Origin of the sequence: Spirosoma luteum DSM 19990 (assembly GCF_000374065.1) — a bacterium.
Taxonomy (GTDB): domain Bacteria; phylum Bacteroidota; class Bacteroidia; order Cytophagales; family Spirosomataceae; genus Spirosoma; species Spirosoma luteum.
This window is the reverse complement of the sequence record NZ_KB893247.1, coordinates 115343-173013: the sequence shown is the minus strand read 5'-3', so window position 1 is coordinate 173013 and position 57671 is coordinate 115343. Positions and strand designations below refer to the sequence as shown.

General features: G+C 51.0%; 46 protein-coding genes and 1 pseudogene (1 of these 47 cut by a window edge). 29 read left to right on the top strand and 18 right to left on the bottom strand.

The annotated features are described in order from the left end of the window. Positions 1–5: 5 nt before the first annotated feature. Together B156_RS0107480 and B156_RS0107475 are read right to left on the bottom strand one after the other, a co-directional pair. Complete coding sequence (locus B156_RS0107480) at positions 6–968, bottom strand: sugar phosphate isomerase/epimerase family protein (RefSeq protein ID WP_018619047.1); 963 nt, start codon at positions 966–968, stop codon at positions 6–8. A gap of 25 nt (positions 969–993) precedes the next feature. Continuing rightward, on the bottom strand, positions 994–3909 hold the full coding sequence (locus B156_RS0107475; protein WP_018619046.1) for a PQQ-dependent sugar dehydrogenase: 2916 nt from the start codon (positions 3907–3909) through the stop codon (positions 994–996). A 207-nt stretch (positions 3910–4116) separates the two neighbouring features. On the opposite strand from B156_RS0107475, the gene B156_RS0107470 reads away from it, so the two are divergent. Further along, a complete protein-coding gene (locus tag B156_RS0107470) occupies positions 4117–5037 on the top strand; it encodes a cation diffusion facilitator family transporter (protein WP_018619045.1) in 921 nt (306 codons plus the stop codon). A 39-nt stretch (positions 5038–5076) separates the two neighbouring features. On the opposite strand, the gene B156_RS0107465 is transcribed toward B156_RS0107470, so the two are convergent. The 3 genes from B156_RS0107465 to B156_RS0107455 are packed head-to-tail and all read right to left on the bottom strand — an operon-like array spanning position 5077 to position 10738. Continuing rightward, positions 5077–7719 (bottom strand): ABC transporter permease, encoded by a 2643-nt coding sequence (locus B156_RS0107465; RefSeq protein ID WP_018619044.1) that lies wholly within the window; start codon positions 7717–7719, stop codon positions 5077–5079. Between the two features lie 47 nt (positions 7720–7766). Beyond that, the gene (locus B156_RS0107460) at positions 7767–10403 is read right to left on the bottom strand and encodes an ABC transporter permease (RefSeq protein ID WP_018619043.1); all 2637 of its coding nucleotides are present in this window, start codon (positions 10401–10403) and stop codon (positions 7767–7769) included. Further along, positions 10400–10738: a PadR family transcriptional regulator gene (locus B156_RS0107455; protein ID WP_018619042.1), complete on the bottom strand. Its 339-nt coding sequence runs from the start codon at positions 10736–10738 to the stop codon at positions 10400–10402. The genes B156_RS0107460 and B156_RS0107455 overlap by 4 nt, the downstream gene beginning before the upstream one ends. Positions 10739–10979: 241 nt before the next feature. Here B156_RS0107455 and B156_RS0107450 point away from each other — a divergent pair, with 241 nt between their 5' ends. The 7 genes and pseudogenes from B156_RS0107450 to B156_RS0107420 all read left to right on the top strand — a co-directional run bounded on the left by B156_RS0107450 (position 10980) and on the right by B156_RS0107420 (position 16701). After that, positions 10980–11615: an N-(5'-phosphoribosyl)anthranilate isomerase gene (locus tag B156_RS0107450; protein WP_018619041.1), complete on the top strand. Its 636-nt coding sequence runs from the start codon at positions 10980–10982 to the stop codon at positions 11613–11615. Positions 11616–11817: 202 nt separating this feature from the next. Beyond that, positions 11818–12417: a PspC domain-containing protein gene (locus B156_RS0107445; protein WP_018619040.1), complete on the top strand. Its 600-nt coding sequence runs from the start codon at positions 11818–11820 to the stop codon at positions 12415–12417. A gap of 2 nt (positions 12418–12419) precedes the next feature. Beyond that, positions 12420–12614 (top strand): annotated as a pseudogene (locus tag B156_RS32555) (LiaI-LiaF-like domain-containing protein); the annotation flags it as partial. A 1114-nt stretch (positions 12615–13728) separates the two neighbouring features. After that, positions 13729–14253 carry a DinB family protein gene (locus tag B156_RS0107435; protein WP_018619038.1) on the top strand — a complete coding sequence of 175 codons (525 nt, stop codon included), beginning with the start codon at positions 13729–13731 and terminating at the stop codon, positions 14251–14253. Between the two features lie 58 nt (positions 14254–14311). Further along, positions 14312–15049: an FkbM family methyltransferase gene (locus B156_RS0107430; RefSeq protein WP_018619037.1), complete on the top strand. Its 738-nt coding sequence runs from the start codon at positions 14312–14314 to the stop codon at positions 15047–15049. Positions 15050–15118: 69 nt separating this feature from the next. Further along, complete coding sequence (mazG, locus tag B156_RS0107425; RefSeq protein WP_018619036.1) at positions 15119–15961, top strand: nucleoside triphosphate pyrophosphohydrolase; 843 nt, start codon at positions 15119–15121, stop codon at positions 15959–15961. Next, complete coding sequence (locus B156_RS0107420; protein ID WP_018619035.1) at positions 15958–16701, top strand: metallophosphoesterase family protein; 744 nt, start codon at positions 15958–15960, stop codon at positions 16699–16701. The genes mazG and B156_RS0107420 overlap by 4 nt, the downstream gene beginning before the upstream one ends. Before the next feature lie 278 nt (positions 16702–16979). On the opposite strand, the gene B156_RS0107415 is transcribed toward B156_RS0107420, so the two are convergent. Together B156_RS0107415 and rsmH are read right to left on the bottom strand one after the other, a co-directional pair. After that, positions 16980–18521 carry a YifB family Mg chelatase-like AAA ATPase gene (locus B156_RS0107415; RefSeq protein ID WP_018619034.1) on the bottom strand — a complete coding sequence of 514 codons (1542 nt, stop codon included), beginning with the start codon at positions 18519–18521 and terminating at the stop codon, positions 16980–16982. A 75-nt stretch (positions 18522–18596) separates the two neighbouring features. Next, the gene (gene rsmH / locus B156_RS0107410) at positions 18597–19511 is read right to left on the bottom strand and encodes a 16S rRNA (cytosine(1402)-N(4))-methyltransferase RsmH (protein WP_018619033.1); all 915 of its coding nucleotides are present in this window, start codon (positions 19509–19511) and stop codon (positions 18597–18599) included. 77 nt (positions 19512–19588) lie between these two features. Here rsmH and B156_RS0107405 point away from each other — a divergent pair, with 77 nt between their 5' ends. From B156_RS0107405 to B156_RS0107380, 5 genes are all read left to right on the top strand, one after another. Then, positions 19589–20860: a peroxiredoxin family protein gene (locus B156_RS0107405; protein ID WP_018619032.1), complete on the top strand. Its 1272-nt coding sequence runs from the start codon at positions 19589–19591 to the stop codon at positions 20858–20860. A gap of 171 nt (positions 20861–21031) precedes the next feature. Beyond that, positions 21032–21502 (top strand): MarR family winged helix-turn-helix transcriptional regulator, encoded by a 471-nt coding sequence (locus B156_RS0107395; RefSeq protein WP_018619030.1) that lies wholly within the window; start codon positions 21032–21034, stop codon positions 21500–21502. An 18-nt stretch (positions 21503–21520) separates the two neighbouring features. Next, positions 21521–21733 carry a hypothetical protein gene (locus B156_RS0107390; protein ID WP_018619029.1) on the top strand — a complete coding sequence of 71 codons (213 nt, stop codon included), beginning with the start codon at positions 21521–21523 and terminating at the stop codon, positions 21731–21733. A 36-nt stretch (positions 21734–21769) separates the two neighbouring features. Continuing rightward, positions 21770–24205, top strand: coding sequence for a 3-hydroxyacyl-CoA dehydrogenase/enoyl-CoA hydratase family protein (locus tag B156_RS0107385; protein WP_018619028.1), 2436 nt, complete (start codon positions 21770–21772; stop codon positions 24203–24205). Positions 24206–24590: 385 nt separating this feature from the next. Further along, positions 24591–25163 (top strand): RNA polymerase sigma factor, encoded by a 573-nt coding sequence (locus B156_RS0107380; protein ID WP_084757677.1) that lies wholly within the window; start codon positions 24591–24593, stop codon positions 25161–25163. A 35-nt stretch (positions 25164–25198) separates the two neighbouring features. Here the strand turns inward: B156_RS0107380 and B156_RS0107375 are convergent, their stop codons facing one another. Together B156_RS0107375 and B156_RS0107370 are read right to left on the bottom strand one after the other, a co-directional pair. Further along, positions 25199–27199, bottom strand: coding sequence for an acetoacetate--CoA ligase (locus tag B156_RS0107375; RefSeq protein ID WP_026260668.1), 2001 nt, complete (start codon positions 27197–27199; stop codon positions 25199–25201). Positions 27200–27406: 207 nt separating this feature from the next. Then, complete coding sequence (locus tag B156_RS0107370; protein WP_018619025.1) at positions 27407–28795, bottom strand: sulfatase family protein; 1389 nt, start codon at positions 28793–28795, stop codon at positions 27407–27409. Positions 28796–29555: 760 nt separating this feature from the next. Between B156_RS0107370 and B156_RS0107365 the strand changes: the two genes are divergently transcribed. The 5 genes from B156_RS0107365 (at position 29556) to B156_RS0107345 (ending at position 35601) form a co-directional block, all read left to right on the top strand. Next, complete coding sequence (locus B156_RS0107365) at positions 29556–31406, top strand: pseudouridine synthase (RefSeq protein ID WP_018619024.1); 1851 nt, start codon at positions 29556–29558, stop codon at positions 31404–31406. 81 nt (positions 31407–31487) lie between these two features. Further along, the gene (locus B156_RS0107360) at positions 31488–32129 is read left to right on the top strand and encodes a hypothetical protein (RefSeq protein WP_018619023.1); all 642 of its coding nucleotides are present in this window, start codon (positions 31488–31490) and stop codon (positions 32127–32129) included. Positions 32130–32192: 63 nt separating this feature from the next. Further along, positions 32193–33650 carry a TonB family protein gene (locus B156_RS0107355; RefSeq protein ID WP_018619022.1) on the top strand — a complete coding sequence of 486 codons (1458 nt, stop codon included), beginning with the start codon at positions 32193–32195 and terminating at the stop codon, positions 33648–33650. Positions 33651–33720: 70 nt separating this feature from the next. After that, positions 33721–34812 (top strand): glycine cleavage system aminomethyltransferase GcvT, encoded by a 1092-nt coding sequence (gcvT, locus tag B156_RS0107350; RefSeq protein ID WP_018619021.1) that lies wholly within the window; start codon positions 33721–33723, stop codon positions 34810–34812. 78 nt (positions 34813–34890) lie between these two features. Continuing rightward, entirely contained in the window at positions 34891–35601 is a 711-nt protein-coding gene (locus B156_RS0107345; RefSeq protein WP_018619020.1) for a 2-phosphosulfolactate phosphatase, read from the top strand. Between the two features lie 68 nt (positions 35602–35669). On the opposite strand, the gene B156_RS0107340 is transcribed toward B156_RS0107345, so the two are convergent. From B156_RS0107340 to B156_RS0107330, 3 genes are all read right to left on the bottom strand, one after another. Further along, on the bottom strand, positions 35670–37028 hold the full coding sequence (locus B156_RS0107340) for a neutral/alkaline non-lysosomal ceramidase N-terminal domain-containing protein (RefSeq protein ID WP_018619019.1): 1359 nt from the start codon (positions 37026–37028) through the stop codon (positions 35670–35672). Positions 37029–37175: 147 nt separating this feature from the next. Beyond that, positions 37176–37919: a ferritin-like domain-containing protein gene (locus tag B156_RS0107335; protein WP_018619018.1), complete on the bottom strand. Its 744-nt coding sequence runs from the start codon at positions 37917–37919 to the stop codon at positions 37176–37178. A gap of 9 nt (positions 37920–37928) precedes the next feature. Next, positions 37929–38645 (bottom strand): ferritin-like domain-containing protein, encoded by a 717-nt coding sequence (locus B156_RS0107330; protein WP_018619017.1) that lies wholly within the window; start codon positions 38643–38645, stop codon positions 37929–37931. Positions 38646–39024: 379 nt separating this feature from the next. On the opposite strand from B156_RS0107330, the gene B156_RS31745 reads away from it, so the two are divergent. After that, entirely contained in the window at positions 39025–39198 is a 174-nt protein-coding gene (locus B156_RS31745; RefSeq protein ID WP_169518247.1) for a hypothetical protein, read from the top strand. Positions 39199–39200: 2 nt separating this feature from the next. On the opposite strand, the gene B156_RS0107320 is transcribed toward B156_RS31745, so the two are convergent. Then, on the bottom strand, positions 39201–39854 hold the full coding sequence (locus B156_RS0107320) for a DUF1345 domain-containing protein (protein WP_018619015.1): 654 nt from the start codon (positions 39852–39854) through the stop codon (positions 39201–39203). 114 nt (positions 39855–39968) lie between these two features. Between B156_RS0107320 and B156_RS0107315 the strand changes: the two genes are divergently transcribed. From B156_RS0107315 to B156_RS0107285, 6 genes are all read left to right on the top strand, one after another. Beyond that, a complete protein-coding gene (locus B156_RS0107315; RefSeq protein ID WP_018619014.1) occupies positions 39969–41099 on the top strand; it encodes an SPFH domain-containing protein in 1131 nt (376 codons plus the stop codon). 220 nt (positions 41100–41319) lie between these two features. Continuing rightward, positions 41320–44769, top strand: a complete 3450-nt coding sequence (locus B156_RS0107305) for a pyruvate carboxylase (protein ID WP_018619012.1) — start codon at positions 41320–41322, stop codon at positions 44767–44769. Between the two features lie 81 nt (positions 44770–44850). After that, positions 44851–45174, top strand: coding sequence for a DUF3467 domain-containing protein (locus tag B156_RS0107300; protein WP_026260666.1), 324 nt, complete (start codon positions 44851–44853; stop codon positions 45172–45174). Positions 45175–45378: 204 nt separating this feature from the next. Beyond that, a complete protein-coding gene (gene rpsL, locus B156_RS0107295) occupies positions 45379–45807 on the top strand; it encodes a 30S ribosomal protein S12 (RefSeq protein WP_026260665.1) in 429 nt (142 codons plus the stop codon). A 58-nt stretch (positions 45808–45865) separates the two neighbouring features. Next, positions 45866–46333, top strand: coding sequence for a 30S ribosomal protein S7 (gene rpsG, locus B156_RS0107290; protein WP_012928933.1), 468 nt, complete (start codon positions 45866–45868; stop codon positions 46331–46333). A gap of 84 nt (positions 46334–46417) precedes the next feature. Beyond that, entirely contained in the window at positions 46418–47287 is an 870-nt protein-coding gene (locus B156_RS0107285; RefSeq protein WP_018619009.1) for an aldose 1-epimerase family protein, read from the top strand. A 3-nt stretch (positions 47288–47290) separates the two neighbouring features. Here the strand turns inward: B156_RS0107285 and B156_RS0107280 are convergent, their stop codons facing one another. The 5 genes from B156_RS0107280 to B156_RS0107260 form a co-directional block, all read right to left on the bottom strand. Beyond that, entirely contained in the window at positions 47291–48880 is a 1590-nt protein-coding gene (locus tag B156_RS0107280) for a hypothetical protein (RefSeq protein WP_018619008.1), read from the bottom strand. 317 nt (positions 48881–49197) lie between these two features. Continuing rightward, positions 49198–49860 (bottom strand): OmpH/Skp family outer membrane protein, encoded by a 663-nt coding sequence (locus B156_RS0107275; RefSeq protein ID WP_018619007.1) that lies wholly within the window; start codon positions 49858–49860, stop codon positions 49198–49200. A 19-nt stretch (positions 49861–49879) separates the two neighbouring features. Continuing rightward, the gene (locus tag B156_RS0107270) at positions 49880–50452 is read right to left on the bottom strand and encodes an OmpH/Skp family outer membrane protein (RefSeq protein ID WP_018619006.1); all 573 of its coding nucleotides are present in this window, start codon (positions 50450–50452) and stop codon (positions 49880–49882) included. Between the two features lie 115 nt (positions 50453–50567). After that, on the bottom strand, positions 50568–53159 hold the full coding sequence (gene bamA, locus B156_RS0107265) for an outer membrane protein assembly factor BamA (protein WP_018619005.1): 2592 nt from the start codon (positions 53157–53159) through the stop codon (positions 50568–50570). 189 nt (positions 53160–53348) lie between these two features. Continuing rightward, complete coding sequence (locus tag B156_RS0107260; RefSeq protein WP_018619004.1) at positions 53349–54086, bottom strand: undecaprenyl pyrophosphate synthase; 738 nt, start codon at positions 54084–54086, stop codon at positions 53349–53351. 264 nt (positions 54087–54350) lie between these two features. Here B156_RS0107260 and B156_RS0107255 point away from each other — a divergent pair, with 264 nt between their 5' ends. The 4 genes from B156_RS0107255 to B156_RS0107240 all read left to right on the top strand — a co-directional run. After that, entirely contained in the window at positions 54351–55307 is a 957-nt protein-coding gene (locus B156_RS0107255) for a fasciclin domain-containing protein (protein WP_018619003.1), read from the top strand. A gap of 108 nt (positions 55308–55415) precedes the next feature. Continuing rightward, positions 55416–56348: an FKBP-type peptidyl-prolyl cis-trans isomerase gene (locus B156_RS0107250; protein WP_018619002.1), complete on the top strand. Its 933-nt coding sequence runs from the start codon at positions 55416–55418 to the stop codon at positions 56346–56348. Between the two features lie 37 nt (positions 56349–56385). Beyond that, positions 56386–57288: an FKBP-type peptidyl-prolyl cis-trans isomerase gene (locus B156_RS0107245; protein WP_018619001.1), complete on the top strand. Its 903-nt coding sequence runs from the start codon at positions 56386–56388 to the stop codon at positions 57286–57288. A 226-nt stretch (positions 57289–57514) separates the two neighbouring features. Next, on the top strand, positions 57515–57671 hold the 5' end (the start) of the coding sequence (locus B156_RS0107240; RefSeq protein ID WP_018619000.1) for a TonB-dependent receptor. Its footprint extends 2894 nt past the window's final position; only the first 157 of its 3051 coding nucleotides appear in the window; it begins with the start codon at positions 57515–57517; the stop codon falls past the right edge of the window.

The following is a 57671-nucleotide window of genomic DNA, read 5'->3' as shown; positions in this document are numbered from 1 at the left end:
ATCGACTACGACAGCATTTTACTCAGGTTTTTGTAGCTGGTCTGGATACTTTCGATACCCGGTGCCATATCCTGCTCTACAAAGATGTATTGCAGCCCGGCGATCTTGGCAGCCGCGAAAATCTTTTTGAACTCGACAACGCCGTTCCCAACCTCGGTAACCGTTTTCAAATCCGATTTGATGTCTTTAACGTGCCATAGGGGGAAACGGCCCGGCTGGCCCTTGAACAACTCAACCGGGTCTTTGCCCGCTTTGGTAGCCCAGGCCAGGTCCAGTTCCATCTTAACCAGGTCTTTATCCGTCTGCGACAGGATTAATTCATACGGCGTTTTACCACCCTCAACGGGGTCAAACTCAGTGGCGTGGTTGTGATAGGCAAAGCCGATGCCCGCTTTTTTTGCTGCCTCACCGGTTTTCTGAAACACGGCAATCGACTTGTTGATATCCTCTACCGTACCCACCGGCGTGCTGGAACACACCAGGTACGACAGCCCACCCTCTACGGCTTCATCTACCAGTTGCTGGTAGTTGTCGCGCAGGTTGAGCATAGGCGGCATATTCGCTGGCATGGCGGGTGCCCGCTGGGGCGTGGGAGCAGCACCCGCCGTTCCTGTTGTACTGGCCGGGGGCGTTGGCCGGGGCCGGAAAGGTGCGCCACCTGCGTGGTGTGCACGCCATTTCAGGCCCAAATCGCTGGTAAGTGCTTTAAACTCTTTAGCGTTATAACCGTAATAGCCACCCCGCAGGTTGAAGGCGGATTCTATTTCTTTGTAGCCAGCATCAGCAATCTGTTTCAGCGTTGCTTTGGGGTCTTCGTTCATCTGTTTAAACAGCGTGAACAACTGAATACCCACGGGGCGCATGGCAGTAGGACCAAACAGGTTTTCAGCCTGACTGATATGAGGCAATGCCAAGCCTCCCAAGGCCAGTGCACCGGCATTCTTCAAAAAATCTCTGCGATTGTTCATTGAACTAAAAGAATGGAAAAAGTTATTATTTATCCCCTTTAGCGGAGGTACTACCCCCGGTAGGCTGAAACTGAATACTTACCACCTGCATCAGCACCTGTTCGGCAGCCGCCTGCGGATTGGTAAAGACAAAATATACGGTGTGCATACCAGTCGTAGGCGTAATATCGGCCGTTAATTTCTGCGACATCCGGCGCATCATGGCCGCCCGGTCCACGGTGGCGGCTGCGGGTGGAGCGGTTGCTCCGGCTGCAGCCGTAGTGGTGCCCGGTGCCGTAGTGGCGGCAGGGGCCGCGCGCGGGAAGGTTGGATTAGACACCTGAATACGCTGCGTTTTTCCCACCAGTGGCCCGGTTGGGGAATCCAGGTGAACCTCAACCACACCCCCAATGGCCCCAACCCGGCTGGTCGCCTGCGCCAGTATGTCAATCTGACCAATATCGGTCAGGTCAATTTTTTTATAACCCACGTATGATTCGTTCCCCAGCACCAGAAAGGATTTGGCCGGCGTAATAGTGTACTGCGTTCCTTTTTTGAGGTCGGCGTTTTCGGGCAGCACTTCCGGGTTACGCAGGATAATAACGCTCTCCGACGAAACAGGTTTCATCAGCTTCGTGCCCCGGTCGGTGTAAGCGGCCCGCAACGCAAAGCCACCTTTGCCGTTCTCGCCTTCCGGAATAGCGGGCGAAAAACTACCCTGTACCGGGTACGTTTTAGCCGCTACGGGTTTCTCGTCCAGACTCATAATGTAATGCACCATAGCCGTGGCATCCGACGTGGTGAGTTGCGGGTGGGCACTCATGGAATGGTCGCCCCAAACGCCCCCGCCCCCGCTGATTACTTTTTTGGCCAGCCGGTCTACTGCTGCGGCATCGCCCTTGTACTTTTTGGCAACGTCCGTATAACTGGGACCAACCGATTTTTTGTCGATCATGTGGCAGGACTTGCAATCGTTCTGACCGATAAGCTGCTGGCCGGTGGCGTACCGGGCTACCGTTTCAGTGCCCCGATGATTCTGCGCTACGGCGATAGGGTCGAACCCTTCGGGCAGGTAGTCGATGCTGACCGCTACCTGAGATGGAGCAATTTTCCCCGGCGTCGCACCCGATGCGGCCAGGCTCCCGTCCTCCTTATCGCTCACCCGAACGGCATAGTCGATGGGTTTGTTGGGGAAGAAAAATGACTTGTTTCCTTTTTTGATATCGAAAGCAACCACGGGCGGCTCATTGCCCGCTTTGATTTCCAGCGACTTACTACTCGATGCCCCTTTGGCATCCGTTACGGTCAGCGTGGCCTGATACACCCCCGGCTTGTCGAAGGTTACGGTTGGACTTTCCTGTGTAAACGTCCGCACCGGGCCTCCTTTAGCCGAAACTTTCCAGCTGTATTTCAGTGCATCACCGTCGTAATCCTTAGTTCCGGCGGATGATAAACTAGCCGTGAATGGAATAGCACCGCCCGTTTTGCTGGCTACTGCCTGCACCAGTGGGGGCCGGTTACCGCCGTTGTATTCTATTTTAACGATGCGGGCATTATCATTCCCCCGGAACCACGCGCTCCCGTATTCGAGCACGTACAAATCGCCGTTAGGCGCAAACTTCATGTCGATAGCACTACTGAAATTTTCCTCGGGCAGGAACCGCTCCATCGATTTATAATTACCCTGTTCATCCAGGGTAACGGTCATAATCCAGCCCCGCATGAATTCTACAATAAACCATTTTCCTTCGTAATAAGCCGGAAAAACGTGGGGGGCGTTTTTAAAATCAGACTGGTGGAAAATCGGCCCACCCGTAGCACTGCGCCCCGACCGGCCTACCAGCGGAAACTCAGAAGAGTTAGCGTAAGGATACCAGATAAGGGCTTTTTCGGTAGAAGGTAGCTCGGTCAGGCCGGTGTTGTTCGGCGATTTGTTAACCGGGTGAGCCGGGTCGTAAACAGCACCGGATTTAGCCGCGCCAAAATCGTAATAGGTATAGGGAATGTTATTCCCGATGATATACGGCCAGCCGTAGTTACCCGCTTTTTTAGCCTGGTTAAATTCGTCGTACCCACGGGGGCCGCGCCCGGTGGAATCGGCGCTGGCATCGGGACCCACTTCGCCCCAGTAGATGTAGCCGGTCTTGTTATCCACCGAAATCCGCCAGGGGTTGCGGTGTCCCATCGTGTATATTTCGGGTCGGGTTTTTTCGGTGCCCTTAGCGAACAGATTGCCTTCGGGAATAGTATAAGTACCATTAGCTTCGGGGTGAATCCGGATTATTTTGCCCCGCAGGTCGTTGGTGTTTCCCGACGATTTCTGCGCATCCCAGGGGCCGCGACCTTCCCGCTCGTCAATCGGGCTGAAGGGTGTATCGCGGGGGGATGTGTTATCGCCGGTGGTCAGGAACAGATTTCCCTTGTCATCGAATACCATGCCTCCGCCGGTATGGCAGCACTGCTCGCGCTGGGTTCCTACTTCCAGCAGCACTTTTTTCGACGACATAACCAGTTCATTACCCCGTAGTTCGTAGCGGGTCAGTACGTTTTTGGCCACGTCGCCCGGCTCCGAGTAGTACAAATAAATCCAGTGGTTAGTCGCAAAGTTCGGGTCGGTCACGATGCCCAGCAGACCGTCTTCAGCTTCCGTTACCTTGCCATCTTTCGCGGTGTATTTGGTACTGACCGGGATGGTAGCAAGTACGGTTGTCTCTTTTGTAGTCGGATTATAAGCTTTCAACGCTCCTTTACGCTCCACAAACAGCACGCGGCCATCATTCAGAAACGTCATTTCCATGGGTTCATCCAGGTTTTCGGCCAGGACAACTTTTGTGAATCGGTTGTCGTCCGGTTTATCGCCGGGGGCAGGTTGTGAGGAGCGGGACGACAATAAACTAACCGCTAACAAACTCAGCAAAGTCGTTCGTAGCAGTGGGTGTTTTTTCAGTAAAGCAGGATTCATAGGTAATGGCTATAAAAACGGGAAATCATCCCAACAATGAGTAGATAAAGTTCTCCCGTAATGGCGTGCTAACCAAACCAATCTGTCGGAACAGTCATTTTCACACTCCGAATACCGCAATTTTTACTCCGTATGGCATTGCATAACATGGATGACCCATTTTAGTATACTGGTTGAACTTCTGCCACCCGTAACGGTTCTTTTCCTATGGCATCATCCAAAACAGCCCTCTACACCGCACTGGCGGCTAACGTAGGCATTGCAGCCACCAAATTTATAGCGGCCAGCATAACAGGCAGTTCTGCTATGCTTTCGGAGGGTATTCACTCGCTGGTGGATACCCTGAATGAACTGCTGTTATTGCTGGGCCTGAACCGGAGCAAACGACCGCCCGACCAGAAGCGGCCTTTCGGCTACGGTCGGGAGCAGTATTTCTGGTCGTACGTGGTGGCGTTGCTGATTTTTGCCGTGGGGGGTGGCATTTCGCTATACGAGGGGATTACGCACATCCAGCACCCGGAACCGGTAGAGGACCCGTTTTGGAACTACATCGTGCTGGGCATCGCGTTTGTGCTGGATGGGTATTCACTGATTACGGCATGGAAAGCTTTTAACGCCAAACGGGGGAGTCAGTCGTTGTGGTCGGCCATAAGAAACAGTAAAGATGCCGCTACGTTTACGGTGTTGTTCGAAGATGCCTCCGATGTGCTGGGCCTGATTATCGCGTTTCTGGGTGTATTTCTGGGGCAGGTTTTCGATAACCCCCTGTTCGATGGTTCAGCATCGATTCTGATTGGCATCCTGCTGGTGGGCGTGGCCGGGGTGCTGGCCCGCGAAAGCAAAAGCCTGCTGCTGGGCGAGGGTGTAGACGCCGAAACCGCCCAGCAACTAAAAGCCCTTACCGAAGCGGATGCATCCGTCCAGAAAGCACTTCGCATTGCCACTATCTATTTGGGTCCCGAAGAAATTACCCTCGCGCAGGACGTTGTCTTTCAAAACGACCTGACAACGGATGATATCAACAAAGCCATTGTGCGGATTCATGCGGCCATCATGAAGTCCTTCCCCTCCATAAAACACGCCTTCACGCAACCCGTAGCCATGGGCGACACTACTGAAATAAGGTAGCTTATTCGCTATCCAGTATGCCAATTTATACCAGCCGGTTTACTCAGTTTTCAAACTCTTTACCGGGTTAATCATGGCAGCTCGTAACGACTGCCAGCTAACTGTCAGAAACGCGATTGACAGGGCAATAAAGGCCGTCGCCAGAAACATCCAGGCGCTGATACCGATACGGTAGGGGTAGTTTTTGAGCCACTCGCTCATGGCGTACCAGGCGGCAGGAAACGCAACGATGAACGACAGGGAAACCAGCTTCAGGAAGTCGGTAGAAAGCAACTGGACAATGCCCCTCACTGAGGCTCCCAATACTTTTCGAATACCGATTTCTTTGGTTCGCCGTTCGGCGGAGAGGGTCGCCAGACCAAAGAGGCCAATGCAGGAGATAAAAATGGTCAGGATAGCGCCGAAGAGCATCATCTGTTTCCATTTTTCCTCCGACTCATACCGTTTCAGGTTTTCCTTGTCCAGGAATTGGTAGGTATACGGACTGATTGGGAACAGTTTTCTGAATGTTTTCTCAATGTGCCGGAGACTGGCCGTTTCGGTAGTGGGTCTGATTTTGATGAACGCTTTCCCATACTGATTGGCGTCCTTCATAGTAAACAGTTGCGGCTTTATTTCCTGGTTTAACGACTCAAAATGATAATCTTTAACAAGGCCGATTACCGTGTACTTCCTGTCGTTGTCGAACCAGAAATTGACGACCTGCCCAACCGGGTTTTTCCAGCCCGCTTTTTTGGCAAATGACTCATTGACCAGCACCGACTGGGAGGAATCCGACGGAAAAGCAGCCGAGAAGTTCCGGCCTTTCAGAAGGGGTATGTTAAACGTTGGCAGGTAGGTTTCATCGATGGTTTCATAGGCAAAATTCAATTGAGTATCGCCATTAACTTTTGCCATCGTTCCCCATCCTCCGCCATTTTTCGGCGCTACCTCAACAATAGCCGGGTTCTTCATTAGTTCTTCTTTCAGCACCTTTACTTCGCTGCGTTTTAGCGATGACTTATTGACGATGACAATGTTTTTATCATCGTATCCTAAATCCGTACTGGTCAGGTAGTCGAATTGAGCATAGATCGTTAACGACGCAATAATCAGGAAAGATGCCAGCGAAAACTGCATCACAACCAGTGACTTTTGCAGGTAGTTTTTACCCGTAAGATTGAAGCGACTGTATAATGTCTGCACCGGACTGTAACCCGATAAGACGAGGGCAGGATAGAAACCGGCCAGTAGACTCGTAACGACGAAAAGAGTGAAGTAGCCAACTATCAACCGGGTATCGAACAGATAAGACAGCGCCAACGCCTTGTTGGCCAGTTGATTGAACATTGGCAGTGCCAGTTCGAGCAGGACGAAGGCAAACATGAAGGCCGCAAAACATAGAATGAATGACTCCCCCAGAAACTGAATAATGAGTTGCGTTCTTGCCCCGCCTACCACTTTTCTGACCCCAATCTCTTTAGCCCGTTTCAGGGAACGGGCCACGGTCAGATTAACAAAATTGATACAGGCAATCAACAGGATAAACAACGCTATGCCCGACAGGATGTACGAAAAAGTAGGGTTGCTTTCGTCAACCAGTCCGTTGCTGGCTGGCAATTCTTTGCTCAGGTGCATATCAGTTATTGGCTGTAACGCGTAATCCGTCTTGCCCGTAATGCCAAACTTCTTAGCCATTAACTTAATACTTTCCTGAGCATCGGCCACGTACACCCGGTTCATTTTCCCTTCTACTACTCCGATTCTGGCATTGGGAGTCAACACAACAAACGTGTTCATAAAAACACTGAACCAGTTCTCATTATTGGCCATCTCTTCCGCCTTCACGATAAGTGGCATGAGCACCTCAAACTTGATGGACGAGTTCTGCGGGCATTTTTCGGCTACGCCCGTTACGGTGTACGGCTCAAATGTCTGATCATCTCTGAAGAACAGGGTCTTACCCAGCGCGTGGGTTGTACCGAAGCTTTTTTCGGCCATCTCCCCCGAAATCACAACTGACCGGGGATTTTGCAGGGCCGTTTTAGGATTACCCTCCAGCAGCGGAAATGTGAAGACCGAAAAGAAACTGGAATCGGCCATAAAAACCTCCTGGCTTTTCACCTCCGTCCCCCGCTTCATATCTTTCTGGTCTCCCCGATACCGAACAAACGCCTTTATTTCCGGAACCCCCGCCTTAAATTTCGGACCCGGTAAAAAGCCTGTGTACGGCTGGCGGTATTCTACGGCCCCGGCCGGTGTTGTTTGCCTGCTGGTAATCCGGTAGATAACTGGATTATTGGCATGGAAACGGTCGTAGCTGACCTCATCTTTAGTATATAGCAGAATCAGCATGGCAGCGGCCAGGCCAATGCTCAATCCAACGATGTTAATGGTGGAATAAGATTTATTGCGGACCAGATTCCGAAAGGCGATTTTAACGTAGTTGCTAAGCATAATAGAGCGGAATAAATAGCTTGATGAATGATCGCTTTTCTGTCGTTTCAGCGCAAACGGGCGCACAAATCGGAACACGTTGAGCCAGTACCGGCTGTTGGCAGCAGGAGAGCCTAGTTGCTTCACATCCCGCCCGTAGCGTTCGTGCAGATCGCCCTGCACTTCTTCCAGCAAATGCGGGGCTACTACCCATTCCAGCAGCCGGTCGGCCCGGCGGGGTGGAGAAACGTTTTGGGGGCTTTTCATCGTGATTCATCAGGAATGAGACCGGTCATTAACTCACTTCGGGCCATTCACTCAGACCGCAACGAGGTGGCCGGGTTCATTAAAGCCGCCTTCATCGACTGATAGGATACCGTGAGGATGGTTATGAGCACGGTCGCTCCCAACGCCACGGCAAAAATCCACCAGCCAAACGAAACATGGTACGCAAACCCGTTCAGCCAGCCACGCATCAGTAACCAGCCAATAGGCGCAGCCAGAACAAACCCGAGTAGCAACAGCCGGACAAACTCGCGCCCAAATAGCCACAGCACCTGGTTTTGGGTGGCGCCCATCACTTTCCGAATGCCTATTTCTTTCGTTTTCGACTCAGCAATGAACGACACTAATCCGTATAATCCCAGGCATCCGATTAGTATCGCGATCAGAGAAAAAACCTGTATCAAACCCAGCAGAATATGCTCTTTCAGGTAAAACTGATCCAGCATTTCATCCAGAAAGTAGGCTTTATATACATATTCAGGAAACAACGTATTCCAAAGGGTTTCTACGGCCTTTGTCGTAGCCGGCAAATCGGCCGGATTTAGTTTTATGGCCGCTATATTATTCTCCGAATGGTAATTAATGAAGGTTGTTGGCGAAATGGCGGAATACAGCTCGTCGGTATGAAAATCCTTGAGTACCCCAACGATGACTTTACGTTGTCCCCAAATGGTAAGCTGTTTACCCAGTATGGCATCGGGTGATCGAAACCCCAGTTGCTTTACCATCTTTTCGTTGACAAGTGCCTCATTACTAGTCGTATCGTTGCTTCGGAAGTTATGACCCGCCAGTAGCTTCAGACCAAAAAGCGGCACGTAGTTCATGTCACCGATTTTGACACGGGTTGGAAAATTTTCGGGTTCGGCGTGGGTATCAAACGTAAAAGGGACCGGGTCTCTCTGGCGCGATGCCGGGGCCTCAGCGCCTAAAGCAACCTGGTCTATACCCGGCAGGGCCTGCAACTGATTGCGCAGGGTTTGCTGGCGGAGGGGATCATTAGTGGGTACCGGAACCATTAAGACAGCTCCTTTGTAGAACCCTAGGTCCTTCTGGTGCATATACTGTACCTGCGACATCATCACGATGAGACCGATGATAAATAACTGCGTGATGAAGAACTGGACAACAACCAGCCCCCGCCGAACCGATATACTGCCTAGCTCTTTCGTTGTTAGTTGTCCACGCAGGGCAGTTATCGGGTTAAAGCGGGACAGGACGAGGGACGGATAAAAACCCGCAAGCAGAATTACCCCCACGGTAAGACCCGCAAACCAGGTTAGGGAACGGGCATTGGCCAGGTCAGTGATGGCTATATCGGCGCCGAGAACCGCCAGCGCTGTGTTCAGTATAGGTAAGCAGAAATGGGCAAAAACGAGACCCATACACACAGCGGCCACTATAATAAGCGTTGTTTCGGTCAAAAACTGGCCAATCAACTGCATCCGTGTACTACCCATTGCCTTGCGCACACCCACTTCTTTCGACCGTTTGAGCGCGTAAGCCGTAGTAACATTGATGAAATTAATGCAGGCGGCTATGACCAGAAATAAACCCACTATGATGAGCGCGTACAGGATAGGACGGGGCGCCGTTCCGCCATACTGCGGATTATGATTCAGGTCAGCCAGGGGCAATGCATGAAAATCCAGCCGTTTGGCATCCTGGGTCGTCAGGTGTTTCTTACCAGTAGCAATCAGTGCATCGGTCAAACGCTGGGGGGCCACGCCTTCCCGCAGGGTAACAAAACACATGGTTGTGACGGCCTCCCAATTTTGCATTGCCTGTTTACCACCAGCCCCTATCAAAGCCGGAACCGTACTGTAAGCGATTAGTACATCGTAGCGGAGCTTTGTATTGGAGGGCGGGTTTTTGATGATACCTGTTACGGTCAGGTCCGTCTGATTGTCAAGTCGTAACACGCGACCAATTGCCTCATCGGTATCGAAGTATTTACGCGCGTACCGCTCCGACAGTACAACCGTGTTGGGCGATGACAAAGCCGTCCTGGGATTGCCCCTGAGCCATTTTACGTCGAAAATCTGAAAGAACTGTGGCTCAGTGAAACAGATATTACGCGACTCCTCAAACTTCTTCGCGAAACTTCCCTTGCCATTCGGTACGCTGACAATACGCTCGAAGCTATTTTCGAGCCGCACCGCATTTTCTACGAATGGATAATCCCGGCGAAGTACGTCGCCCAGCGGCCGGGGAGTGGCATCCGTCGGGATAACGTTATCATGCCGGATGTCCGTTACAATCCAGTACGTCTGGTCAGCTTTGGCGTGGTAACGATCAAAACTAAACAGGTAGCTGACCAGCAGAAAAATAACAATGCCACAGGCGAGTCCGACAGCAAGGCCAACACCATTGATGGCATTGACCTGACGGTTACGCCACAGGTTTCGGAGGGAGATAATTAGGTGGTTCCGCAGCATAAAGGCAGGTGATGTAGGCGTGTGATCGAGTTTATGTTTTACCGCAAAAGGACGCAGGAATCCCAGCGCTTCCCAAATGAATCGCCGTCGTGCTTCATCGGGGCCAACCGTTCGTACACGTTGGTAAAATCGCTCGTGCAAATCCCCCTGCACCTCTTCCAGCAGGTGGGGAGCCACGACCCATTCCAGCAAACGGTCGGCCCAGCGGGGTGGTGTAGAGTGAATATTCATAGACTGATGGCGGGCAAAGCCTGCGGAGATATAGATTCCCATAGCTGATTACGCACCGCCCGAATGTCGTGCAGAGCGCGGCTGCCAAGGGCCGTAACGGTAAAAAGCCGTTTCCGCCGACCCCCACGCTCGGCGGTGGCCTCCCCCATCTGTGAGCTGAGCATGCCTTTCTCTGCTAACCGGTGCAGCGCGGCATGAACCGCACTAATGCTTACCGAGCGGCCCGTTTGCCGTTCCAGTTCATCCGTAATGGCCACGCCGTAGGCACCCTCATTGAGCACGGCCACCGTTAGCAAAACGATTTCTTCAAACTCACCCAAATACGTTCGTTTCATACGTCAAACCCATAAGATTAATGTTTGTAGAACAAATGCTTTGCCAGTTTAAAAAATAGCCCTTGTAGTCCAGTAAAGCAGGTTTTCCTACAAGGGCATTGTCCGATATCGTACAGTTTATGTCCGAAGCCGAACAATTTGGACGAAAAAAACAGTCAGTAAAGCGGCTATTCTTACCTTAGCAGTCCAACAGAAACCACAAACAGAAAACGGGAACGCCCGCCCGGCACAAACCTCTATTATGTCGCTGCAAACAATCGTCAAAATCTCTAATGTTACGAATTTAAGTGATGCCCGCTATTGCGCCGGGATGGGCGTTGATATGCTGGGCTTTTCGATGGATGCCGACTCGCCGGAGTACGTGGAACCGACCAGGTTTGGCGACATCCGGGGCTGGATAGCCGGGGTGCAGATTGTGGGCGAAACGACCGCTACGGACCCCGACATTATTGAACAGTTGCTGGACACCTACCAACCCGACGTCCTACAAGTTGATGAAGCCGCCCTGCTGCCGTACCTCGCCACCTTTTCCCGGCCCGGTGCCGAACTTCAGCTTATTCTGCGTGTAGCTATAGAACGGCTAACCCTCGACCAGCTCGATGCGTTATTTCAGACGGGGATAACCGGGGCCGATTATGTACTGCTCGAAAGCCAAAGCCCGCTCCACCTCGACGAGGAATTAAAAGCAACGCTCCAGCGGCTGTCTGCCCGGTATCCCGTACTATTGGGTATGGGTATATCCGTAGCCAATGTTCACACGTTACTGGCCGACCTGCCCGTTCGGGGTATTGCCCTGAGCGGAGGCCACGAAGAAAAACCCGGCAACAAAGAGTTTGGCGAATTGATGGATATTCTGGAAGCGATTGAAGAGGAGTGATTTGGGTAAGTGGTTAAGTGATATCTGTCACCTAAACCAATTAACGATTTAACCAATCAACTGAATAACTTACCCGCTACTATGCATTACCTACTATCATTGAAAACACACATCTATCAATAGCCGCGTCCATCCGTCCATATCCTCTTTTGCTCCCATCGGGCAGTTTGTAGCTTTATCTCGGTTTTAAACACTATAAGCCATGAACAAACGCTTGGAACGTATTGCCAACCAGGCCCAGATTGGGGGTGTATGCGCTGGTTTGGCCGATTATTTTGGCATTGACCGTGCCCTGGTTCGCGTACTTTTTGTGATCGGAATTTTCTTACCGCACTTTCCGGCTGTTATCATTTACATTATCTTGTGGATTGCATTACCCGAACGTCGTTTTGATAGTTCGGTCGCTCAAGTCAGTGCATTTTCTAATCCTTATTTCGCTATGAACCCGTATAACCCTAACAAACCCGACCGTAGTGTTGTGGGTGGTGCCATTCTGATTGTTCTGGGCATCCTGTTTCTGATTGAACGCTTCTTCCACATTCACTTCCGGGATTTATGGCCGTTCATGCTGATTGCGCTGGGACTGTGGCTCATTTTCAAGGACCGCATCAAACCCACGTACGATTCGACGATCAATACTCCGGACACACCAACCGACCCAAATGGGCCTTATAATTCAGGGAACCCTGGCGGGCCGAATGCTCCCTACAATTCAGGGAATCCAGTCGGACCGAGTGTTCCATACAATCCGGGCACGCCAAACGACCCAACTACGCCCTACAATCCTACTAACCCGCTGTAACCATGCAACGTAGAAATGGACTATTCTGGGGAATCGCGCTGCTTACGCTCGGCGTGTTGTTCCTGGCGCGCCGGGCGGGCTGGCTCGATGTAAACTGGCATTCGCTGGTGGATTTGTGGCCATTACTGCTCATTCTGGCCGGCGTCAATCTGATTCTGGAACGGCGCGGTAATTCAGCCGCTTTTATCACTACCGTCATGCTGGCGGTAGCCGTACCCACTACCCTGTTTGGCTTCCTGTCGCACGATAGGGACCAGGATGGCTTTTCGATGAACTGGCAGGACGATGATGAAGGTGATGACGAATCAGATAACGGTTCGGATAATGACCAGGATGATGGAGACAATACTAATGACGACCAGGATGATGAAGACAATAACAACGATGACCAGAATAATGAAGATGCGTACCGGTCGGAACGCGAGCAGCGTAACACCGTCGATGGTACTGTAAAAACCAGTTCATTTGTGGAGTCGATGGCACCCGCTACCCGCGAAGCGATATTCAAACTGGCCGGTGGTGCTGGTCGGTTTATCATCAGTGACCCAACCACCGAACTTATTAAGGCCGATACCAAACTGAGCATTGGCACCTATTCCATGTCGGTAGACCGGAACGAGACAACGCATATACCCACTATCGAACTTAAGCCGACGGAAGAAAACCAGCGTTTCAACCTGAAAGACGGCAACTACGAAAACCGGGTGACCGTTCACCTCAACAATACTCCCGTCTGGACGATGGACGTAGCCCTGGGCGCGGGTCAGGGCGACCTGGATTTGAGTACCTACGCCGTAAAAAGCCTGAAGATAGCCGCTGGTGCCGCTGAAATCGACTTGAAACTCGGTGCTAAAGCCGACCAGGCAGACGTAAAAATGGATGTAGGTGCGGCCTCTGTAACGGTTCATGTGCCCAAAGAAGTAGGGTGCCGGGTCAAAAAAGATGGTGCGCTGAACCTGGAGCAACTGGACGATTTCACTGATGTAGGCGGGGGCGAATTTTTGAGCCCCGGCTACGAAGCTGCCAAAAAGAAAATGACCATCCGGTTCGATGGGGGCATCTCACGCCTAAAGGTGGTTCGGTACTGATACTGTAGAAAAAGCCAATAAGGTCTCGAACCCTTATAGGTTTACAATCCATCCCCGTAATCAGGTCATGAACGACATGGTTATGGGGATTTCCGTTGTAGCCACTACAATTACTAACAGTCCGTTGACGGGGCGTATCGAGCCATAGGCTGTTCCGACTTATATTTGCCCCAAAAGCCTCCGTTCAAACGCTAAAGCGCATCCATCTGCCGGCACTCACCTTATGAAATCTATAGTATTCCTCTCGTTGCTGCTGGCAGGCTCATTGGTTACTCAGGCCCAGTCAGGCTCCTACTTGCAGGAGGTGACCGCACGGCTGGAAAACTCAAAGAAGTCTACCCTACAGATGGCTCAGGCCATGCCTGAGAACCAGTATGGCTATAAACCAGCCACCGATGAGATGAGCTTTCGGGCGCAGTTGCTGCATATTAGCCAGAATGTAAGCTGGCTTACGTCTACCCACCTCACCACGCAGGCAAGCCCCTTTTCGGACAGTAGCCTGAAAGATACGGGACAATCAAAAGCGGCCATTGAGCAGCTCATTGCCCAGGCATTTGATTATGCGATTGAATCGGTTCGTGCCTTCGATGCCGCCGGGCTGGAGGAGAAGGTTCCCTTTTTTGCGGGTCCGCTGAGCAAACGGCAGATTATGAATCTACTCAACGACCACCAATCACACCATCGGGGACAACTCATTGTTTATCTGCGGATGAACGGCGTGAAGCCCCCCGCCTATGTGGGCTGGTAAGTTAATTTTTCCCTTCCTGATACGAGTTGGTTAAAACGACCTGGCACTGGGTAATCAGATGAAAAAACGATTCGTTGATCTGGCAAAAGCGGGTTTGTCATCGCTGGGGTTGTTTGCCGCCCGGCAGTATCCAAACCGTGTAAATGGCTACCGGCTAACCGATGACTTATCGGCCATCGTCCCCGGCAACACGCCCCTTTGCTTCGATATTGGTGCCAATAAAGGCCAAACTATCGAGCTGTTACAAAGCACGTTTAAACAGCCGGTTATCCACGCCTTCGAACCCGCATCGGCAACCTTCACCGCCTTAAGTAGCCGGGCACCCGATGCCGGTGTGTACCTGCATCAACTTGCCTTCGGCGAACAAATCGGCGTGACTGAGTTCCGGAATTGTCAACAGTCGGAACTCAGTTCATTTCTGCCCCTGAACCGCAACAAAGCCGAGAACATCTTCGCGGAAGAAGCGGTGGTTTCGATAGAGTCCGTGCGGGTAGAAACGCTGGACAACTTCTGTACTACGCACCACATTGACCACATCGATCTGCTTAAAATTGATACGCAGGGGTTTGAACTACCCGTATTGCGGGGTGGAGCCAGCCTGCTTGGTCAGGGAAAAGTGGGGGCCGTGCTGCTGGAACTGAATTTTGCCCCGCTCTACGAAGGGCAGTCCGACCCGCTGGAGATCCTGCAGTTGATGCGCTCGCACAACATGCGACTGGTCGACTATTATGAAAAGGAACGGGTCTCCGGCAAAGAACTTTCGTGGACAACGGCCCTCTTCGTGCTTCATGCCTAGCGAGTGCATTCCTGTGTTCTTTTCAGTAGCTTTACTCAACCGTTTATACTCGTTTTTTTCGCTTCCCGAATGAATTTTGACCAATTAATGCCCCGCCGTCAGGAACAGCTGACCGCTTTTAACCGGCTGCTCACCATCATGGACGAACTGCGCGCGCAGTGCCCCTGGGACCGTAAACAAACAATGGAGAGCCTGCGCCATCTCACCATCGAAGAAACCTACGAACTCTCCGATGCTATCCTGGAAAAAGACCTTCCCGAAATCAGAAAGGAACTGGGCGACATTCAATTACACCTGATTTTTTACGCCAAAATCGCATCGGAATCCGGGCCAGCGAATGAGCGCGGTGCGACGGATCGCTTCGACATGGCTGATGTATTGAATGGCGTTTGCGACAAACTGATTAGCCGCCATCCGCACATATATGGTGATGCCAGCGGGCAACGGGTAGTGGCAGACACGGAAGAGCAGGTAAAAGCGAACTGGGAACAGCTTAAGCTCAAAGAAGGCAACAAATCAGTACTGGGTGGCGTGCCCGGCTCATTGCCCGCGCTGGTAAAGGCAATGCGGATTCAGGAAAAAGCGCGGGGTGCGGGTTTCGATTGGGACGAGAAAGAACAGGTCTGGGAAAAAGTAGAGGAAGAAATGCAGGAGTTCAAAGCCGAATTCGACAGTCCGGAAGGAGTTGACCCTGAACGCGCCGAAGGGGAGTTTGGCGATTTGCTCTTCTCGCTCGTCAACTACGCCCGGTTTATCGACATCAATCCCGAAACAGCCCTCGAACGCACGAACAAAAAGTTTATCAAACGCTTTCAGTACCTGGAAGAACAGGCGCGGGCCAACGGAAAAGCCTTGAACGATATGACGCTGGCCGAAATGGATGTGTACTGGAACGAAGCAAAAACGATATGAAACTAGCATTCATCACCGACATGCACCTGGGCACGGAAGGGGAAAACCCGCAGGGGGTCGATGTGCGGCAAAATTTTCTGAAAGCACTGGATTTCGTGGCCGACATGAAGCCAAATGGGCTGGTACTGGGAGGAGACATTTGTAACGACACGGGCGACCGGGCTATTTACGAGTGGGTGAAAAAGCAGGTAGACCAGCTCCCTATACCCTGCTACGTCCTATCCGGAAACCATGACGACCCCACGATGCTGGCGGAGGCATTTCGGAACACGCACCATTTGCACGGGAGCGAATTGTACTACGCGCTACCGCTGGACGGTCGCCCGGTTTTGTTCCTGGATTCATCGAAAGGAGAATTGTCCCCTGAGCAGTGGACCTGGCTGCGGGAGTATCTGAAGGCGCTGCGCGACAATAACATACTGATTCTGATGCACCACCCTCCCCTACCCGCCGATGTGGTGTTTATGGACCGTAAATACCCATTCGGGCAAAGCGATGCGTTTCTGGACATCATGCGCGAGTTACCATGTCATGTTACGGTTGTATGCGGTCATTATCACGTCGACAAGGTCGTGCAGCGCGGCAACCTGCTGGCTTTGCTCTCCCCGTCAACGTTCTACCAGATGCAGCATAATTCTCCGGAGTTTGCCATCGACCACTACCAAATTGGCATCCGCGAAATTAACCTGACTACCCACGGCACCACCAGCACGGTGCATTACCTAAAACCCGGCCAATAAAGTCCCGGAAATTGACTCAGCAAATCAGCGGACTTGCTCTATTTAACTGAAGGAGCCTTTTAGGCAGATTTGATAAATACTGCCTGAATCAACGTTCTGAGAACGGGATGCTCGATACGAAAAATAATAAGTACAAACCCTCACCTCCGCCTTTAATCTATGTACTTTTTTTCGATTGGTTGTAAGTGATTATGTCTCGAACTGACCTGAGGAGACTATAGGCCTAGCGGTCGTGAACAGCATCACCCGTGATGCGAGATGAAGCTGACACTTTGGGCTTACCCCGCCCAGTTCTCCCGGTCCAGGCTACGATACTGAATGGCTTCGGCAAGGTGCTCGATTTTAATTTCTTCGCTGGCAGCCAGGTCGGCAATGGTGCGGGACACTTTCAGAATACGGTCGTAGGCGCGGGCTGATAAGCCCAGTCGTTCCATCGCCGTTTTGAGCAACGCCCGGCCGGCATCACTGATGGCGCAGATTTCCTTCACCATCTGCGAGGGCATCATGGCGTTGGAATACACGCCGGGCTGGTCGGCAAAGCGGGCCGTCTGAATGTCACGGGCTTTGATGACCCGTTCCCGAATTACATCACTAGGTTCAGAAGGCCGGTTGCCGGTCATCTGGTCGAAGGAAACGGGCGTTACTTCTACGTGTAAATCAATTCGGTCGAGGAGTGGGCCACTTATTTTAGCGAGGTATTTCTGTACCACACCCGCCCCGCAAACGCACTCTTTTTCGGGGTGATTATAGTACCCACAGGGACAGGGGTTCATACTGGCGATCAGCATAAAACTGGCCGGAAACTCCACCGCCCATTTGGCCCGCGAAATACTCACCTTGCGGTCTTCGAGCGGCTGCCGCATCACCTCCAGCGCCGACCGTTTGAACTCCGGCAGTTCATCTAAAAATAACACACCGTTGTGCGCGAGTGAAATCTCGCCCGGCTGCGGAAAACTGCCGCCACCCACCAGGGCCGCGTCGGAAATAGTATGGTGGGGTGACCGGTAGGGCCGCGTAGCAATCAGGTTGGCGCGGGTGCCGAGCTTGCCCGCTACGGAGTGTATTTTAGTGGTTTCCAAGGCTTCCTGCAACGTCAGTGGCGGCAGGATACTGGGCAGTCGTTTGGCCAGCATGGTTTTACCCGCTCCCGGCGGGCCAATCATAATCACGTTATGCCCACCGGCAGCGGCTATTTCCAGTGCCCGCTTGATGTTTTCCTGCCCCTGCACGTGCGAGAAATCGGCTTCGTAGGCATTTATCTGGGTCATAAACAGGTCACGGGTATCGCTGGAGAGGGGTTCAATTTCTTTCTTCCCTTCAAAATACTCAACCGCTTCCTGCATGGTCTTTACCCCAATCACATCCAGTTGGTTGACGATAGCGGCTTCCTGCGCGTTCTCGGTCGGCAGAATAAAGCCTTTGTACCCCTGTTTCCGGGCTTCAATGGCAATGGGCAATACCCCTTTTATGGGCCGCAACGTACCATCGAGGGCCAGTTCACCCATAATCACGTAATCGGATAGGTTACGGGTTGTCGTAATCTGTTCGGAAGCTTCCAGTACGCAGAGGGCAATGGGCAAATCGTAGGCCGAGCCTTCCTTGCGGATATCGGCCGGGGCGAGGTTGACCACCACTTTCTGACGGGGCATCCGGTAGCCAAAAAACTTGAGTGATGCTTCTACCCGCTGTTCACTTTCCTTGACAGCACTATCGGGCAGGCCCACCATGTGAAAATGCAGCCCCTGCGCCACAACGACTTCAATGGTTATCAAACTGGCGTTTACGCCATACACGGCTCCACCGAAGGTTTTAGCTAACATAATGGGTACTTAAGTAAACAATTGCGGGTGATGGGTTTCAAAACTACGATATAGCAGGGCAATAAAAAAGGCAACTCAAATCTTCTCGGCAATCCTCAGTTTTGCGCTCCGGGCGCGAGGATTGCGGGCAATCTCGTCGGGCGTGGCTTCAATGGGTTTGCGCGTTATCGATTGTAGCGGCTTGATATCATTACCGTATAAGTCCTTCTCAACCTCCCCCTGAAACTTGCCCTTGTTGATGAAGTTTTTCACTAGCCGGTCTTCGAGTGAGTGGTATGACATCACTACCAGGCGCCCACCCGGTTTCAGTATCTCCGGCACCTGTTCCAGAAATTCTTCCAGCGCGACTAATTCTTCGTTTACTTCAATCCGCAATGCCTGAAAAACCTGCGCAAAAAACTTATTTTCCTTACCCCGTGGCGCGTATCGCTGCAACGCATTTTTGAGGTCATTGACCGTATCGATAGACCGGTTGGAGCGGGCCGACACCAGCGCAGCGGCCACTGTGCGGGCATTGGTAACTTCGCCGTACATACCCAGAATCCGGTGCAGTTCCGGTTCGGGGTATGAGTTGACCACCTGCCGGGCAGTGCGGTCGGCCTGCTGGTTCATGCGCATATCGAGGTCGGCATCAAAACGGGTCGAGAAGCCCCGTTCGGGCGTGTCTATCTGGTGCGATGATATACCCAGATCAGCCAGAATACCATCAACCTGTTCTGCTTTGTAGAGCCGCAGGTACCGTTTGATATTACGGAAGTTGGAGGCTACAAACGTCAGGCGCGAATCGCCGATGGCCTGAGCATTAACGCGGGCATCGGCATCCTGATCGAAGCCAAACAACCGGCCCGCCGAATCTGGTCCCAGTTGACGCAGAATTTCCCGGCTGTGCCCCCCGCCACCAAACGTGATGTCGACGTAGGTGCCGCCGGGTTGCAGATTCAGGCCATCGATGCAGGCCTGCAGTAAAACGGGTTCGTGGTAATCGCTCATTCAGAAACTAACCTTCTTTTGTGGTCGTTGTTGGGGTTGTCATTCGAACAAAACAGGAATACAACCCTTAAAAAAATATGAAACACCTTCTGCCTGTCGCAGCCATTGCCATCGTATGCTCGCTCACCGCCTGTACCGACAAATCGTCAACGCTGACAACGGGTCAGTACCGCGCCGTACTGCTAACCCCCGGCGGAGAACTGCCCTTCGGACTTGATATTCAGCCCGTATCCGATACCGAGAAAACCTATACCGTTTTTGCCATTAACGGCAGCGAGCGGTTGCCTATGGATACTGCTACCGTTCAGGGCGACTCATTGCACATACCGATGGGGCTGTTTGAATCAGAACTGGTTGCAAAGATAGACGGTAATACGTCCAACGTGGCTACGCTCCGGGGCGTATATCGCCGAAATAGGGTGGGGCTGGGCATACAAACGCTTCCTTTCGAGGCAGAACAGGGCGTTGCCTACCGATTCACGAAGAATGAGTCAACCACTACGAATGTAAGCGGAAAATGGGCCACGCAGTTCGAAAGTAAAACGGGTAAGGTCGATTCGGTGAATGCAGTCGGTGTATTTGAGCAGACTGGCAATCGCGTAACCGGCACTTTCCTGACGCCTACCGGCGATTACCGCTACCTAGATGGGAATGTGGTGGGCGACAGCCTTTTTCTGTCCTGCTTCGATGGGTCGCACCTGTTTCTGTTTAAAGCCAGGCACGATGCAGCTACAAAAACAATGACGGGTGGCTTCTGGTCGGGCATTTCGGGCTATGAATCCTGGGTAGCCCGCTTCGACCCTAAGGCTGAACTCCCCGACCCGGCCACGCTGACGTACCTGAAACCGGGGGCCAAAACCCTCAACGTTTCCTTCCCCGAACCTAATGGCAATATCGTTTCGCTGGCAGACCCACGTTTCACCGGTAAGGTAACAATCGTGCAGATACTCGGCTCCTGGTGCCCCAACTGCATGGACGAAACCAGGTTTCTGATTCCGTGGTACCAGAAAAATAAACAGCGTGGGGTTGAAGTACTCGGGCTGGCGTTTGAACGGTCTACGGAAATGGCAGTATCGGGTCCAAAGATTGAGCGTATGAAAGAGCGGTTTCAGATTGATTACCCCATTGTGCTGGCTGGCTCGAATGATAAAGCGGAAGCATCTAAAGCGCTGCCCGAGTTGAACGCCGTTGTAGCGTTTCCAACGACCATTTTTATTGACAAAAAGGGGAAGGTACGGCACATCCATACGGGGTTCTCCGGCCCCGGTACGGGTAAGTACTATGACCAATATGTGGAAGAATTTAACCGATTGGTGGATAAACTGCTGGCTGAACCAGGATTTATGTGATTAAATTAATTCAGCTGATTTTACTGATTTTACGAATTGAATTCAATGATGAAGGTACAATCAAGGTCGGTCAGTATAACCATAAAAATCCTGGCTTAGATAGTATGCATGCATACCAGTTTCAAAAAAAGCAGTAAATTTACGTTGCATACTCACAGAGCAACACCTGCTATGAAAAAGGAAAAGACCGTTGATTTTCACATAAAATGGGGCTGGCACGCTATTTCACGCATGTACAACGCGTATGCTGCCCGCTTCGACATTACGATGGCTATCGGCTACGTACTGCTGAATATCGACCTGGTTGAGGGGACTCCAGCTACCAAAATTGGCCCGTTGCTGGGCATGGAACCCCGCTCACTGGTCAGGATGCTGAAAAGCCTGGAAGAGCGTGGACTGATTCGGCGCGTCGTGGATGGTAACGATAAACGGTTCGTCCGTATTTACCTGACCGAGGCAGGAAAAGCCAAACGCGAGATGGCCCGCGACGGCGTTATTCAGTTCAACAACATGGTTCGGGAGCGGATTCCCCTGAACAAGCTGGCCGTCTTCTTTGAAGTCATGAATGACCTCAATCGAATGGTAGAAGAAGAGAACGCCCGCATTAAAGCCGCCGAACCGGAAGAACTAACGCTGGATTAGTACAGGTTTACCCAGGCTATGGGACACGCATTAAAAGCCTTCGCCGATTTCGATGACTGCTACAACCGCGCGCCCGATGCTTCGTTTGACGGAATACCCTTCAAAGTAATTCATCTGAATGACTTGCTGATTGAAAAACAGGCCACCGGACGGCCGAAAGACCTACTGGATATCGACGAATTAACTAAACTAAAAAAAGATAGGAACGACATAGAGGCCGACTGGCAGTAACGCTGGCTTTATTCCGTTACCCGACCAACAAAACACATGGAAGCAACCTTAACAAAACCACAGACAAGCGTAAAAAACCGTACCATCCGTCGCGTCGCCGTGCTGGGCTCCGGCATTATGGGGTCGCGTATTGCGGCTCACTTCGCCAACATTGGTGTGGATGTCTTACTGCTGGATATCGTTCCGGCGGAACCGAACGAGGCCGAAAAAGCAAAGGGATTAACGACCGAAAGCCCGTTCGTTCGGAATCGGATTGTAAATGATGCGTTCCAAACGATGCTCAAAGCCAGCCCGGCTTCGTTGTATAGCCCCAAATTCGCGGACCGAATCAAACTGGGAAATTTCGATGATAACCTGAAGGAGATTGCTACCTGCGATTGGGTCATCGAAGTGGTAGTCGAACGCCTGAACATCAAACGCTCGGTGTACGAACGGGTGGAGCAGTTCCGTAAACCCGGCACGCTCATCACCTCCAACACCTCGGGTATTCCTATGCACCTGCTGGCAGAAGGACGTAGTGCCGATTTTCGACGCAACTTCTGTGGCACGCACTTCTTCAACCCGCCCCGATACCTGCGTTTGCTCGAAATTATTCCCGGCCCCGATACCGACCCCGCCGTTGTCGATTTCCTGATGAACTACGGCGATTTATTTCTGGGGAAAACGACGGTGCTGGGCAAAGACACCCCCGGTTTTATTGCCAACCGACTGGGTATTCAGTCGTTGATTCAAACCATTCGGGTAGCCGAAGAACTGGGGCTGGGCGTAGAAGCGGTAGACAAACTCACCGGCCCGGTGGTAGGGCGACCCAAGTCGGGCACGTTCCGGCTGTCGGATGTAGTCGGGCTGGATACGACGGTCAACGTGGCCGGTAATCTGGTCAGGATGGAGCATGATGAGTCGCGGGCGAGTTTCGAACTGCCTGCTTCGGTGCAGAAACTGATGGAGAACAAATGGCTGGGTGATAAAACCGGTCAGGGCTACTACAAGAAAACAAAAGACGAGAAGGGACAGACCCAGATTCTGGCCCTCGACCTGAATACCTACGAATATAAACCATCGGAGAAGGTCAAGTTTGCAACGCTGGAGAGTACCAAGGCTATTGACAGTTTAAAAAAACGCTTTCCGGTATTGATTGATGGTAAAGACAAAGCGGGTGAGTTTTACCGGAAAACCTTTGCCGACGGTTTCCAGTACGCAACCCATCGCATCCCCGAAATTTCGGACGAACTCTACCGCATCGACGCGGCCATTACTGCCGGTTTCGGCTGGCAGTTGGGCCTGTTCGAAACCTGGGATGCTATCGGGGTGCAAAAAGGACTCGATTTGATTGAAGCGCAGGGAAAGAAGCCCGCGCAGTGGGTGTACGATATGCTGGCCGCCGGATTCGATAGTTTCTACAAAATTGAAAACGGGAAGCGCCAGTATTATGACATTCCGACCAAAAGTTACAAGGCCATTCCGGGGGCTGAAGTCTTCACCATCCTGGAGAACCTGAGCAACAACATCGTCTGGAAGAACGCGGGCGCCAGCATCATCGACCTGGGCGATGGCATCCTGAACGTGGAGTTCCGCAGCAAGATGAACACCTTTGGGCAGGAGGTTTCCGAAGCGTTGAACAAAGGTATTTCGCTGGCTGAAAAAGACTTCCGGGGGCTGGTGGTTGGTAATGACTCGACCGATGCTTTTTCGGCAGGGGCTAACCTGGCCACTCTGTTTATGTTTGCCGTAGAGCAGGAGTTTGATGAAGTCAACCTGATGATTGCCCAGTTCCAAAAGCTCATCACGCGCCTGCGGTATTCGTCCATTCCGGTGGTGGTGGCTCCGCATACACTCACGCTGGGGGGCGGTTGCGAAGCCGTACTGCACGCCGACCGGGTTGTGGCCCATGCCGAAAGTTACATTGGCCTAGTAGAAGTGGGTGTTGGCCTGATTCCTGCCGGTGGTGGCACTAAAGAGATGGCCGCCCGTGCCTCAGACCTCTACCAGTCCGGCGACCCGGAATTAAACATCCTGCAAAGTGTGTACATGAACATTGCTACCGCCAAAGTGTCGACGTCGGCGCAGGAAGCCAGAGAAATGAATTACCTCCGGGCTACTGACCAGATTGTGCTGAATCGCAGCCGCTTACTGTCCGAAGCCAAACAGGCCGCCATCGAACTGGCCGACAATGGGTATACGCAACCCAAACCCCGTACCGACATAAAAGTGCAGGGCAAAACCGGTATTGCGCTGTTTAGGGCGGGTGTAACGGCCATGCACATGGGCCGGTACATTTCTGACCATGACCGTAAAATTGCCGACAAGTTAGCCTACGTCATTTGCGGGGGCGACCTTAGCAGTCCGCAAAACGTGTCGGAGCAATACCTGCTTGATCTGGAACGGGAAGCTTTCCTGTCATTAACGGGAGAGAAAAAAACGCTGGAACGAATTCAGAGTCTGCTCACGGGTGGCAAGCCACTGAGAAATTAACGCCAGGATTTTCTCCTCAAAAAGGGGGTATCATATCCACAGGAAGCGGTTGTTTCCTGCGGATATGATACCCCCTTTTTGATAGCAGTTAGACGAAAGTAAAGAATATAAACGAAGTAACAGATGTGATTTTATTTGTCAACACAAATAGCATACAAGTTAATTATAAACTAAAACTCCGACTCAATACCCAAAATACAACTAGCTGTCGATCATATGTTTGAGCATTTTATAAACGAATGATTACACTTATATAACCAAAACAGCCCATTGTATATACCCAAATTCCTCCCTACCGCTTAGTATATTTAGCATTTTCCGATAAACTATATATCAGGGGTTTAACTTTATTTACAGTAGTTACTTAGGTAAACTAACCCCATAAATGACACCTTCAAAAATTACTCTCGTTTCTGACGAAGAGATGATTCGTCAGTATTTTTCCAACCAGCCAGAACAATGTTTCGAGACACTTTACAAGCGATACGTTAACAAAGTTTACCGCCGATGTTTGTCGATGGTAAAAGATCCATTGAAGGCTGAAGATTTTACGCATGATATTTTTCTGAAAGTATTCAATAAGCTGAATGCCTTTCAGGAACGATCCAACTTCTCGACCTGGCTCTATTCCATTGCGTTCAACTACTGTGCCGATCAAATTCGTTTGGCCAAGCGACTGCCCATGATGCGCATGGAGGATGGATTCGATTATGCGGCTGCTGATACCAGCGATGAGCAATTGCGCGAAGAAGCTATTCAACTGGTTAGTAGAGCCATTGAGAAGCTGTCCGATTCGGAAAAAGCCCTGTTACATTTCAAGTATGAAGATGGTATGAGCATTGCCAAAATTGCCTATGCCTGTAGCCTCAAGGAGAGTACCGTTAAGATGCGGCTGAAGCGTAGTCGGGAAAAGATCCACCGTTTGTGTACAGAGCAGCCTGTATATAGACATCGCTAGCTGCACAAAACGAACGAACATATACGACTTGCGGCTTACCCGCTAAAGTGGCTAAACTGGTCGAGTGAGGCCGGGTTGCGCAGCGTGTCCCGGCTGGTAGCCAGTGAGGCATCCATACCCGACAGAATCTTTTTTACCGGCGTTTCGAGTTTCTTACCGCTGATGGTATACGGTATTTCGTCGACAGCATAAATAGCATCGGGTACATGGCGGGGGCTAAACTGGCTCTGGAGCGTCCGTTTGATACGCGTTGTCAGCTCGTCTGTCAGAGAGACTCCCGGCTTCAATACCACAAATAGTGGCATAAAATACTGGCCACCAGGCCGCTCTAAGCCCACAACCAGACTGTCGTTTATTTCGGGCAGACTTTCTACCGCACTGTAAATTTCGCTGGTGCCAATACGAACCCCGGCCCGATTGAGGGTAGCATCTGACCGCCCATAAATGATAACACCATTCCGCTGCGTGATCTGAATATAGTCACCGTGCCGCCATATACCGGGATAGTCGTCGAAGTAACTCTTTCGATAGCGGTCATTATTCTGGGTTCCGGTGTTCCGCGTTCCGTCGCTACGGTCATTCCAGAAGTAAATGGGCATTGAGGGCATGGGTTCCAGGATAACCATTTCGCCCAGCTGCTCCCGAACGGGTTTACCTTTCTCATCGTACGCTTCGACGTGGCTACCCAGCAACCGGCACTGAATTTCTCCTTCGTAAACGGGTAACAACGGATTCCCCCCCACAAATCCGCTGCAAATATCCGTTCCGCCACTGAACGAGATAAGCCAGACAGTCTGCTTGACGGACTCGTATATCCACCGAAACCCTTCCGGCGGAAGGGGTGATCCGGTAGAGCCAATCGTTCGCAGGTGCGGCAAGCTGACAGTATCCATCGGTTTCAATCCGGCTCGCAAACAGGCGAGGTAATAAGCGGCTCCACTGCCAAAATGAACAATATGCGTTTCCTGAGCCAGTTTCCACAGCGCATTCATGTCCGGATAGCCGGCTGCTCCTTCGTAAAGCACGAGCGTTGCTCCTACCAGCATAGAGCCGATGGCAAAGTTCCACATCATCCAGCCCGTGGTGGAATACCAGAAGTACCGGTCACCCTGGTGTACATCCTGATGCAGTGCCAGCACTTTCATGTGTTCGAGCAGGCAACCGCCCACACTGTGCGTAATCGCCTTGGGTTTGCCGGTTGTGCCCGATGAGTACAGTATCCAGATGGGATGCCCGAAGGGAACCGGCTCAAACGTTAATCCCTCGGGTGCTGGCGTGTAAATGACTTCCTGCCAAGATACTGATTTGGCGGGCAAACTGGTACTATCGATATAATTGACCCATACTACCTGCTGGAGGGTAGGGAGTTGCGTGCATAGCGATGAAATGGAGTCGACTTTATCAATTCGTTTGCCATTGTAAGTATATCCATCCACAGCAAACAGCACTTTAGGCTCAATCTGCTGGAAACGATCCACTACACTGGCCGTACCAAAATCGGGCGAGCAACTCGACCAGACAGCGCCAATGGCATTGGTTGCCAGAAACGCGATAACGGCTTCCGGGCCATTGGGCAGCACAGCCACTACCCGGTCGCCAACGCCCACACGCTGTTGCCGCAGGAAAGCGGCAACGGATGCTACCTGTTGCTCCAGCACATCCCACGACATGCTTCTTGCCGTTGGCTGTTGTTCAGAAGCAAACAGTATGGCGGGGCGCTGCGGTGTTTTGTGGCGAAAGATGTGTTCGGTGTAGTTGAGGGTTGCTCCCAAAAACCAGGTTGTTCCAATCATATCCTGCTGGCTCGGCTTGAAAACAACCTGGTAGTACGGCGTATGGCTCTGTACATCGAAGAATTGCCAGATGCTTTCCCAGAAATCTTCCAGATCCGTTACCGACCAATCCCATAAGTCGTCGTAATCCCGAAAGTAGAGTCCTTTTTTGATGAACAGCCAATTCATATATCGCTTCATCAACGACTGCTCAATGGATGATCGGGTTGGCGTGTAAAGCGGAGTCAGGGCCGGATCGGACATACAGAATAGGGTAATAGCTGGTCAGAGACAGGTAAAACAGGAAGGAAAGGCGCACCTATAACTATTCACTAACGACGTTTGGCTTCTGTGGATTGCTTCGTCGGTAAAATGCCTTCCCAGATTCGGGTACTCGATATAATTGACAATGCCGTGTACGAATGGACTCTATCCGTACACGGCACATAGCTAAATCAACGGGCAAGCAGCTTATTGGTCGGCATGGCCTGCCTCACGCACATTGGCACCGGTTTTTTTCTGTATGTCGTCTCCCAGATCGGCTCTTGCTTCTTCAGCCACCTTTTCCAGTTCGGCCACTACATCAGGATGTTGCTCCTGTACGTCGTATCGCTCACCGGGATCACGACGCAGGTCATACAGTGCCATTGGAAATTGGTGACTCTCTGTACTGGGGCCGGGTTTCCCATCTTTACCCGGCAGGAACCCTTCATACGTTCGGCCGGGATGAGCGAATACTAACTTCCATTCGCCCTGTCGAACGGCTTCCAGGCTATTTTTTCGATAATAGTAGTAAAATTTTTCGCGGGGTGTTACCGTATTATCCCCTTTCAATAATGCCGTCCAGTCAACGCCATCAATCCGTTTTTTGGGTAATCGGGCGCCACAGAGTTTCGCTACTGTTGGCAGAATATCAAGGGCGGTCAGCAGTTTGTTGCTTACCCGCCCTGCCGGTACCATACCCGGCCAGCGAACCAGAAAGGGTACCCGCTGTCCCCCTTCAAACGAGGTTCCTTTGCCTTCCCGAAATCCACCCGTTGAGCCGGCATGATCACCATAATTTAGCCAGGGGCCGTTATCACTGATGAAAAGGACCAGCGTATTTTCATCCAGTCCCTGCTTTTTTATCTCCGCTAAAACCTGCCCCACAGACCAGTCCAATTCAGTCAGTACATCGCCAAAAATACCCCGGGCACTCCTGCCTTTAAACTGACCGGAAGCCGCCAGCGGTACATGTGGCAATGGATGCGGCACGTACAGGAAAAACGGCTTTTTGCGGTGTTTTCGAATGAACGAGATGGCCCGGTCGGTAATGGTACGGGTAATCTGACCGGCATCATCTAAATTCCTGATCTCCGGTCCTGGTTCGTTCCCGTCAATCCAGCGGAGGGGCGGGTAGTGGGCCTGCGCCTGATTCGGGTGTAGCGGCCACATATCGTGCGAATAGGGTACGCCATAATAGTCATCGAATCCCTGTTGTAAGGGCAAAAATTCCTTTTTATCGCCCAGGTGCCATTTGCCGAAAATACCCGTAGCATAGCCCTTTTCTTTCAGCAGGTCGGCCAGGGTTTCTTCATCCGGATTCAGGCCAACGGGTGAGTTAGGTCCTAATGCACCGGAAATACCCAGGCGGTTAGGATAGCAACCCGTTAGTAAGGCCGCCCGCGACGCACTACAAACGGCCTGAGCTGACAGGAAATTGGTAAAACGAGTGCCTTCTGCGGCCATTTTGTCCAGGTTTGGCGTAGTATAAGCCAGCGCACCCGTTACGGATAAATCACCATACCCCATGTCGTCCATAAAGAATAGGACCACATTAGGTGAGGTAGGTGGAGCGGGTTTCATCATCCAGGCACCCATAAACAAACCGAGACCAGCCAGTAGGAAAACACCTGGTACAACACGAGAAGAGTGTTTAGGAAGGAAAGCCATAGAAGGATTGAGTCAGTTTTGCAGAAAATAGTCCAGGCAAAAATAGGCTTATTGTCGGGCTTACCTAAATGCTCTACCCGATACCAGCTCGGCTTTTGTGTAGGTGCAGGCGTTAAATTCTGGTCTTTTGCAAACCAGGACACAGGTAGTGCCATGATTTGTCAGAACCCTGATTGCCATAACCGCCCGAACAGGCATTAACGCTTCGCTGGCTGCTTTGCAGGTAATCCCGTACATAAATCGGTACTATTATCAGCGACGGATACGCCCGTTGATTCAACAGCCATTCCGCTATAAAAGGAGCTTCGGTACTGGCCGGGAAAGAATGAGTGGCAGAATAATCAATTGCCGAACCGGAAGAGTCTGAATTTAAACCAATCAACTACTGTTAACATTAGCCGTCTACTAGATGGGACAGCTTATTAGAGAAACCCCCTGGGTACGTTGTAAATCTTTCTAAAATAAAGATAAAATAAGGTAATGCTGATTCTGATAGCTCCTGAAGAAAATCCGGGCACCAGGAAAACAGCCGAAGCATCAACGAGTCGACTTGCCTATAGTAAGGCTCATTATAAAATACACCATTCTGAATTTAGTACTACCTTTGTGGCCCACTTACCTTATGAAGACTAAGCGCTGATAATCAGCCAGATTACTATACAATAATTTTTGATTTACATTATTTTCCATGAGTCAGGATTCAGAGAAGAACGACCGCGACCGGAGTACCGGATCAAGCCGCGATGGTGACCCGCAACGGCGGGCGGGACGTTCTACCGATCGTCGGGATGACGTTCGCAAACCGGGGGATGATCGCCCCCGACCAGACGGTCCTCGGTTTAGCCGGGACAACGACCGGCCTAAATTCAGCCGCCCTACCGACAACGATCGGTCTGGGACTGGAGGGTCCCGGTCATATGGTCCGGGGTCATCGAGCCCCCGTTTTAGCCGGGATTCAGGCAATTCGGGAGGCCGGTCCGATAAGCCAGCGCGCTTTCCCAGAGATACTGATAATCGGTCGAGTTCAGATCGTCCCCGAAAGGATGGCCCCCGGCAGGACAGCCCCCGGTTTGGCCGTGACAGCAACCAGCGGTCCGATGATCGTCGCTCAGGGCGCGACGACAGAGATTCCCGTTCTCCGCGTTCCGAACGTGGTTCTGGCGATCGCCCGGATTTCAACCGTACCAGTCGATTCCCGTCAGACAAGCCCCATTTTGACAGCGACCGGCGTGACAGCCGCGAGGGCGATAGCCGACGTGGCCGGGAAGAAGGTAGCGGCAGACCTTCCGGAAATGGTTTTCGGCCCTCCGGCCCTCCCCGTTTTAACCGGGATGAGCGGCCTCGTTTTTCAACGGACCGGAACGACTCCAGCCGTGATCGGCCCGGTCGTGATGAGCGCCCCCGTGATGGTAAACCCGCCGGTCCTCCCCGTTTTGGTCGGAACGAGGGCTCCCGCGACAACAACTGGTCCAGTGACGCAAATAAGGATGGCGCATCCCGCCTTTCCCGTGGTCAGAGCCGGGGTAACCGACCCGACAAACCGGCATTCAAGCGAGTAGGCGGGTTTAGTCCGGAAGCAGACGAGCGCAACCGCGAACGTTTCAACAACGATAACAGCCGGGACGAGGATTCTCGTTTTACCGGGCAGCAACGGAAAGAGTCGGGTGACCGCCGTACGGGTATGTACACCAAAGCACCCAACTATAATCTGGAGGAGTCGCGTAATCGGTTTGCCGGACGGGCCCGCACTGATGGTCCACGGGGGGAGCGTAAGCAGGACGACGAGAAGCCAAAACGCGTAAGCGTTCGGGATCGTACCGATGGGTCGACTACCACCCGGTTGAACCGGTACATTGCCAATTCGGGCGTTTGCTCGCGCCGGGAAGCCGACGAACTGATTACGCGGGGCGATATCTCGGTAAATGGTAAAGTCGTAACCGAGATGGGTTTCCAGGTAAAAGAAGGTGATACCGTCAAATACGGCACCAAAACTCTAAATCCGGAGCGTTTTGTCTACGTACTGCTAAACAAACCAAAAGATTACATCACCACCACCGAAGATCCCGAAGAACGCAAAACCGTTATGGAGCTGGTAGCCGATGCGGGCAATTTTCGGATGTATCCGGTTGGCCGGCTGGACCGCAACACCACGGGATTACTGCTCTTTACGAACGATGGGGAACTGGCCGATAAACTCACGCACCCATCCAACAACGTCCGTAAAATATACCAGGTCGAGTTGGATAAGCCCATCACCGACGAGCATTTTGAAGCCCTCAAAAAAGGAATCGAACTGGAAGATGGCCCCATCAAACCTGATGCCCTCAGCATTGTAACGCCCGACGCCTACGTAGTGGGTATCGAAATTCACTCCGGCCGCAATCGGATTGTACGCCGGATGTTTGAGCATTTCGGTTATGAAGTCAGCAAGCTTGACCGGACCACCTACGCGGGCCTGACCAAAAAAGAATTGCCCCGTGGTAAATGGCGCTTCCTCGACCCCAAAGAGGTGATAAAACTAAAGTATCTGAATTCATAAAGGGTGAAAGAGCGAAAGAAAAGCGAAAGTAGGTTCTGAAAAATCACTTTTTCATTCTTTCGCTCTTCCACTCATTAAAACGTGAATCACCTCTTCCCCTACATCGAACGGACGTTAATCCATCCCGACGTTACCATAAGCGAGCAGTACGACGCGCTCGATGAGGTGACGCAACTGGGGCTGGCCGGTATGACGGTGGCTCCCTTCTGGGTGAAGAAATTTCGGCGCGAACTGGGCGAGACCCACCCGGCCATGCTGGCTACGGTAGTCGGTTTTCCCTTTGGCTATCAGCGTACTGAAGCCAAGCAATCCGAAATAGAACTGGCACTGGCTGATGGTGCCAGTGAGATCGAAGTAGTCCTGAATACTTCGGCCCTTTTTTCGTCCTCATCGGGCTGGATAAAGATCGAACTGGCTAAACTGGTTTCGCTGGTTCATCGGTCCGAGAAATTCGCTACGGTCATTCTGGAATCGTCGCTGCTGGATGCAGCACAAACCCAGTTGGTTATCAAACAGGCTACCGATGCCGGGGTCGATTTCGTAAAGAATGCGACGGGGGCTTTGCCACTCCCCTTTTTGCTCGATCAGGCAGTTCAATTTCGCACCCTCGTTCCCCGTTCGGTAGGGGTCAAGATCGTTGCCGACGGGGCTTCCGAATCTCAACTGGAAGCGCTCGTTGCTGCTGGTGTCGAACGACTCTCCATACGGGCAACAGCTCCCTGAAAACAAACTAATTTTTACGGATGAATACGTAATTTTGGGACGTCCTTAAAACACCTCTCAGCCATGTTCATACGCCTTCTTTGCCTCCTTCTTCTATTAGTATGCCCGCCAGCACTGGCCCAGCAACCCGCTTATAAAGATTTCGACGTAGATAGTGTGGCCGTACCACACGGAGGTATAGCCTTTCTCAATACGTATCTTCAGACCAACCTGCGCAAACCAATAGCCGCCGAAGCCGAGGGGCTGGGTGGGCGCGTTATTATAAGCAGTGTTATTGAGCCGGACGGCAGTGTGTCGGACGTCAGCGTACTAAAGAGTCTGCGTCCCGATATGGATCAGGAAGCCATACGGGTGTTCTCGCTTTTTCGGGCCTGGAAGCCCGCCCTGAAAGGTGGTAAAGCCGTGCGTCAGCAAATGAACATCCCCATCACATTTGCTAAAAATGAGCCGTTTGTGTATCAGAATGAGTCGAAAATTCTGTATTTCGATGCTAAACTTGAACCACTGGCAGACAGTGCTAGAGCCCAATACAAGCAGATCACGCCAATAAATGTGACAAGATTACCGACGGGCGACATCGTATTATACGAGCGGAAAGATAAATCCTGGAAGCTAATAAATCGGTTCCCCATAACCCGTAAGCTAAAATCATATAAAACAGCCACTGGAAAATGGGTCCATTTGACGGGACACCAAAACGCTAATGTACAGTGGGAAAGTATACTGGTAGCCACTGACGAAGATGGCAACCGTGTTCGTCAGGCTTATTACCAGAATGGAAAACGAGTGGGCGAAGAACTATACTATCACCCCAATGGAGTGGTGTCCCGAAAAGCAGAGACATTCGACACGAAGGAAGCCGTAACGTCGTGGTATCCCAATGGTCAAATCAGAAAGATCAGCACGGGGGTGAGCGAACGGAAAATTGGAACCGATATTCCGGAGCAGGTCATCGCCTTCTGGGACAGTACCGGGCGGCAGTTGGTCGATAAAGGCAACGGCCGGGCCATTCTGGTAGAACGTCGGGAATCGTACGCCGATACCAGTGTTTACACCACCTTCACCGAAGAGGGAAGCTATAAAGACGGGCTCAAACACGGCGACTGGATAGGTCGGTACGCCGATAACTCCTACTCTTATGAGGAGAAATATGTCGATGGTGTACTAAAAGAAGGGCAGACCAGGACGGGACAGGCTGACGTTGTTCGTTACACGGTTCTTGAACAGCAGCCGGAATTTCCGGGAGGCATGGCTGGACTCGGAAATTTTCTGAGTGAAAACCTTAGCTACCCTGTCAGTGCTCAAAAAGAGGGTATACAAGGTAAGGTATTTGTCAGTTTTGTGGTGTGTACCGACGGTTCGCTGTGCGATTACGAAGTGATGAAAGGGGTTCATCCCGATGTTGATAAGGAAGCCCTTCGGGTCGTAAGAAAAATGAGTGGCCGATGGAAGCCCGGGGTTCAGCGAGGGAAAAAAGTGCGGGTAAAATATAACCTGCCCATTAACTTCAGCCTGTACTGAGCTAATTCGTCGGGCACTAGGCTGGAATCCCGTAATCTGTTTTGTAAATTTGCCCGATAACCCCGTATACATGTCGCTAAAGCAGGTTCCCCTTCATCACATTCATCAGCAGTTGGGTGCTAAAATTGTACCGTTCGCGGGTTTTGAGATGCCCGTTCGCTACTCGTCCGACCTCGACGAACACAATACCGTCCGGAACAGCGTCGGCATTTTCGATGTCTCACACATGGGTGAGTTTATCCTCAAAGGCGAAGGAGCACTGGACCTGATTCAGCGCGTTTCGGCTAACGATGCCAGCATACTGTTCGATGGAAAAGTGCAGTACAGCTACCTGCCTAATGGCCGGGGCGGTATTGTGGACGACCTGCTGGTGTACCGCATCAATGAGCTGGAGTATATGCTCGTGGTGAACGCATCCAACATCGAAAAAGACTGGAACTGGATCAGCCAGTACGCATCGGATTATCCCTTGACGATGATCGACGTGTCGGACAACATGTGCCTGTTTGCCGTGCAGGGGCCGCTGGCCGCTAAAGCATTGCAGTCACTCACCGAAGCCGATCTGGATTCGATGGAGTACTACACCTTTGAGAAAACCGATTTTGCCGGCTGCGCTAATGTCATTGTATCCGCAACGGGGTACACGGGTGCAGGAGGCTTCGAGATTTACGTATCCAACCATCAGGCAGAAATCGTCTGGAATGCTATTATGAAAGCGGGCGAGCCATACGGCATCAAACCCATCGGCCTCGGTGCCCGCGACACGCTACGGCTCGAAATGGGTTACAACCTTTATGGCAACGACATCACCGACGAAACATCACCCATTGAAGCGGGCCTGGGATGGGTGACTAAATTTACCCATCCGTTTATCGATGCCGATGTGCTGAAAGCGCAGAAAGAGCAGGGCGTACCGCGTAAATTGATTGGCTTTAAACTTATTGACCGGGGTGTGCCCCGTGGCCACTACGAATTGACCAATGCCGAGGGCACGCCCATTGGCGAGGTAACGTCCGGCACCCAGTCGCCCACGCTGGGCAAAGGGGTTGGATTGGGTTACGTACAAACGGCCTTCAGCAAACTCGGCTCCGAAATTTTTGTCAGCGTCCGGGGCAAGTTGCTCAAAGCTCAGGTCGTTAAACTCCCCTTTGTAAAAAAATAGTCAGCACCAGGATTTACAGGATTTTTATTATTTACAAGATGACTAAGAATCCTGTAAATCCGGTTCTGATACCCTTCTATGAAACAAATTGACGTTTGCTTAACGCCCGACCTCTTGCACCTGCACACCATTGAAAACACGATTGTGGTGGTTGCTGATGTGTTTCGGGCTACTTCGTGCATGGTAACGGCCTTTGCGTATGGCGTGAACAGTATTATTCCGGTAGCCACCATTGAGGAATGCCACCAGTGGCAGGAACGGGGCTATCTGGCCGCTGCTGAACGTAATGCAAAAAAGGTTGACGGATTTGAGCTGGATAATTCCCCGTTCACGTACATGGACCAGCGCATCCGGGGGGCCAACGTGGCCATGACCACCACTAACGGTACTTTGGCGATAACCCGCTCCCGGTCGGCGGTTAAAGTATTGGTAGGGTCGTTCCTGAATCTGGAGGCACTTGTACGCTATCTCAAAACTGAGGGGTATGATGTAATGGTGCTTTGCGCAGGCTGGAAAGGCCGTGTCAATCTGGAAGATACCCTGTTTGCCGGTGCGCTGGTCGAACGGTTAAAAGACAGTTATGCCATGGCCGAAGACAGTGCTATTATGGCTTGGCGGTTATACAGTGAGGGTAAGGGTAATCTGCTGGCCTACATGGCCAACGCATCCCACATCCGCAGGCTCCAGCGACTGGGCATCCAGAAGGATATTTCCTACTGTCTCCAGCACGATCTTTACGATGTCGTTCCAGTGCTTCGGGGAAACGCGCTGGTGAAAATGAACGCCTGAAACCTGGTATATGCTTAGTCGTTTCTTCTTCGGGAACTTACATCGGTCAGTTCCCGAAGAAGAAACGACTATATTTTTTCCAGCAGCCCCATCATCATTTCCTCAAAATAAGCCCCGTTGTAGGGGCCGAACCAGTTCATATCGCGGACTTCGTAGGTTGAGCGGTTATAGTAAGCGTCGGGCGTTATGTAGCCAATGTACCCCCCTTCAAAACTGGTAATCATCAGATTCACTGCTTTCTTCTTTGCCAATGGGGTAAAATCAGCGACAAATTCCCCCGAAAAATCGCAGGGAGTGCCCAATAGTACGGTCTGGCCAACGCGCAGGGCTTTCAGATCGGATGGATAATCGCCGTATACGCTGTAAAACAACCAGGGTCTCACCCGCCAGTTTCCAATCACGCGCGGGTGTGGTTCGCGTAGATCCAGTGGCAGCGTAAGAATGGCCAGACTACTGTCGGATTGGGTTTGAATGGTGGGTACAATCTGCTCGATGCGGCTGGCCAGATCACCCGCGTAGTTACGAATTTCGGCAAAATCGGTATTCCCCTTTGCCTCGGGTCCGGTACTGCCCACTGCCCCCGCCAGAAAGACCGCAAAATCTGCCGACTTCTTTTCCAGCCGATCAACCAGCGAACCGGGGTAATCGCGGCTGAGGTAGTTCCACATACTGTCCTCGAACAGCGTGGCATGACCAGCAAACGTACAAAGCAGGGCCGATTCGCCCGTAGTAGTCTTCTGTAGTTTGAGCAGACGAATCAATCCGTCAAGCGGGCGGGTCGGGCCGGAGTTCCCAAGTCGATTGTAGATATGATCCGTTGCATCCGTCTGGCCAAAACCGATCTGTACAGGAGCCATCGTTTTTTGAGCCTCCCGAATGGCATTCAGCACACCATCGGTAATGCGGGTCACGATTTTTTCGTCGTATTCACCGGCAATTAGTTCGCCTACCAGTCCCGGTGCCCAACCGCCAATACTGTTATGCGAATGGATGGCTCCCATGTACATATTCTCCCATCTAAGCCCTACTTCCGGCAAGCGCTTTTTCAACAATGCGACCACTGTAGGCGGGGTAATCAACAGGTCTAACCCAACAATTACCACCTTCGTGCCCCCATTATCCAGCATGATAGCCCGGGCAAAAATTGAATCGCTGACAATGTTCCAATGCTTACCCCGGCGGGCACCATAACCACCGGTAGGCGTGGTGTAGGGAGGTGTAATATTTGCTTTTGCCCAACCTGCCCGCAGTGGAGCCGTGGCCGGTAGTGGTGCAGGCAGTTGTTCCAGGCGTTGTTTTGTTTGTCGGTAATAAACCATTTCCTGGTAGGGCGTATCATCGACCGGAGCCAGGCTAATCGCCAGGAACACCAGGATCAAGACAACTAGTGCTAGCAGCACTATGAGGAAAATGCGGATAAATTTCATGCCGGAACCGCCAGAGATAGCGAATTTTGACGCAAGCAACGAAAAAAGCGACGGATTGGAAAAGTAGGGGACAAAAAAAGGCACCAGGGAAAATCCCCGATGCCTTCCGTCACCCTACCGGTTTCCCGGTCTCCCTATTATATACTACTACCCAAGAAATGGGGCCGCAATGGCCAAAACCTGCGCTTTGGTCAAAGGCTCGTCAAAGGCTTCCCGGAATGAATCATCGGAGAAGCCCGTTGTGTTTGGCAATGTTTTCAACGCAACTCCACCCTGGGTAAATGTCGTTTGAGCCGTATCGGAAACCCATCCTTTCAAGCCCAGTATCCGACGAACCTCCGACGCATGGCGTGCTTCAACCGAGTGGATTTGTAGCGCCGTTGTCAGGATGGGTTTGTCGTTGATTAGTTCACCTGCCTGTCCTTTGTAAGCAGCTACACCCGTATCTTCCAAAGCCCGGGCTGTGGCCAGAAACGTTGGATAACTTGTAAAGGTACCGGCTGGGTACTTGAACGTTGGTTTAGCAGCGGCTGCTGTTCCCAGCGCACCTTTCAACAAAGCTACGTGGGCAGCCTCATGCTTGCTTATCTGCGAAATAACGGTCCGGTCCGAAGCGGGCACCAGACCGGCAGCGGCCAGCCCCATGCGGTAAAACTCATCTTCCAGATACTCCAGCGTGAGCGCATACTGCAACACAGCCACAGCAGCTGCGGAAGGAGCACCCGACTGAGCCAGTGCCTTATTTAAACTACCCGCAACGATGGCAGGAATACCAGCGGCTACCAAATTGGAGCCAAACTTGAGAAGATTCCGACGCGAATAGAAGCTGTAACGCTCACTGATTTCGGGGTCAATCTGCTCTATATCAGAGATTATCTTAAATAAATTCATAGCGTTGGTTTACTTCGGAAGGTTAGTGGCCGTAATCTGCGTTTTAACAAACGTTTGGGCAATGGGTAGCACAACAGACGGAGCAGATGCTTTATCAAGGCCCGTTGCAGGCGCTACGACATCATCCCCCGCAAAATCGGCTGATTTTGGGCTCAGCAGGTCGCGAATGGCGGCTGCATGACGGGCTTCTACCGATACAATCTTACCGGCTAGCGCCAGGTAGTTTACATCTTTAATCAACGAACCAGCACCGTTATAAGCTGATACACCTAAATCTTCAAATGCTTTGGCTGTGTTGAGTACGCTTGCCCGGTCGGTGAAGGTAATAGCCGTGAAATTGGGCGTCAGACCAGCGATGGCATTGGCACCAAGAGCCGCTTTGAAAAACTCACGGTGGATGATTTCATGATTGCGAATATCGGTCAGGAGCGTTTTCTCCGCATCTGTCATACCGCTGTAAGGCGTAGCGATTACCTGTGTGTAAAAAGCCGCTTCCAGTTGTTCCAGTGCATAGGCGTAGTTTAGGATACCGACATCTCCTGTTCCTAAATCTACCGGTGCCATTACGGTCGTTGGGTTTTCTTCACCATTCTTACAGGAAGCCAGAACAGCACCGCCAGCAGCAAAGGCGCCTGCATAGCGCAGGAATAGCCGGCGTCCTACTCGTACCGGCTCTAATTGACCCGGCAACATGCCTAGGCTTACTTCTTCTTGTTGGTTTTTCATACGGAATAATTCGGTTTTGAACAGCCAAGCGTTCGATACACTTACGACAATCCCGGAATTTTGGATTTTCGACCGGAATAAAAAAGGAATAAATGGTCGAAAAATTAGCCGGGAGATTGAACAGGCACTATATGCTGACCGTTTTGTAATTGATCGCTCACCTTTGTGAGTCGTAACAGTAACTATGTTCGTAACCCTTTTGTGTCGAATAAGTATTCAATGGCCTGGCTAAACCAGTCAGACACAGGTGTTGCAAAGCATTCGAACAGTCCGAAAAACAGCCGAACTATATCAGGCACATTATGTTGTGTTATCGTTTTTGACCGAGTGGCTTCCTTATCCAGCGGTTCTGAGTACTGAAATAAATTTACCTGATACCATGAATATTACCCAGGTGCGTGAACAACTTCACCGCTTAATCGACGAAGTCGATGATTTATACGTCCTGAACGGATTGTATCGTAACCTCGCTGCCGACAAGCGTCAGCGTGAAGCCTATGAGCAGGAACAAGCCAAAAAACAGGCTCGTCCCCGTAATCGGCACGCCGATTGAGGCTAGTTGGAAAGGCTGCTGATTGTAAGCGCAATAATGACCACGTTGAAAATAAAAGACAGTACACCGTGAGCCAGAGCCGTTCGTCGAATAACTTTTGAGCCAATGGTCACGTCGGATACCTGACTGGTCATGCCGATGATGAAGGAAAAATAGGCAAAGTCGAGGTAGTCCGGCTCGGTATCATCCAAAAAATCCAGTCCACCCGGTCTTTTCTGCTGGCTTGCACTACTACCATAATACAGGTGGGCGTACCGATGAGTAAAAAGAGTGTGCACCAAACTCCAGGCGCTCCCAACAGCCACAATGGGCAGTATAAGATGCTCCTGCCTGTTGGCATCCACTGAATTGAGTAAGGCTCTAACGGCAAACAGACTGGCCAGCGCAGCCGCCAACGAAAAAAACAGTATCCAGGTCCGGCTCGAATCCTGCATGCGGGATAGCTTTGGCAAATCGCGCGGATGCAGAACAAGGATAGCGGTCCAGGACAAGACTAGTACCATCAACGCAAACGCAACCCAAATTGATGTAATGCGAGCCGGTACATTAAAGTCTTTTGGAACCACAAAATACGCCACTCCCGCTACCACTAAGGCAATAAGGAATCGCTGATGCGCATCGAACCGGGCAATTTTCTCTATCAGTCGCATAGCCATGTGGGCATTAGAAGAAGGCACGGTACGAAGTATGGCTCTGGGGGATTGTCCCCCAAATTTTCAGGATTTTTTACCCCGCTGTCGTACCTTCGTTCTCTCAACAGTCTAAGTGATATGTCCTCTCCAGGCTCGCAGCATATTGTCCACATTGGGGCAAAAAAGGATAGTGCCGTTCTCTCGAAATCGCAGAAAGAGTTTAACCGACTGACCCGCAAAATTGAAACACTGACAGACAACCTGCACGATCTGCGCGAAGCGACCGTACATATTCAGCAGCGGGTGCAGAAGGATTACCGGCCACTGTTAGAGCAATACAGCCAGTTCCGGGCCGAGATGGTGCGCCTGTTCGATAGGATGCATGATACGAAACCATTTACGAAAACTGAGAAGAAGAAGCTGGTGGACCTCATCCAGAAAATAGCCTTCGAATTGATTTCAACCTACGGTATTGACGACCTCAAGCCCATCTACAGCAAGTATAACAGCGAAGGTTTTGATCAGGTCAATACCCAAGCCGACGAGCAAACGGCCGACATGATGAAGGAGATGATGGAAGCTATGTTTGGCATCCAGTTCGAAGACGATGCTGACGTAAGTGATCCGCAAAAAATGGCCGCCTATATGCAGGAAAAACTAGCGCAGCAGCAGGCCGAACAGGAAAGAAATAAGCGACAAAAAGCGGATAAACCCAAAACGGCCAAACAGCAGGAACGCGAAGCTAAAAAACAGGCCGAAGCCCAGAAGATTACCAAAGCGGTCCGAACACTATACATGGATCTGGTGAAGGCATTTCACCCCGACCGGGAACCCGATGAAGCCGAGAAAGGGCGCAAAACGGAAATCATGCACCGGGTAACGGAAGCGTATGAAAAAAGTGACTTGCTGGCTCTACTGCGCCTGCAGCTCGAATTCGACCGTATTGACCAAGCCCATCTGGAAAGCCTGGCCGAAGAGCAACTCAAGTACTATAACAAAATTTTGAAGCAGCAGACCCAGGAACTGGACGAGGAGTTGTTTGCGCTTCAGAACGAACTGGCCGCCATGACGGGCAAACCGGCCTTTGCCGTTAGTTCAAGGATAGCCCTGGAGTTTAGTCTGAACAGCGATATTGCCCAACTAAAGCGGGATATCAAGCAAATCAAGTCCAACGTAAAAGCGTTTGCTGACCCCAGCGTCCTGAAGCAGTGGTTAAAAACGTACCGGATTCAGAAGCCGGATGAATTCATGTTTTTCGACTTGATGTAGTTGAGGGCGATTTCTGTAACTCAGTCCTTTAATAGTAACTCAACCCACCGGCAAATAGCCATTATTAAGAACGAGAACGAAATCGTCTTCCTGCAATATTCCCGGAAAAAGCTGACTTCTCCAATGATTATACGGCCCATAAAGGCTTTTTCGATATTTTCAACCATCTTGCTCCTTTATTTGACATATCCGTAGTCTATTGCTGCTTTTACTGAGAAATATGAAAGAGTATATCCGACCTATTAATCGTTTGCTCGTTGCCAACCGGGGCGAAATTGCCATTCGTATCATGCGGGCAGCTACTGAGTTAGGCATCACAACCGTTTCTGTTTATACCTACGAAGACCGGTATTCACTCCACCGGTACAAAGCTGATGAAGCCTATCAGATTGGCCGGGATGATGATGCGCTGAAGCCGTATCTGGATGTTGAGGGTATCATTCTGCTGGCTAAACGGCATAAGGTCGATGCCATTCACCCCGGCTATGGTTTTCTGTCGGAGAACGTGAAGCTGGCCCGCCGGTGCCGGGAGGAGAATATTATTTTCATCGGCCCATCGCCCGAAGCAATGGATGCGCTGGGCGATAAAGTGCGGGCTAAAAATCTGGCCACCAAGGCCGACGTACCCCTTATTCCAGACTCGCGGGAGCCCGACATGACCCCCGAATTTGCCCTGACCGAAGCCGAGCGAATTGGTTTTCCGGTGATGGTGAAAGCAGCCGCCGGGGGCGGTGGACGCGGTATGCGCGTGGTACGGAAGGCCGAAGAGTTTTCGAAAGCCTTCTCCGAAGCCAAAAATGAAGCCCGAAACGCCTTTGGCGATGACACCATCTTCCTCGAAAAATTTATTGAAGACCCTAAGCACATCGAGGTGCAGCTGCTGGGCGATCAGCACGGAAATATCGTTCACCTCTACGAGCGCGACTGTTCGGTGCAACGGCGGTTCCAGAAAGTAGTAGAAGTAGCACCATCATTCGGGCTGAAGCAGGAAACCAAGGATAAACTGTATGCCTACGCCCTGCAACTGGGCCGGGCCGTCAATTACTCCAATGCCGGAACGGTCGAGTTTCTGGTCGATATGAATGAGGATATATTCTTCATTGAAGTAAATCCCCGGATTCAGGTAGAACATACCATTACGGAAGAGGTAACGGGCATCGACATCGTTCGGACGCAGATTCTGATTGCGATGGGCTATAAGCTCTCTGATAATGGTATCTACATCAAAAGCCAGGCCGATGTTCCGCTGAACGGTTACGCCATTCAGTGCCGCATCACAACGGAAGACCCTGCCAACGGCTTCAAACCCGATTTTGGCACCATTACGGCCTATCGGAATGCAGCCGGTTTTGGCATTCGCCTGGACGAAGGCAGCAGCTACGCGGGCATGAAGATATCGCCCTACTTCGACTCTATGATTGTGAAGGTGTCGGCACGGGGGCGCACGCTCAAAGGAGCTACGCAACGCCTGTCGCGGGCATTGATGGAGTTCCGGATTCGGGGGGTAAAAACCAATATCGGCTTTTTGCAGAACGTTATCGGCAACCCCATTTTCCAGCGGGGCGAAGCGCGGGTCTCGTTCATTGAAACCCACCCCGAACTATTTGACTTCCGCAAGCCACAGGACCGCTCGACCCGGGCACTTAACTACCTAGCCGATGTGATTGTGAACGGTAATCCGGCGGTAAAGAACAAGGACGACAGCAAAATATTCCGGACTCCGGTTGTGCCGGCTTTTGATACCTACAGTGCCTATCCTACCGGCAACCGGGACCGCCTGAAAGAGCTGGGACGGGATAAATTTGTGCAGTGGGTAAAGGATGAAAAATGTGTTCTCTATACCGATACTACGTTTCGCGACGGCCATCAGTCCCTGCTGGCAACCCGCGTTCGTACGCAGGACCTTCAAAAAGTAGCTGAAGGGTTTGCCAAAAGTCACCCTGAACTGTTTTCAATGGAGGTGTGGGGTGGGGCTACGTTCGATGTATCGATGCGTTTCCTGTACGAAAGCCCCTGGAAACGCCTGGAAGCCCTGCGCGAGGCCATGCCCAACATGCTGCTGCAGATGCTTTTTCGCGGCTCTAACGCCGTTGGCTACTCAGCTTACCCGGATAACCTGATCGAGAAGTTCGTGGAACAGTCCTGGCAATCGGGAATCGACGTGTTCCGTATTTTCGACTCGCTGAACTGGGTCGAAGCCATGAAGGTGAGCATGAAAGCCGTTCGCGAACGAACCGATGCCCTCTGCGAAGCCGCTATCTGCTACACCGGCGATATACTGGACCCATCCCAGAAAAAGTATACACTCCAGTATTACCTCGATATGGCCCGCCAGCTCGAAGATGAGGGAGCAAATCTGCTGGCCATCAAGGATATGGCCGGGCTACTAAAGCCGCTGGCGGCCGATGTGCTGGTGCGGGAATTGAAAAAAGCGGTGAGCATTCCGGTCCATCTGCATACGCACGACACGTCAGGTATTCAGGCAGCTACGTACCTGAAAGCCATTGATGCCAGGGTTGATATTGTCGATTGCGCGCTGGGTGCCTTATCCGGGCTTACATCGCAGCCAAACTTTAACTCGATAGTAGCCATGATGCAGGGGCACGAACGCGAGTGCCCGGTCGATCTGGATTCCCTGAATGCGTATTCCAACTACTGGGAAGATGTTCGGGAGTACTATTATCCGTTCGAGTCGGGCATGAAAGCGGGCAGTGCCGAAGTATATGAAAACGAGATTCCGGGGGGTCAGTATTCAAACCTGAAGCCACAGGCTATTGCCACCGGACTGGGCGATAAGTTTGAGTTGCTGAAAAAGAACTACTCGGTAGCTAATCAGTTATTTGGCGACATCGTGAAGGTTACCCCTTCGTCCAAAGTGGTGGGCGACATGGCCATTTTCATGACCGCCAACAGCCTTACGGCTGAAGACGTGCTGATGCGGGGGGATTCCCTGACGTTTCCCGAATCAGTAAAAGGATTTTTCAAGGGGGAATTGGGGCAACCCGTGGGTGGTTTCCCGCAAGCAGTTCAGGAAATCGTACTCAAAGGAGAAAAGCCCATTACAGATCGCCCGAACAGCCACCTGGCTCCCATTGACTTCGACGCTGATTTGAAGACTTTCCAGGAGCAGTACCCGCACAGCGATGGCTTTGTGGACTACCTGTCGTATCAGATGTACCCGAAGGTATATGATGAGTACTACAAGGCCAATGAGCAGTACGGCAATGTCAGTATTATACCAACTCCCGCGTTTTTCTACGGGTTGAAGGAAAATGAGGAGATTCTAATTAACATTGAGGAAGGTAAAAACATTCTGGTTCGATTGCTGTTCAAATCGGAGCCGGACGAGTTCGGGATGCGTACCATCACCTTTGAACTGAACGGCCAGAGTCGCCAGGTTCAGGTCCGGGACAAAGCCTCAAAGGTGGAGAAGGAAATGAACGCCAAGGTGAGTAAAGATGGTGATGTCGGTACGCCGTTGCAGGGCCGACTAACGCGTATTCTGGTAAAGGCCGGGGATGTGGTCAAGAAAAATCAGCCTTTGTTCGTTATCGAAGCCATGAAGATGGAAAGTATCGTAGCCGCTCAGAAAGAAGGAAAAGTTGTTAAAGTAGTCCTGAAAGAAGGAGCCGTGGTGGAGCAGGACGATTGCGTAGTAGAATTGTCTTAATTTTGTGTTAACAATACTTTACGAAAACCAACAGATATCACAATGTCTGTTGGTTTCTCTTTTACCATTAAATTAATTCACATGAATGCTGAACAACAAAACCCGGAAGGTGCCATTGACGTCGAACTAAGTGAGGAAATTGCCGAAGGGATTTACGCTAACCTGGCCATGATTGCCCACTCGAATAGTGAGTTTATACTGGATTTTATCCGAATGATGCCGGGCGTTCCCAAGGCAAAAGTAAAGTCACGCATCATCCTCACCCCCGAGCATGCCAAGCGATTGCTGGAAGCACTGCGCGAGAATATAAGCCGTTACGAAGAGGCTTTCGGCGGTATCAACGAGCCAAATGATGCCTTCCGCTTTCCGGCCGGTGGCTTCGGTGGACCGGTAGGGCAGGCATAGCATCGGTTTACGGTAGTCAGTTTATGGTTTATAGCTGTGCGATTTTACTTAGAGACAATTATGCTCCAGCCACTGACCGTATCGCGCAACCGTAAACCAAATACCATAAACTGTAAACGATTTACTCCTTGTCTTTCAATCTGTTTTCCGTATCTTTGCACCTCAAAATTCGGGAAGACTGTTTTTTAACAACTAATAACAAGAATGCCTACTATACAACAATTAGTGCGTAAAGGCCGCGAAAAGCTGATCGACAAGTCAAAGTCGCCTGCTTTAGATGCCTGCCCACAACGTCGTGGTGTATGTACACGGGTGTACACAACCACGCCGAAGAAGCCAAACTCGGCTCTTCGCAAAGTTGCCCGCGTTCGCCTGACGAACGGACGGGAAGTAAACGCCTACATTCCGGGCGAAGGACACAACCTACAGGAACACTCTATCGTGCTGATTCGCGGTGGCCGGGTAAAAGATTTACCGGGTGTACGCTATCACATCATCCGGGGTGCGCTGGATACGGCTGGCGTAAGCGGTCGTCTGCAAAGCCGTTCCAAATACGGTGCTAAACGGCCAAAACCAGGTCAGGCTCCTGTTAAAGGTGGCAAAGGTGCACCACCGGCAAAAAAGAAGAAGTAATTAAATCAACTGCCCGTTGAAAAACACGGCAGAGTAAGATCAAAAATCTGAAGCTATCATGAGAAAGGCGAAACCGCCCAAGCGTTACGTATTACCCGACCCAAAGTACAAAGAGGTCCTCGTAACCAAATTTGTTAATAACCTGATGTACGAAGGCAAAAAGAGCCTGGCGTACTCCATCTTTTATGACGCGCTCGACGTGGTGGCAAAACGCACCAGCGAAAGCGGTCTGGATACCTGGAAGAAGGCATTGAATAACGTCATGCCATCAGTTGAAGTAAAAAGCCGTCGCGTTGGTGGAGCTACCTTTCAGGTACCTACCGAAGTACGGGCAGACCGAAAAGTCGCAGTAGGCATGAAATGGCTTATTAAGTATGCTCGTTCGCGCGGTGAGAAAACCATGGTTGACCGGCTAGCCGCCGAAATAGTTGCAGCCGCCAAAGGCGAAGGTGCAGCGGTGAAAAAGAAGGATGATACGCACCGGATGGCCGAAGCCAACAAAGCGTTCTCGCACTTCCGTTTCTAAATCAACCGTACAGGCCAGCGTCCCGATGGCCTTTGTATTGACAAAAGCTCTCCAGTTTTGGGGAGCTTTTGCTATTTTTGACCGATGACAACGTTAGAAAACAATTTCCTCCGCGTAACAATCCGCCCCCAGGGCGCTGAGCTTACGTCTATTGTTCATAAAGCCAGTGGCATTGAGCACCTCTGGCAGGCCGACCCAACCGTGTGGGGCTGGCACGCGCCCAATCTCTTTCCCGTGGTGGGCGGCTGTCTCAATAATCAGGTGTTGATTGACGGGATGACGTACCCGATGGAGCGGCATGGTTTTACCCGGACATCACTGTTTGAACCGACGGAGTCGACCCCTACGCACGCTGTATTTTCATTACGGTCAAGTGAGAAGACACGGGTACATTTCCCGTACGAATTCGAGTTCCAGATTAGCTACAAACTGGATGAAGCCCGCTTGGTTGTTGCGTATCGCGTTGTCAATCAAGATGACAAAACGGTGTTTTTCTCTGTGGGAGCACACCCGGCTTTTGCCGTTCCTTTCAACAAGGGCGAAGCGTATGAGGATTACTATCTTGAGTTTGAGCAGGACGAAGCCTTAGAAACGCACTTACTTTCAACAGCGGGCTACTTCACTGGCGAGACGAAGCCCGTTCCTACAAAGGGTCGCCATCTTGGCTTAACAAAGCATCTTTTTGATGACGATGCGCTGGTGTTCAAAAATCTCGCTTCCCGGCGCGTGGCAATCTGCACTGACAGGCATAACCATGCTGTTATCCTGGACTACGCTGCTTTCCCTTATCTGGGTTTATGGGCAAAACCTGGTGCCCCATTCGTCTGTATTGAACCCTGGTTGGGCTGTGCCGACAGTGAAGGACAACAGAAACCTATCGAGGAGAAAGAACTGATTCAGTCTGTAGAAGCAGGGCGGGTATTTGAAGCCTCGTTCTCAATAACGATTTTGTAATAACTACTGGGTTTCTTCCAGCGATGTAAAATCCTTGAACGTACGCTTGAGGGCTTTATCTGTTGCCTGCTTTCTGCTTTGCCAGTTGGCATCCAGCTCCAGCGCAACCAGACCGCTCAAACTCATCGAATTACGGAAATCGTCCAGCTTTTTAATGAAGTCTCCGCTACGCCGGGCCGACTTCAACGCAAACTCACGGGCAAATACGTCGCCTTTGTTCTGTAATTCACTTCGTTTACCCAACACATAATTATAGCGGTCGAGCAAATCTTTCATCGACTTACCAATCACTTCGGTGGCTTCCAGGGTGCCCATTGTCAACACGGCGGTCCCTCCTACTGCCGAAACAATACGGCCGCTGCTTTGCGTTGTCGGGCTTGTACTCGCCCCCGTGACAGCGGGTGTTACACCTGTTACCGCGCCCAGCGAAGCATTGGCCACTGATCGATTTCGTTTCCCGCCCTTGGCTTTTTTATAGTCGTGTTTAAGTTGCTCTTCTTTTTCACTCAGTTGCTCAATAAGTCCCCACGCCTGAACCAGTAGCTGTCGGTATTGGACGTAATAATAGCGGTCCTTTTCGGCTTCGTTAACGGTATTCAGTACCGTAAAGGTAATCCGGCGTTCGGCTCGGTTCTTAGCTTTGTCGAGCACATAAAATGTAATCTGAACACCCAGAGAGTCATAGGGATCTTTCACAAACTCGTAGCCAGGTTGCCAGATGAATTCGTACTGATTGTTCGTATTTTTGATTAGTGCCGTTTTGGGAATTTCCTGATTGTCGGACAAAAAATCAAACGTTTCCACATCATCTTCGCCATTCTGGTCGGATAGGTAAAACTTCAGGTTGACAGTAGCATTTTCCTTCAGCTTATAATGCTTTTCGCCGGGTATTACCGTAATATCAGGAGGCAGATCCATCTGGGTTGCTTCCACTTTCAGCCGTCCTTTGGTACGCGTTTTAGCGGGCTGATCCTCTACCCAAAATTCAATGTACTGTGGTGTTTGCCTGACCTTGTTAAACTGATTCTGAGACAGTGTCCAGGTTAACTCACCCTGCGACGATAGCTTGCTGCCTTCGGGCATCTGGTCGGCAATGGGGATAAATACCAGCGGGTCGCCATCATCGTCATGCACCACCTGCGAATCCATTTTATATGTATTCTGCGTGCGGTAGCTTACATAAAAAGGCCTTAATTCGCTGATTACCGGAGGACGATTAACATCCAGTATTTTAATCTCAACTGTGTGAGAAGCCGTTTGCCCCTGCCTGGTGTGAACATCGAAGGTTACCGGATAAACTTTCGCTGTTTGAAGCCGATCTGCCAGTCCAAAACCGGGGGTCCAGCGAAAATGACCGGTTGAATCAAGCTCCATGCCCTCCTGTTTGTCAGATCCCAGGCTAAACGTTACCGAGTCCTGCGCTATACCCGCAACGTTCAGATCAAACCGGATAGTACCACCTTCCGGCACTACATTCCAGTTGGTTTGTGTTGGCAATAAAAGTTGTAACGATTTTGAGGAATCCTGCGCGTAGCTACTATCAATGATAAAACTGAATAGCAACCACACTAATATACCGGCAGTTCGGTTCATAGTTAGGTTGGGGAGAGGTCCGTTTTAAAAAACGTAAAAATAGGATGAAGATTTTGTACCGGTGCCTTTTGCGGCATTTTTTGAGACTTTTCTTAGCTAACAGGCTACTATTGGCTATAATAATTATAGTTTTCCGGGATAAAGTAATAACGACCTATTCAGCCGATAGCGGTTTTCCTGGAGCGTAAACTGCGCTGTTTACCCTGATAGGGAATAGTGATTATAACCATTCACTACTCCGGCAGACCAATAAAAAAAGGTCGCTTCCTGATTCGTCAGGAAGCGACCTTATAAAATAGATACTGTTTTATTGACCGTTACTTCTTTGGAGGAGTCGTAGCAGCAGGCTTGGTAGCCGTTGCACCTGCACCACCACCCGTAGAAGCAGCTTTGGCCGCAGCGGCTGCTTTGGCAGGGTCAATACCCAATTTTTTCAGGACCGAATCGGTAATGTTATTCTCTTCGGGAGCAACCAGCAGGATAGGAATCGTGTTGGCACCCGCGTCCAGATTGAACACATACTGATAGCTTTCTTCTTTGGCTACGGCATCAATGGCCTTTTGAATTTTTTGCACGACCGGATTAACCAACTGCTGGTACTTGGTTTGCAACGATGTTTGAGCCGTTTGGCTAAACTCCTGAATCCGGGACTGTAGCCCCTGCAATTCGGTCTCCCGGTCCTTACGAATAACGTCCGACATTTGGGCTGCTCCTTTTTCGTAGGCACCGTATTTTTCTTCCAGTTCTTTCTGCATCCGCTTCAGCTCGTTTTCTGTCTGAGTCCGCTGAATAGTCAACTGGTTCTGAATATCTTTTGCTTCGGGCGTTTGCGACAGCACGTAATCAATGTTCGTATAGCCTAACTTCAGCGGTCCGGCTGCGGCAGTCGTAGCAGGTGTTGTGGTTTGGGCTTGTGCCTGTGCGTTTAAACCGCCTACTAGTAGGGCCGCTGCAAACGCCATGACGATGTGTTTCTTCATCTCGAATTGTTTGTTTGTATTACTTTGGATTTGTGGTTGTTTTATTTGTTGGACTGTTATTGGTAGCGGTTGGTTTAGTATCTAGTCCCAATTCTTCCATCACATAATCCGAATAGTCGTGCCGGGGATTGGTATAGAGCATCACAAAATCGGAGGCTTTATCGAAAATAAAATCCAGTTTCTTCTGCAAACATACTTTATCCAGTGCCCGTTGCAATAACTCCATTGGCGCTTTTATTAATTCCTTCTTCTTCTCGAATAACAGGCCCTGGTACCCAAATACTTTATTGTTGTATTCTCTGGCTTCGCGCTCCTTATCGCTGATTATCCGCTGCCGTTCCCGTTTCATGTCTTCGGTCAGCAGAATTTCTTCGGCCTGATACCCCTTTTGCAACTTCTCGATTTCGACATACTTGTCCTGAATGTCTTTCGACCATTTATCGGCAAACTTATCAATCTCGCTCAGTGCCTTCTGGTATTCGGGCATCTTGCCGAAAATGTACTCCGTATCGATATACCCAAACTTCTGGGCTTCAACGGGAGTCGCTAACCCAATAGCGGACAAAAGTACGAAAAATAGGGCTTTTTTCATTGGTAACCAGTCAATTTTTGCAGGAAGTGATTGATTTTCAAGGTTTGTCTACTCAAATCAGGTAAGCCACAGCGTACTTGCCTTATTTGAGTAAAACGTTACCCTTTTAGTAATCTTATCTGAACTGCTGACCAATTGTGAAGTGGAACTGACCCGACGCCTTGTCTTTCACACCCGGAATCTTATCGAAACCATATCCATAGTCAATACCAATCAGCCCAAAGGCTGGCATGAATATACGTGCTCCAATGCCTATTGACCGCTTCAGGTCGAATGGATTGTACTGTTTGTAGGTAGCCCAGTTATTACCCGCTTCCATAAAGGCAAGGGCAAAGATGGTAGCCGACGGGTTCAGGGAAATAGGATACCGAAGTTCCGCAACGAATTTGTTATAGGCTACCCCTCCCTGACTGCGGGCCTGCTGGCCTACAGCCTGATTGTAATCGGCGGTGTAAACGCTCCGGTCATCATACCCACGCAGACCGATGATGTCCTGCGCCAGCGCAAACTGCCCCTGACCTGCCAGACCTGATCCCCCCAGGATGAAGCGTTCAAATGGGCCAATCTCGGTGCGTCTGTTATAGCTGCCCAGGAAACCCAGGTGAGCACGTGTATTCAATACCAGCTTGCCAAACACCGTCTGAAACCAGCTGGCATCGAACATCCATTTATGGTATTCGACAAACTTGTATTTATTTTCTGGCTTAACTGCCTCTGTAGTGGTCTTGAAAGCCGAATAAGGGGGCGTGAACGAGCCACTCAGCGTAAAGGAGGAGCCATTACGCGGAAACTGTGGATTATCAATACTGTTTCTCGACAGCGTCGTATTGAAGGTGATGTTATTGGAGATACCATCCTTATACCCGATATAAAACAAGTCGAGGTTGTTCAGGTCATACCGCTGGTACGAAATGGAGTTACTCAGCGAGAAGTAATCATCGGGTACTTTCAACTGTCGGCCCAGTCCAATGGTAAGGGCGGTGTTCGTGTAGGAGCCCGTTGGCTTCCGGCCCTTCAAACTCTGGTAAATACTGGCCGGATTGGAGGGGTCGTAAAAAGTTTGGTAAACCGTATGGCTGGCACTGACCGAGAGCGCGTTGGGCTTGCGGCCACCCAGCCAGGGTTCGGTAAACGACAGCGAATACACCTGATACTGACTACCGTTGGCCTGAAAACGCAACTGTACCCGCTGACCATCGCCTGCCGGAAGCGGACGCCACGCATTGAGATTTGTAATGTTGCGGGCCGAGAAGTTATTGAATGTCAGGCCGAGCGTACCTACAAACCCTACGTAGCCACCCCAACCGCCCGACAATTCAATCTGATCGGATGGCTTTTCTTCGACGGTATATTCGATATCAACCGTTCCGTCACTTTGCGGAATCGGGTTGATGCCAATTTTTTCCGGGTCGAAATACCCTAAGGTAGACAGTTCCCGCTGCGTCCGGATGAGGGCGGTTTTCGAGAACTTCTGACCAGGCAGCGTCCGAATGGTACGCATCACTACGTGGTCGCTGGTTTTGGTGTTCCCGTTTAGAATAACCTTATTGATGGTAGCCTGCTTACCTTCAAAAAGGCGAATCTCAAGGTCAATGGAGTCACCTTCTATAGACTTCTCAATGGGCTGTGCGTTGTAGTACAGGTAACCGAGGTCCATATACTGCGAACTCAAATCCTGACCGGGATTGCCATTCATCCGTTTCTCGAGGTCTTCCGGATTGTAAACGTCCCCTTTCGTAACGCCCAGTACTGACCGAAGCTGCTCATCGGTGTACAGGTAGTTGCCCGAGAAATCAATGTTACGGTAGTAATACTGGTGCCCCTCGTTCAACTTCATGTCGATATTGATCGTGTTTGACCCATTATGCACAATGGTATCATCCTCAATAACGGCATCCCGGTAACCCAGTTTATTGTAGTATTCCAGTAACTTACTCTTGTCTTCCTCGTACTTTTTCGGAACAAACTTAGAGGGGGTGAACAGGCGGCCAAAACGCATTTCTTTGGTGCTCTTCATTTTCATCCGCACCGTCTGTTCATCCAGGCTCTTTAGTCCCTCAATGTTGATTTTGGCAATTTTGACCTTTTGTCCTTTGTCTACCAGTACGCGCATGGTAGCATTGTTGCGGGTACTGTCCGGGATAGTCGTGATTTTAACCTTTGTGTTAAGGTATCCCTTGTCGACGAAGTATTTACGAACCGCTAACTGCGTATTCTTAGTAATCGTATTACTGACGATTTTACCCAGATTGAGCTTTATTTTTTCCTTCAGGTTATCCTGTTCGCCTTTTTTTATGCCCATGAAACTAACCCGGTAGAGCCGGGGCCGTTCCCGCGCCCGGTACAGGAGCGAAACCTTACCGTCGCCGGTTGGGGTAGCAAACATCTCAACATCGTCCAGCAGGCCGGAGTCCATCAATTTACGCACCGATGATCCGGTCACCTCGCCCGGCAGCCGTATTTTGTCCCCTACTTTCAGACCGGTGAGCGAAACCAGCGAGTTTGGATCGAGGTATTTGGTGCCGGTTATAGTGAGGCCGGTTATTTCGTATTCCTTCGGGTTGGCGTAATCGAGCAGATTATTACTTTCTGTTGCGGTGGCATTTTCCTGCCCGACACCAACACCGACGCGTACCTGCGCCTGGACCGATGACAGGCCAGTTAGTAGAAGAATAACGCCAAGTAGGATTTTTATACGGTGTTCCAAGTTTGTAATGCGTGTTAAGTAATTTATTATAAGGATTCAGTTCAGGCGCGAAGGGTTGGAATCAGCTTGAGGTTTAACGTTAATGGTTGCCCGCCGGGACTGACGTATCAAGTAAGCAAAGAAGTATCCAGGTGTCGTTAGTGCGTTAGCCCCGACAGGGAACCGCAACCAAAAACCGTAAACTGTATTTCATTTCGCTAACTGTTCACTGATTTTGCCAAACCGGCGTTCGCGCTGCTGGTAACTTAAGAGAGCCTCATACAAGTGGGCTTTGCGAAAATCGGGCCACAACACATCAGGCATATATAGTTCGCAGTAAGCCAGTTGCCACAGCATAAAGTTGCTGATTCGCATTTCACCACTGGTTCGGATCATGAGTTCGGGGTCGGGAATACCACCCGTTGTCAGATGCTGGCCAAACAGGGTTTCATCAATCTGATCGGGGGTAAGTTTACCATCCCGTACGTCGGCGGCCAGTTTCCGGGCCGCTTCCAGAATTTCCCAGCGTCCACTGTAGCTCAGGGCCAGAATGAGGGTCAGGCCGTTATTCTGACTGGTTTCGCGTATAGCCTCTGCCAGTTCCCGTCGGCAGTCGGCAGGCAAACTTTCGGTATGACCAATCGTTTCCAGCCTGACATTATTCTTCATCAATGTTTTAATCTCTCCCCGAATGGTATGTACCAGCAGCGTCATGAGGGCATCCACTTCCAGCTTGGGTCGATTCCAGTTTTCGGTCGAGAAAGCGTAGAGGGTCAGATACTTCACTCCCAGTTCGGCGCATCCTTCCGTTACTTCACGAACGGCTTTAATGGCGTTATGGTGGCCAAACACCCGGGCTGCCCCCTGACGCTTGGCCCAGCGTCCGTTTCCATCCATGATAACGGCTATGTGCTGAGGCAGATTGCTCGGGTCTATATGTTCCTTCATCCCAATTGGGGCGTTTTAACAAAACTTAACAAGGTTGCGAAGATACGGAATTTTGGTGAGTGTCACCGGATTTTACTGCGCCTTGCGGGTTTACCCGTTGAAACAGAACGGACAGGGCAAACCCGTTCTGTTTCGGCCGGATGCCAATTGGATAAGCAGAGTAACCTCTTTCCATTGGTCAACGTGTATCTTTGCCCGGAGAAAACATAAACAGAGTCGGTACGTTTTTCTGATACAGGTTTGTTTTTTTATCCATTACTCTTGATGCGCACTACATTTTTGCCTTTACTGAGTCGACTTTCGGTCGTTGTGTTGCTACTCATTTCCTGGGGGTGCCAGAAACAGGACGACGTTGTTGCTACTCCCCAAACCATTACCGACCGGATTGTGGAAGATGGTCAGTTTAGCCTGCTTCGGGTGGCCATTGCGCAGGCCGGTGTCAGCGACGTCTTCAAAGATGGCAACCTAACCTTGTTTGCTCCAACCGATTCCGCCTTTCAGGCAGCGGGCCTCGGTACAATTGCCGCGATACGCTCGGTCCCTCCGGAACAGATGCGAACGCTGGTGCTGTACCATCTGCTTACTGGCAGCGTAATGGCATCAGACATTCCGGCCGGGATGAACTCTGTCGAAACCCTGAACAAGGGCATTCTGTACATCAATAAAGCGACCAATGGAACAATTTATGTGAACAATGCCAGGCTAACACAGGCCGATATCAGGACGGCCAACGGGTACATTCACACCGTTAACCGGGTGCTGATGCCTTCCATTGGAAACGTACTGACAACCATTCAGAACAATCCCAATCTAACGTTTCTGACGGCGGCTATCAAGCGGATAGGAACCAGTAACCCCACATTACTGGCCACATTGGAAAATGCATCGTCGGCTAATAAAGTAACGATTTTTGCGCCTAATGATGCGGCTTTTAAAGCCGATAAGGTTTACAATACCCTGAATGCCATTGAGTCGGCCAGTGTGCAGACGCTGACGAACATTCTGTTATATCATGTGATAGCAGGTGCCCGGTTTTCTACCCAGTTCAAAACGGAGAGCCTCGATACATTTTATACCGGCAATAAGTTGATTACTATTATAACACCCACTCAACTTATGGTGAAAGGGGCAAAAAATTTGACGGCAGCCACGGTTCGGCAGGTCGATATTCCCGCCACAAACGGCGTCATTCATATCATTGACCAGGTGTTGCAGCCGTAGAAAAAGCTAAAATTGACAACGTACGAAGATTTTTTTTCCCGGTTTGCCAACGGTTCGCCACACAAGCGGGTCCATAAACGTAGGTATTATAACTGCTCTTTTAGTTTAATGCACAAATTCCATCTACTCGTTTTCGGTGTATTGCTGCTTGGTGGACTGGCCTCCTGCAACACGCAGAACATAGACCCCAACGGTACTGCCGCTACACTGGTAGCTGACCGGGCCACCATAAATACCTACGCGGTTAGTAAGGGGCTTTCGGGAACATCGACTGCTTCCGGCCTGTATTTCGTGTCGTCTAAGCCCAGTTCGTCTACGGTTGTTCCTGCCTTTGGTAAGGAACTGGAATTTACCTATACGCTCTCCGCACTACTAAGCACTACGACTAATGCAGGCATAGTAACCGCCAAAACGATTGATTCTGCGTACGCCAAAACGCCTGCCTTCGTCTCCTTTTTCGATGGGGTACTGAAAGCTGGTTTGCAGGAAGGGCTATTGCTCATGCACGAGGGCGAATCGGCCATTTTTCTTGTGCCGTCTAAACTGGCTTTTGGTGAGGTAGGCTCCTCCATTGCTGACTCTATTCCGGCCAATACGCCGGTTCGGTTTGACGTTACCCTGAATCGGGCGCGAACCGAAGACCAGCAGATAAGCGAATATATAGCGGCAAACAAGTTGACCTTTACGGAAACGACTGCGTCGGGGTTGCGGTTTGTCAGAACGCAAACCAGTACATCGGTTGATTCGGTGAAAACGGCTGTCAGCGAGGGAAAAACAGTGACTGTACGGTACGTGGGCAGACAGTTGCATGCCAAAACCGCTCTTGGTTTCGATAGTACCGGCACGGGCCTGAACCAGTATAACGTGCCGGGTTTTACCGAGGGGTTGAATAAGCTGCGGGTTGGGGAAAAGGCTACGCTGCTGTTTCCCTCCTCCATTGGCTACGGCAACGATGGTCTCGCTGACCCCGTAACCAAGCTTTACAAAGTAGCTCCCTATGCTCCGCTGCGTTATGACGTAGAGGTGGTTTCGGTCAAGTAAAATCAGTAATTACCAATCAATTCCTAGTTTAATTTTCATGCGTAAACTTCCTGTTGTTCTAGCTGGCCTACTGCTTATCGGCGGCCTGATTTCCTGCAAGACACCCGATGTCGGCCTCAACGATGATGCCATTTTTGAAAGCAATAAAGCTGACATTCAGCGGTACGCCACAACCAAAGCGTTGTCGGGTACCTTTACAACGGCTGGTGTGTACTACGCACTGACCAGACCCGGCTCATCAACGGTGGTACCCACCGAAGGGCTGGAAGCCGAATACAATTATACATTGTATGCACTTATATCGGATGGTACGACCATAACAGACAAGTTTGTTGACTCCACGTTCGCTACCAAGTCCAACTACCTGGTCATTGCTCCCAACCAGCCAGCCACCCCCACCGTTCAGGGACTGACCATTGGCCTGCAACAGATGCACGTTGGTGAGCAGGGCGTTATCATGCTGCCTTCCTACTACGGTCTTGGCCGGGATGGGTCGAGTAACGGGCTTGTTCCGCCCAACGCTCCCCTTCGGCTCAATACTACCCTGAAACAGGTGCGGACAGAGAAGGAGCAGATTGACCAGTACCTGACGGCCAATAAGCTGACCCCAACCGAAGTAACGCCCAGTGGCTTACGGTACATCAAAACGCTCGATAACCCAACCGGCGTTGCACCGACACCCACGCAACGACTCACCATAAAGTACAACGGCCGGTTGTTACGCTCAGCGTCAGCCTTCGACAGCACCGGCACCGGCACGTACACGGGTCTGGTCAGTGGTTTTGTACCGGGTTTTGCCGAGGGGCTGGCGAAACTAAAAACGGGTGAGAAAGCAACGATTATTTTTCCGTCCAACATAGGCTATGGTGCTGCCGGGACCGGGCCTATTTCGCCTTACGCGCCCCTGCGCTTCGATATTGAGTTGATATCAGCGCAGTAAATCGACCTGATTTCTGGCTAAAGGGCGGCCTGCGAAATTCGCAGGCCGCCCTTTTTTGTTCGGTGCAGACCATAAAGACTACGCCCCGGCCGGGCTCCCGGCAGTGTCCTGACTGGCCGCTGAAAAGGCGTTTGACATCGGCTCCCCTGACCAAAGGTATGTATGCCTATCGCTACTATTAGTGTATTTTGTTTTACTTTTGTCGATTGAAAAAAGTAAAATTAATATGAGAAACAAATACAAACTAAATTCACTTGCCTTAGGCATCGGCCTGTGGCTGATGACATTAACGGCTGTTCTGGCCCAGAGTGTCCGGGGAAAAGTAACCGATGCAACGACAAATGCTCCGATTCCGGGAGTAACCATCGTGGCGGTCAACTCCA

Bases quoted from the DNA above. Each gene is read 5' to 3' on its own strand.
- B156_RS31745 (WP_169518247.1), top strand. From the start codon at position 39,025: ATGAATATTACCCAGGTGCGTGAACAACTTCACCGCTTAATCGACGAA.
- B156_RS0107345 (WP_018619020.1), top strand. From the start codon at position 34,891: ATGAAACAAATTGACGTTTGCTTAACGCCCGACCTCTTGCACCTGCAC.
- B156_RS0107430 (WP_018619037.1), top strand. From the start codon at position 14,312: ATGAAAAAACGATTCGTTGATCTGGCAAAAGCGGGTTTGTCATCGCTG.
- B156_RS0107380 (WP_084757677.1), top strand. From the start codon at position 24,591: ATGACACCTTCAAAAATTACTCTCGTTTCTGACGAAGAGATGATTCGT.
- B156_RS0107375 (WP_026260668.1), bottom strand. From the start codon at position 27,199: ATGTCCGATCCGGCCCTGACTCCGCTTTACACGCCAACCCGATCATCC.
- B156_RS0107455 (WP_018619042.1), bottom strand. From the start codon at position 10,738: ATGAAACGAACGTATTTGGGTGAGTTTGAAGAAATCGTTTTGCTAACG.
- B156_RS0107365 (WP_018619024.1), top strand. From the start codon at position 29,556: ATGAGTCAGGATTCAGAGAAGAACGACCGCGACCGGAGTACCGGATCA.
- B156_RS0107250 (WP_018619002.1), top strand. From the start codon at position 55,416: ATGCACAAATTCCATCTACTCGTTTTCGGTGTATTGCTGCTTGGTGGA.
- B156_RS0107395 (WP_018619030.1), top strand. From the start codon at position 21,032: ATGAAAAAGGAAAAGACCGTTGATTTTCACATAAAATGGGGCTGGCAC.
- B156_RS0107415 (WP_018619034.1), bottom strand. From the start codon at position 18,521: ATGTTAGCTAAAACCTTCGGTGGAGCCGTGTATGGCGTAAACGCCAGT.
- B156_RS0107405 (WP_018619032.1), top strand. From the start codon at position 19,589: ATGAAACACCTTCTGCCTGTCGCAGCCATTGCCATCGTATGCTCGCTC.
- B156_RS0107330 (WP_018619017.1), bottom strand. From the start codon at position 38,645: ATGAAAAACCAACAAGAAGAAGTAAGCCTAGGCATGTTGCCGGGTCAA.
- B156_RS0107460 (WP_018619043.1), bottom strand. From the start codon at position 10,403: ATGAATATTCACTCTACACCACCCCGCTGGGCCGACCGTTTGCTGGAA.
- B156_RS0107260 (WP_018619004.1), bottom strand. From the start codon at position 54,086: ATGAAGGAACATATAGACCCGAGCAATCTGCCTCAGCACATAGCCGTT.
- B156_RS0107475 (WP_018619046.1), bottom strand. From the start codon at position 3,909: ATGAATCCTGCTTTACTGAAAAAACACCCACTGCTACGAACGACTTTG.
- rpsG (WP_012928933.1), top strand. From the start codon at position 45,866: ATGAGAAAGGCGAAACCGCCCAAGCGTTACGTATTACCCGACCCAAAG.
- B156_RS0107245 (WP_018619001.1), top strand. From the start codon at position 56,386: ATGCGTAAACTTCCTGTTGTTCTAGCTGGCCTACTGCTTATCGGCGGC.
- B156_RS0107390 (WP_018619029.1), top strand. From the start codon at position 21,521: ATGGGACACGCATTAAAAGCCTTCGCCGATTTCGATGACTGCTACAAC.
- B156_RS0107275 (WP_018619007.1), bottom strand. From the start codon at position 49,860: ATGAAGAAACACATCGTCATGGCGTTTGCAGCGGCCCTACTAGTAGGC.
- B156_RS0107355 (WP_018619022.1), top strand. From the start codon at position 32,193: ATGTTCATACGCCTTCTTTGCCTCCTTCTTCTATTAGTATGCCCGCCA.
- B156_RS0107255 (WP_018619003.1), top strand. From the start codon at position 54,351: ATGCGCACTACATTTTTGCCTTTACTGAGTCGACTTTCGGTCGTTGTG.
- B156_RS0107450 (WP_018619041.1), top strand. From the start codon at position 10,980: ATGTCGCTGCAAACAATCGTCAAAATCTCTAATGTTACGAATTTAAGT.
- rsmH (WP_018619033.1), bottom strand. From the start codon at position 19,511: ATGAGCGATTACCACGAACCCGTTTTACTGCAGGCCTGCATCGATGGC.
- gcvT (WP_018619021.1), top strand. From the start codon at position 33,721: ATGTCGCTAAAGCAGGTTCCCCTTCATCACATTCATCAGCAGTTGGGT.
- B156_RS0107305 (WP_018619012.1), top strand. From the start codon at position 41,320: ATGAAAGAGTATATCCGACCTATTAATCGTTTGCTCGTTGCCAACCGG.
- rpsL (WP_026260665.1), top strand. From the start codon at position 45,379: ATGCCTACTATACAACAATTAGTGCGTAAAGGCCGCGAAAAGCTGATC.
- B156_RS0107335 (WP_018619018.1), bottom strand. From the start codon at position 37,919: ATGAATTTATTTAAGATAATCTCTGATATAGAGCAGATTGACCCCGAA.
- B156_RS0107445 (WP_018619040.1), top strand. From the start codon at position 11,818: ATGAACAAACGCTTGGAACGTATTGCCAACCAGGCCCAGATTGGGGGT.
- B156_RS0107465 (WP_018619044.1), bottom strand. From the start codon at position 7,719: ATGAAAAGCCCCCAAAACGTTTCTCCACCCCGCCGGGCCGACCGGCTG.
- B156_RS0107315 (WP_018619014.1), top strand. From the start codon at position 39,969: ATGTCCTCTCCAGGCTCGCAGCATATTGTCCACATTGGGGCAAAAAAG.
- B156_RS0107370 (WP_018619025.1), bottom strand. From the start codon at position 28,795: ATGGGTGCCTGGATGATGAAACCCGCTCCACCTACCTCACCTAATGTG.
- B156_RS0107340 (WP_018619019.1), bottom strand. From the start codon at position 37,028: ATGAAATTTATCCGCATTTTCCTCATAGTGCTGCTAGCACTAGTTGTC.
- B156_RS0107435 (WP_018619038.1), top strand. From the start codon at position 13,729: ATGAAATCTATAGTATTCCTCTCGTTGCTGCTGGCAGGCTCATTGGTT.
- mazG (WP_018619036.1), top strand. From the start codon at position 15,119: ATGAATTTTGACCAATTAATGCCCCGCCGTCAGGAACAGCTGACCGCT.
- B156_RS0107280 (WP_018619008.1), bottom strand. From the start codon at position 48,880: ATGAACCGAACTGCCGGTATATTAGTGTGGTTGCTATTCAGTTTTATC.
- B156_RS0107270 (WP_018619006.1), bottom strand. From the start codon at position 50,452: ATGAAAAAAGCCCTATTTTTCGTACTTTTGTCCGCTATTGGGTTAGCG.
- B156_RS0107470 (WP_018619045.1), top strand. From the start codon at position 4,117: ATGGCATCATCCAAAACAGCCCTCTACACCGCACTGGCGGCTAACGTA.
- B156_RS0107300 (WP_026260666.1), top strand. From the start codon at position 44,851: ATGAATGCTGAACAACAAAACCCGGAAGGTGCCATTGACGTCGAACTA.
- B156_RS0107480 (WP_018619047.1), bottom strand. From the start codon at position 968: ATGAACAATCGCAGAGATTTTTTGAAGAATGCCGGTGCACTGGCCTTG.
- B156_RS0107385 (WP_018619028.1), top strand. From the start codon at position 21,770: ATGGAAGCAACCTTAACAAAACCACAGACAAGCGTAAAAAACCGTACC.
- B156_RS0107285 (WP_018619009.1), top strand. From the start codon at position 46,418: ATGACAACGTTAGAAAACAATTTCCTCCGCGTAACAATCCGCCCCCAG.
- B156_RS0107320 (WP_018619015.1), bottom strand. From the start codon at position 39,854: ATGGCTATGCGACTGATAGAGAAAATTGCCCGGTTCGATGCGCATCAG.
- B156_RS0107420 (WP_018619035.1), top strand. From the start codon at position 15,958: ATGAAACTAGCATTCATCACCGACATGCACCTGGGCACGGAAGGGGAA.